This is a genomic window from Coprococcus sp. RTP31081st1_H1_RTP31081_211007, assembly GCF_040227275.1.
Lineage (GTDB): Bacteria > Bacillota > Clostridia > Lachnospirales > Lachnospiraceae > Coprococcus > Coprococcus aceti.
Genome location: NZ_JBEHVP010000003.1, coordinates 204,329 through 261,999 on the forward strand (window position 1 = coordinate 204,329; position 57,671 = coordinate 261,999).

General features: G+C 44.6%; 44 protein-coding genes and 1 pseudogene (1 of these 45 cut by a window edge). 37 read left to right on the plus strand and 8 right to left on the minus strand.

Annotated features, from left to right (window positions below):
* Nucleotides 1-103: 103 nt before the first annotated feature.
* Entirely contained in the window at nt 104-1,018 is a 915-nt protein-coding gene (locus tag ABUA31_RS07415; RefSeq protein WP_349819008.1) for a radical SAM protein, read from the minus strand.
* A 49-nt stretch (nt 1,019-1,067) separates the two neighbouring features.
* On the minus strand, nt 1,068-1,913 hold the full coding sequence (locus ABUA31_RS07420; RefSeq protein WP_349819009.1) for a P-loop NTPase: 846 nt from the start codon (nt 1,911-1,913) through the stop codon (nt 1,068-1,070).
* A gap of 271 nt (nt 1,914-2,184) precedes the next feature.
* Between ABUA31_RS07420 and ABUA31_RS07425 the strand changes: the two genes are divergently transcribed.
* The 6 genes and pseudogenes from ABUA31_RS07425 (at nt 2,185) to ABUA31_RS07450 (ending at nt 9,490) form a co-directional block, all read left to right on the plus strand.
* Nucleotides 2,185-3,699, plus strand: a complete 1,515-nt coding sequence (locus ABUA31_RS07425) for an aminoacyl-histidine dipeptidase (RefSeq protein ID WP_349819010.1) — start codon at nt 2,185-2,187, stop codon at nt 3,697-3,699.
* A gap of 35 nt (nt 3,700-3,734) precedes the next feature.
* Nucleotides 3,735-4,826, plus strand: a complete 1,092-nt coding sequence (locus ABUA31_RS07430) for a PTS sugar transporter subunit IIC (RefSeq protein ID WP_015534420.1) — start codon at nt 3,735-3,737, stop codon at nt 4,824-4,826.
* A 395-nt stretch (nt 4,827-5,221) separates the two neighbouring features.
* Nucleotides 5,222-5,950 (plus strand): flavodoxin, encoded by a 729-nt coding sequence (locus tag ABUA31_RS07435; RefSeq protein ID WP_015534419.1) that lies wholly within the window; start codon nt 5,222-5,224, stop codon nt 5,948-5,950.
* Between the two features lie 87 nt (nt 5,951-6,037).
* Nucleotides 6,038-6,901 (plus strand): annotated as a pseudogene (locus ABUA31_RS07440) (aldo/keto reductase).
* A 136-nt stretch (nt 6,902-7,037) separates the two neighbouring features.
* Complete coding sequence (locus ABUA31_RS07445) at nt 7,038-7,880, plus strand: hypothetical protein (protein ID WP_022217400.1); 843 nt, start codon at nt 7,038-7,040, stop codon at nt 7,878-7,880.
* Nucleotides 7,881-8,086: 206 nt separating this feature from the next.
* The gene (locus ABUA31_RS07450; protein WP_055222483.1) at nt 8,087-9,490 is read left to right on the plus strand and encodes an MATE family efflux transporter; all 1,404 of its coding nucleotides are present in this window, start codon (nt 8,087-8,089) and stop codon (nt 9,488-9,490) included.
* On the opposite strand, the gene ABUA31_RS07455 is transcribed toward ABUA31_RS07450, so the two are convergent.
* A complete protein-coding gene (locus ABUA31_RS07455; RefSeq protein WP_055222378.1) occupies nt 9,456-10,835 on the minus strand; it encodes an MATE family efflux transporter in 1,380 nt (459 codons plus the stop codon). The two genes, ABUA31_RS07450 and ABUA31_RS07455, sit on opposite strands and share 35 nt — an antisense overlap.
* Before the next feature lie 634 nt (nt 10,836-11,469).
* On the opposite strand from ABUA31_RS07455, the gene ABUA31_RS07460 reads away from it, so the two are divergent.
* From ABUA31_RS07460 to ABUA31_RS07505, 10 genes are all read left to right on the plus strand, one after another.
* Nucleotides 11,470-12,963, plus strand: a complete 1,494-nt coding sequence (locus ABUA31_RS07460; protein WP_349819011.1) for an anthranilate synthase component I family protein — start codon at nt 11,470-11,472, stop codon at nt 12,961-12,963.
* 14 nt (nt 12,964-12,977) lie between these two features.
* A complete protein-coding gene (locus tag ABUA31_RS07465) occupies nt 12,978-13,544 on the plus strand; it encodes an anthranilate synthase component II (protein WP_055145999.1) in 567 nt (188 codons plus the stop codon).
* A gap of 18 nt (nt 13,545-13,562) precedes the next feature.
* Entirely contained in the window at nt 13,563-14,576 is a 1,014-nt protein-coding gene (trpD, locus tag ABUA31_RS07470) for an anthranilate phosphoribosyltransferase (RefSeq protein ID WP_015534413.1), read from the plus strand.
* Nucleotides 14,577-14,625: 49 nt separating this feature from the next.
* A complete protein-coding gene (gene trpC, locus ABUA31_RS07475; RefSeq protein ID WP_082431226.1) occupies nt 14,626-15,510 on the plus strand; it encodes an indole-3-glycerol phosphate synthase TrpC in 885 nt (294 codons plus the stop codon).
* Between the two features lie 87 nt (nt 15,511-15,597).
* Complete coding sequence (gene trpB, locus ABUA31_RS07480) at nt 15,598-16,782, plus strand: tryptophan synthase subunit beta (protein WP_055222380.1); 1,185 nt, start codon at nt 15,598-15,600, stop codon at nt 16,780-16,782.
* Nucleotides 16,775-17,545 carry a tryptophan synthase subunit alpha gene (gene trpA / locus ABUA31_RS07485; RefSeq protein ID WP_055222381.1) on the plus strand — a complete coding sequence of 257 codons (771 nt, stop codon included), beginning with the start codon at nt 16,775-16,777 and terminating at the stop codon, nt 17,543-17,545. The genes trpB and trpA overlap by 8 nt, the downstream gene beginning before the upstream one ends.
* Before the next feature lie 477 nt (nt 17,546-18,022).
* A complete protein-coding gene (locus ABUA31_RS07490; protein WP_015534409.1) occupies nt 18,023-18,397 on the plus strand; it encodes a hypothetical protein in 375 nt (124 codons plus the stop codon).
* A gap of 144 nt (nt 18,398-18,541) precedes the next feature.
* The gene (gene uvrB, locus ABUA31_RS07495) at nt 18,542-20,530 is read left to right on the plus strand and encodes an excinuclease ABC subunit UvrB (RefSeq protein WP_055272008.1); all 1,989 of its coding nucleotides are present in this window, start codon (nt 18,542-18,544) and stop codon (nt 20,528-20,530) included.
* Nucleotides 20,531-20,656: 126 nt separating this feature from the next.
* On the plus strand, nt 20,657-23,551 hold the full coding sequence (gene uvrA, locus ABUA31_RS07500; RefSeq protein WP_349819014.1) for an excinuclease ABC subunit UvrA: 2,895 nt from the start codon (nt 20,657-20,659) through the stop codon (nt 23,549-23,551).
* A gap of 39 nt (nt 23,552-23,590) precedes the next feature.
* Nucleotides 23,591-24,487, plus strand: a complete 897-nt coding sequence (locus ABUA31_RS07505; RefSeq protein WP_349819012.1) for a hypothetical protein — start codon at nt 23,591-23,593, stop codon at nt 24,485-24,487.
* Nucleotides 24,488-24,643: 156 nt separating this feature from the next.
* Here ABUA31_RS07505 and fba read toward each other — a convergent pair whose 3' ends face one another.
* The gene (gene fba / locus ABUA31_RS07510; RefSeq protein ID WP_022058049.1) at nt 24,644-25,513 is read right to left on the minus strand and encodes a class II fructose-1,6-bisphosphate aldolase; all 870 of its coding nucleotides are present in this window, start codon (nt 25,511-25,513) and stop codon (nt 24,644-24,646) included.
* Between the two features lie 338 nt (nt 25,514-25,851).
* Here fba and ABUA31_RS07515 point away from each other — a divergent pair, with 338 nt between their 5' ends.
* From ABUA31_RS07515 to ABUA31_RS07605, 19 genes are all read left to right on the plus strand, one after another.
* Entirely contained in the window at nt 25,852-28,503 is a 2,652-nt protein-coding gene (locus tag ABUA31_RS07515; RefSeq protein ID WP_055280366.1) for an ABC transporter ATP-binding protein/permease, read from the plus strand.
* Between the two features lie 404 nt (nt 28,504-28,907).
* Nucleotides 28,908-29,963, plus strand: coding sequence for an iron-containing alcohol dehydrogenase family protein (locus ABUA31_RS07520; RefSeq protein ID WP_055272005.1), 1,056 nt, complete (start codon nt 28,908-28,910; stop codon nt 29,961-29,963).
* 109 nt (nt 29,964-30,072) lie between these two features.
* Nucleotides 30,073-30,912 carry a rhomboid family intramembrane serine protease gene (locus tag ABUA31_RS07525; RefSeq protein ID WP_349819060.1) on the plus strand — a complete coding sequence of 280 codons (840 nt, stop codon included), beginning with the start codon at nt 30,073-30,075 and terminating at the stop codon, nt 30,910-30,912.
* A 102-nt stretch (nt 30,913-31,014) separates the two neighbouring features.
* Nucleotides 31,015-31,212 carry a hypothetical protein gene (locus tag ABUA31_RS07530; RefSeq protein ID WP_349819061.1) on the plus strand — a complete coding sequence of 66 codons (198 nt, stop codon included), beginning with the start codon at nt 31,015-31,017 and terminating at the stop codon, nt 31,210-31,212.
* Between the two features lie 156 nt (nt 31,213-31,368).
* The gene (locus tag ABUA31_RS07535; protein ID WP_173795557.1) at nt 31,369-32,997 is read left to right on the plus strand and encodes a hypothetical protein; all 1,629 of its coding nucleotides are present in this window, start codon (nt 31,369-31,371) and stop codon (nt 32,995-32,997) included.
* Nucleotides 32,998-33,027: 30 nt separating this feature from the next.
* Nucleotides 33,028-33,747, plus strand: coding sequence for a DUF6063 family protein (locus ABUA31_RS07540; protein ID WP_117549891.1), 720 nt, complete (start codon nt 33,028-33,030; stop codon nt 33,745-33,747).
* Nucleotides 33,689-38,215 (plus strand): coiled-coil domain-containing protein, encoded by a 4,527-nt coding sequence (locus ABUA31_RS07545; protein WP_349819062.1) that lies wholly within the window; start codon nt 33,689-33,691, stop codon nt 38,213-38,215. Before ABUA31_RS07540 ends, ABUA31_RS07545 begins: the two co-directional genes overlap by 59 nt.
* A gap of 112 nt (nt 38,216-38,327) precedes the next feature.
* Entirely contained in the window at nt 38,328-39,881 is a 1,554-nt protein-coding gene (locus ABUA31_RS07550) for a DUF975 family protein (protein ID WP_015534398.1), read from the plus strand.
* Between the two features lie 40 nt (nt 39,882-39,921).
* Complete coding sequence (locus tag ABUA31_RS07555; RefSeq protein ID WP_015534397.1) at nt 39,922-40,713, plus strand: TraX family protein; 792 nt, start codon at nt 39,922-39,924, stop codon at nt 40,711-40,713.
* 59 nt (nt 40,714-40,772) lie between these two features.
* Nucleotides 40,773-41,384 carry a TFIIB-type zinc ribbon-containing protein gene (locus ABUA31_RS07560; RefSeq protein WP_022217413.1) on the plus strand — a complete coding sequence of 204 codons (612 nt, stop codon included), beginning with the start codon at nt 40,773-40,775 and terminating at the stop codon, nt 41,382-41,384.
* 469 nt (nt 41,385-41,853) lie between these two features.
* Nucleotides 41,854-43,125, plus strand: coding sequence for a substrate-binding domain-containing protein (locus ABUA31_RS07565; protein ID WP_022217414.1), 1,272 nt, complete (start codon nt 41,854-41,856; stop codon nt 43,123-43,125).
* A 187-nt stretch (nt 43,126-43,312) separates the two neighbouring features.
* On the plus strand, nt 43,313-44,821 hold the full coding sequence (locus tag ABUA31_RS07570) for a sugar ABC transporter ATP-binding protein (RefSeq protein ID WP_015534393.1): 1,509 nt from the start codon (nt 43,313-43,315) through the stop codon (nt 44,819-44,821).
* A gap of 17 nt (nt 44,822-44,838) precedes the next feature.
* A complete protein-coding gene (locus ABUA31_RS07575) occupies nt 44,839-46,491 on the plus strand; it encodes a galactose/methyl galactoside ABC transporter permease MglC (RefSeq protein ID WP_022217415.1) in 1,653 nt (550 codons plus the stop codon).
* A 505-nt stretch (nt 46,492-46,996) separates the two neighbouring features.
* Nucleotides 46,997-47,236 carry a hypothetical protein gene (locus tag ABUA31_RS07580; protein WP_349819064.1) on the plus strand — a complete coding sequence of 80 codons (240 nt, stop codon included), beginning with the start codon at nt 46,997-46,999 and terminating at the stop codon, nt 47,234-47,236.
* A 123-nt stretch (nt 47,237-47,359) separates the two neighbouring features.
* The gene (locus tag ABUA31_RS07585; protein WP_349819065.1) at nt 47,360-48,967 is read left to right on the plus strand and encodes a response regulator; all 1,608 of its coding nucleotides are present in this window, start codon (nt 47,360-47,362) and stop codon (nt 48,965-48,967) included.
* A 32-nt stretch (nt 48,968-48,999) separates the two neighbouring features.
* On the plus strand, nt 49,000-50,904 hold the full coding sequence (locus tag ABUA31_RS07590) for a cache domain-containing sensor histidine kinase (RefSeq protein ID WP_349819066.1): 1,905 nt from the start codon (nt 49,000-49,002) through the stop codon (nt 50,902-50,904).
* Nucleotides 50,891-51,853: a substrate-binding domain-containing protein gene (locus ABUA31_RS07595; protein ID WP_349819067.1), complete on the plus strand. Its 963-nt coding sequence runs from the start codon at nt 50,891-50,893 to the stop codon at nt 51,851-51,853. The genes ABUA31_RS07590 and ABUA31_RS07595 overlap by 14 nt, the downstream gene beginning before the upstream one ends.
* Complete coding sequence (locus ABUA31_RS07600; RefSeq protein ID WP_055280358.1) at nt 51,846-52,886, plus strand: galactose ABC transporter substrate-binding protein; 1,041 nt, start codon at nt 51,846-51,848, stop codon at nt 52,884-52,886. Before ABUA31_RS07595 ends, ABUA31_RS07600 begins: the two co-directional genes overlap by 8 nt.
* A 59-nt stretch (nt 52,887-52,945) precedes the next feature.
* Nucleotides 52,946-53,527 carry a DUF6553 family protein gene (locus tag ABUA31_RS07605; RefSeq protein ID WP_055222391.1) on the plus strand — a complete coding sequence of 194 codons (582 nt, stop codon included), beginning with the start codon at nt 52,946-52,948 and terminating at the stop codon, nt 53,525-53,527.
* Between the two features lie 104 nt (nt 53,528-53,631).
* Here ABUA31_RS07605 and ABUA31_RS07610 read toward each other — a convergent pair whose 3' ends face one another.
* From ABUA31_RS07610 to ABUA31_RS07625, 4 genes are all read right to left on the minus strand, one after another.
* The gene (locus ABUA31_RS07610) at nt 53,632-55,107 is read right to left on the minus strand and encodes a PH domain-containing protein (protein ID WP_349818680.1); all 1,476 of its coding nucleotides are present in this window, start codon (nt 55,105-55,107) and stop codon (nt 53,632-53,634) included.
* A 21-nt stretch (nt 55,108-55,128) separates the two neighbouring features.
* Complete coding sequence (locus ABUA31_RS07615; RefSeq protein ID WP_055222393.1) at nt 55,129-55,524, minus strand: GntR family transcriptional regulator; 396 nt, start codon at nt 55,522-55,524, stop codon at nt 55,129-55,131.
* A gap of 146 nt (nt 55,525-55,670) precedes the next feature.
* The gene (locus ABUA31_RS07620) at nt 55,671-56,573 is read right to left on the minus strand and encodes an RpnC/YadD family protein (RefSeq protein ID WP_055222394.1); all 903 of its coding nucleotides are present in this window, start codon (nt 56,571-56,573) and stop codon (nt 55,671-55,673) included.
* 254 nt (nt 56,574-56,827) lie between these two features.
* On the minus strand, nt 56,828-56,986 hold the full coding sequence (locus ABUA31_RS07625) for a CopG family antitoxin (RefSeq protein ID WP_055222395.1): 159 nt from the start codon (nt 56,984-56,986) through the stop codon (nt 56,828-56,830).
* 124 nt (nt 56,987-57,110) lie between these two features.
* Between ABUA31_RS07625 and ABUA31_RS07630 the strand changes: the two genes are divergently transcribed.
* Together ABUA31_RS07630 and ABUA31_RS07635 are read left to right on the plus strand one after the other, a co-directional pair.
* Nucleotides 57,111-57,275, plus strand: a complete 165-nt coding sequence (locus ABUA31_RS07630; protein WP_118649502.1) for a helix-turn-helix domain-containing protein — start codon at nt 57,111-57,113, stop codon at nt 57,273-57,275.
* Nucleotides 57,276-57,290: 15 nt separating this feature from the next.
* Nucleotides 57,291-57,671, plus strand: the 5' portion of a protein-coding gene (locus tag ABUA31_RS07635; RefSeq protein ID WP_118649501.1) for a hypothetical protein. The gene runs 291 nt beyond the window's last position; the window shows 381 of its 672 coding nt (coding positions 1-381); its start codon is at nt 57,291-57,293; the stop codon falls past the right edge of the window.

Below are 57,671 nucleotides of genomic sequence, written 5' to 3' on the forward strand. Positions count from 1 at the left end.
GCCCACTACAAGATGGATTGACTGCAATATGTTGTGGCTGGTCCATTTTTTTGTGCAAAAATCCATGGTCTTTTATTTATTTCCTTATTTGAAGATGTGTAGGTTACACGCCTTCGTTATCGAATGCTGGAATGAAGCTCTCTTTTGCTGTCTCACCCTCCTGTATAAATCCATTTTCAACGCCGATATCAATGGCATAATCCACAAGCTCATCGTATTCAGAAGAAGTTATAGTTCTGCCAAGCTCTGGAAATCTATTCTCAATTCCCGGCATAGGGGTGTACTGGTTCATGATGCTTATATATATTGAATCTTTGTATGTGTTATATAGATATGTGATTATTGACTTGGAATCATCCAGATGATCAGGAAGCTGCAGATGACGGACGATAACACCTCTCTGCATAATTCCGTCGTCATCAAAGCGGGTCTGGTCTCCTCCGCATTGTCTGACCATCTCAGATATGGAGGCTTTGGCATGTTCAGGATAGTCTGGAGCATTACTGTATTTTGCGGACAGATCCGGTGACATGAATTTGAAATCAGGAAGATACACGTCTATATAGCTATCAAGTAGCTGTATCATCTCGGCCGTTTCATAACCACTGCAGTTATATACAAATGGAAGCTTGAAGTTCCGTGATCTCGCCATGTCTATAGCTGATATGATCTGTGGTATATAGTGATCCGGTGTGACAAGATTGATGTTGTTGGCACCCTTATCCTGAAGCTCAAAGAAAATGTTGCACAGCCTTGATATGGATATATCCTTGCCAGCCTTGCCTCCGGATATGGCTTTATTCTGGCAGAAGCAGCATCCAAGTGCACATCCGGAGAAGAATACGGCACCTGAACCGTTCTCTCCGGATATACATGGCTCTTCCCACATGTGTAGCGCTGCACGGCTCACCCTGACTGTGTCTGTCATATGGCAGGCACCTGTGTGACCGGATGTACGGTCTACACCGCATTTTCTTGGACACAATATGCAGTTGTTCAGGATGTGCCGGATATCCATATTATTTACCTCCAAAATAGATGATAATTGTTATTAACTGATAGGTGAATTAGTATTTGTCAGGGTCAAATGTGCTTATGAGATCAGCAAATTCCTGAAGATCAGCATTTGCTTCCATGTGCTCTATCTCACCCCTATCCATAAACTCCGCAAGGGAAGGATTGATAGGCAGACGGATCGCGTGCCCTATATACAGGTCTCTTATGACCTGCTCAAGCTGGCTCTTGCCAAATATATAGTGCTTGTTATTGCAGTCAGGACAAATGAAATATGACATATTCTCTATCATACCAATGACAGGGATATTCATGCTGTCTGCCATGTGAACAGCCTTTCCAACGATGACAGATACGAGATCCTGAGGGGTGGTAACTACCACAACTCCATCTATAGGGATGGACTGGAATATGGTAAGTGGCACGTCACCGGTTCCAGGAGGACAGTCGATGAACATATAGTCTATGTCTCCCCAGATGATGTCTGAGTAGAACTGCTTGACTGTTCCCGCTATGATAGGTCCTCTCCAGAGGACAGGTGTTGTCTCGTCGTCCAGAAGAAGATTCACAGACATGATCTTGATTCCTGTTTCCGTCTCATCGGGATACAGGAAATCTCCTTCTGCCTCTGGTGTCTTATGTACGCCAAATGCCTTTGGAATAGAAGGTCCTGTGATATCTGCGTCAAGTATGGCTGTCTTGTAACCCATGCGCTGCATGAGAACGGCGAGCTGACAGGTTACTGAGGATTTGCCGACTCCTCCTTTGCCGCTGACCACGGCAATAATATGTTTTATATGTGAACCTGGATGTGGCTCTATGATAAGACTCTGTGGTTCTGTTCTGCTGGAACAGCTCTGACCACAGGTACTGCAGTTGTGTGTACAATTCTCTGACATGATACTCTCCAATCTACTGCACATGGATGTCTGTGCAATCTGTGTTGTATGCTAAGTTACGCATTTGATTAATATATATCATTAAGAGGTTACAAAGTCAACGAATGCAGGTACTATGAAATTTGAGAGGTGAGTTGAAATTGACGGGTGTCAAATATATAATCAGAGACATGATAGTATACGGATTGTAGAGTTGAAATGAAATACCTGATAGAAAGTATTCTAATAAAGTAATTCGGCATGAAAAATACTATAAAAAGGAGAATATAGCATGGGAGTTTTATCAAATATCGAGCCATATGGAGTTTTTCATTTCTTTGAGGAGATATGCGGGATTCCACACGGATCGTCGGATACAAAGAAGATAAGTGATTATCTGGTGAAGTTTGCCATAGACAAAAATCTGAGATATATACAGGATGAGAGCAACAATGTGATCATATTCAAGGACGGAACTGCCGGGTATGAGGACAGTGCCCCTGTCATGCTACAGGGACATATGGATATGGTATGTGAGAAAGATGTTGACTGTGATATTGATTTTGAGCGGGACGGACTGAGACTAGTGCTTGAGGACGGAGTGATATCCGCTGATGGAACCACCCTTGGCGGAGATGACGGGATAGCTGTGGCATTTGCACTGGCTATACTGGATGCCGATGATATACCACATCCACCGATTGAGTGTGTATTTACGGTTGATGAGGAGATAGGAATGCTGGGAGCTGCGGCGATTGACTGTAGTCCACTTAAGTCACGGATCATGCTCAATCTGGATTCTGAGGATGAGGGGTATCTGCTGGTGTCATGTGCCGGAGGTGCGTGTGCTACGTGCCATATTCCGGTTGAATATGAGAATGCAGAAGATGATCATTTAGTTGTGAAAATTATTGTAGAGGGTCTTACCGGTGGACATTCCGGCGTGGAGATCATAAAACAGAGGGCAAATGCCGACAAGCAGCTTGCAAGACTTCTATATAATATAGGAAGGGATGTTCCATACAGACTGATATCTATACAGGGCGGTCTTAAGGACAATGCAATACCTAACAAGGCGGAGGCATATGTGGGTATTGATCCGGAGGATGTGGATAACTTTGTAAAATCTGCGGAAAAGAATGAGAATATTCTGAGGCATGAATTTGGAAATACTGATCCAGAGCTTGTAGTGAAAGTAGAAACGGATCTGTCAGATGATCTGGGTTCATATAATAACGCGGATGATGTGCAGAACGATATGTATGGTAGAACCATGATCAACAGAGTTATGACAGAAAAGTCATCGGATATAGTTATCAGGAGTCTTATGATGATGCCAAATGGAATTCAGAAGATGAGCAATGATATAGAAGGGCTTGTGCAGACATCGCTGAATCTTGGAATATTGAATACAACTGAGGATGAGGTCACAGCAAGCTTTTCAGTAAGAAGCAGTGTACAGTCTGAAAAGGAAAATCTGATAGATCAGCTCCGATGTGTATCTGTCTCGGCTGGTGGAAGTCTGGAAGTGCAGGGGGATTATCCTGCATGGGAGTACAGACATGATTCTCCTCTCAGAGATATTATGGTGGATGTGTTTGAAGAGCAGTATGGAAGAAAGCCTGTTATACAGGCGATTCACGCCGGAGTGGAGTGTGGACTTTTCGCTGGCAAGATGCCGGGTCTGGACTGTGTATCATTTGGCCCGGATATGAAGAATATCCATACAAGCAGAGAGTCTATGGATGTTGCCAGTGTACAGAGAACATGGAGGTATACACTGGGTATACTTGAGAAATTGAAGTAATTGACAGCAATATAATTCCAATAAGGAGAAGAATGATGGAAAAGGTAAAAGGATTCTTGAAGAAGAAGGACATTGTGTTCAGTGTCAAGAGATACGGAATAGATGCCCTGGGTGCCATGGCACAGGGATTGTTCTGTACTCTGCTTATCGGAACTATCCTGAACACACTTGGCAATCAGTTTGGTGTGCCATTTCTTAAAGCGGTTGTTGCGACCGTGAATGGGACAGATTATACAGTTGGAGGTCTCGCATCTGCTATGGCAGGACCTGCGATGGCGGTGGCTATAGGATATGCTCTTAAGGCACCACAGCTCGTATTGTTCTCACTGATAACAGTTGGATTTGCGGCAAATGCCTTGGGCGGCGCAGGAGGCCCGCTGGCAGTTTATTTTATTGCAGTTATTGCAACTGAACTTGGAAAGGTTGTCTCAAAGGAGACAAAGATTGACATACTGGTGACACCTCTGGTTACCATCGGAAGTGGTGTGGCTGTGTCTGCACTTCTTGCACCTACACTCGGTGCCATAGCCATGAAGGTCGGAGATCTCATCATGCTGGCTACAAACCTTCAGCCGTTCTGGATGGGTATTGCGGTATCAGTTCTCGTCGGTGTGGCACTTACACTTCCGATATCATCCGCTGCGATATGTGCGGCATTCGGACTTACAGGTCTGGCCGGCGGTGCTGCTGTGGCGGGATGTTGTGCGCAGATGGTTGGATTTGCAGTTATGTCATTCAGAGAGAATAAATGGGGTGGCCTTGTTTCACAGGGAATCGGAACATCAATGCTCCAGATGGGTAACATCATCAAGAATCCGAGAATCTGGATCGCACCTATAGTTACCTCTGCGATCACAGGTCCTCTTGCAACATGTCTGTTCAAGCTTCAGATGAATGGAACTCCTGTATCATCAGGTATGGGTACATGTGGTCTGGTTGGACAGATCGGAGTATACACAGGCTGGATGAATGATATCGAGGCGGGAAGCAAGACAGCGGTCACAGCTATGGACTGGGTTGGTCTGATCCTAATCTCATTTGTACTTCCTGCAGTTCTCTGCCCGCTCATCAACATGGTGGTGAGAAAACTCGGCTGGGTTAAGGATGGAGATATGACTTTATCATAAAGATTGGCTGAAATCCGGTGGAAGAAAATTATCTCAAAATTGTTTCCATCAGGCAGATTACAACAGAAAAGATACAATATTTTCGCAAATAAGATTGAAATTGGCTCGAAAGATACAAATTTACAGATTTTGTGTCTTTCGGGCCTTTTTATATGGAAAAGGAGATAATATTTTCCTAAAATGGGTGATTCAGAAGGAAAAAGATACAAAATATATGGTGCTTGATTTGTGGAGTGAAAATACAGCAAAAATGAGCAGACGATAGAAAAATCAAGAATACAAAAAAAGTCCTTGCCTTGAAGTGAACTCCAAAGAGTATTATTAGATATGTCAGAGAAACAGTTCCTGACGTTTTTCGAAAATATGGTAGTTAAAACAGACAGGAGGACGCTTTAATGAAGAAATTAGGAGCATTTTTAGTGTGTGCTGTTATGGCTTTTGGACTTGTTGGATGCGGAAGTGGTGACAGCACAGAAAGTAAAAGTACCACACAGGCAGAAACCCAGACAGAGGTTGTTACGGATGCGGTCAATGAGGCCGATACAAGCAACGACAACGCTGACTCTACGGTATCAGAGGAACAGACCAGCGAGGAAAGCAGCGCTGATGAGACAGACAATGTTGACACAGAGACAGGTAAGACTCTGGTGATCTATTTTTCAGCAACTGGAAATACAAAAGATGCTGCAGAATATATAGCGGCAGAGACAGGAGCAGATATATTTGAGATCACCCCGGCCCAGGAGTATACATCGGATGATCTGAACTACAATGATGACAGCAGCAGGGTATCAAAGGAACACAATGACGAAAGCCTCAGGGATGTGGAGCTTACCACCACTGAAGTTCCTGGCTGGGAATCGTATGATACGGTATTTGTAGGTTATCCTATATGGTGGGGAACGTCTGCATGGCCGGTAGATTCATTTGTCAAGGCAAATGACTTCACTGGCAAGACTGTATATCCGTTCTGCACATCGGCGAGCTCAGGACTGGGAAGCAGTGCAGATGATCTGGCTTCTGAGGCAGGAAGCGGAGACTGGAAGGATGGTCAGAGATTCTCGTCGGGTGTGACACAGCAGGATGTGGCCGACTGGATAAGCGGGCTCGGCCTTGGACAGTAATGTGTCAGATAAGTAACTGAACAGATGTAATAAACATAGCTGGAAATAATTTGAAATTGAAATAAAAAGAAACAGGAGGATATAAAAATGTTAAAAGAAACTTACACACTTAACAATGGAGTAGCAATTCCAAAGCTTGGACTTGGAACATGGTTCATCGACGATGACAAGGTAGCAGATGCCGTGAGGGAGGCCATAAAGATAGGTTACAGACATATTGACACTGCACAGGCATACGGCAATGAGCGCGGAGTAGGCGAAGGAGTTAGAACCTGTGGTATTCCAAGAGAAGAACTGTTCGTAGTCTCAAAGGTTGCGGCTGAGCACAAGACATATGAGGAGGCCAAGGCGGGAATCGATGGAACGCTTGAGAAGATGGGACTTGACTATCTCGATATGATGATCATTCACAGCCCACAGCCTTGGGTAAAGGTAAATCAGAGCGATGACAGATACGTGGAGGGCAACAGAGCAGCATGGAGAGCACTTGAGTAGGCATACAAGGAAGGCAAGCTCAAGGCTATTGGTATATCCAATTTCCAGATCGGTGATATCGAGAGCCTTATGGAGACTGCTGAGATCAAGCCTATGGTCAACCAGATACTTCTTCACATCAGCAATACTCCGATAGAACTGGTGGATTACTGTCAGAAGAACGATATACTTGTTGAGGCTTATTCACCTATCGCACATGGTGAGATACTCAATCAGCCTGAGATCAAGGCTATGGCGGACAAGTATGGTGTGACTGTTCCACAGCTCTGCATCAGATATACTATCCAGCTCGGAACAATTTCACTGCCAAAGACGGCCAATCCAGAGCACATGAAGAGCAATACAGAGGTCGATTTCGAGATAAGTGCAGAGGATATGGAGGCTCTTAAGAATTTCAAGAAGATCGAGAGCTATGGAGCGAGCAGTGGTTTTCCTGTATATGGTGGACGTATATAATAAAGAAAAGTTCATAGCTATAGTGGACAGCCGTCAGGTTTGTATAGTTTGCAATCATAAATATCTTGCATAATATAATAGTTACCTTATAATAGAGATGTTGCTAATTTTATACATTTAGGAGGAAATGAACAATATGAAAAAGGGAACAAGTTATATTGTAGTGGCTGCAATGATGATGGGATTGATGCTGACAGGCTGTGGGGGCAATGACAATTCTGTAACTAAGGCTACAACTGAAGCTGAGACAGAAGCAGCAACAGAGGAGCAGGATACTGAAACACAGGACACTGCAGATGATACTGAGGACAGTTCGGTCGCCATTGATGAGGAGGACACAGAGGAAGATACAGAGGACAGTGAAGAGGCAGAAGCTGATCCTTCAATAGTAGGTGTATACACCAAGAATGGTTATGAGAATTCGTATTTTGGATTTAAGATCAACCTTGAAGGAAGCTATGGAATTCAGACAAGAGGTTCATTACTGACTGCCACCGATATCTCTGAGGTTGTGGAGGATTCCAATAGCGATGAGACTGTACAGAGGGCATTGGATAATCTGGACAATAGCTTTACGGTAGGAAACGATTATGCATTCTGTGCAAATGATGGTACACACTATATTCTGCTCAAAATAAAGTCCCCTAAGGGTGGTGGAAATTACGGTTATGATGTGTGGGCTGATGAGAATACAGTAGCAAAGGCAACTGTTGCTCAGATGGATACTGTTATTACATCTACAGCAAGTAGAATTGGCGCTGAAGCAAGCAATATTGAGACTGATTATTCCAAGTGTACAGTATTTGGCGAAGAGCACTACATATGTACAGCAACGGCTGATATGTCTGGAACTGAGTACTCTCTGACAAATGTAATAGTAAGATCAGATGACGGAAAGTATACGATGATAATAGCTATAGAGACACTTGGTGACAGAAATTATCAGGATATTCTGGATAACATGTTCAGTCCATTATAAATTTTACAACTTTACTTTTTCAAAAACAAAAAGTATAATACACATCGAAAGCGAGTGGCAAAGATTGCGTAAATCCAGTTTTGTCACTCGCTTTTTATGTGTATATATAATAATTTTCTAGTGTGTAGCTATTCAGCGTAAGTCCAACTAACTTAGGCGGTAGCTGCTTTTTTTGTTCAGGGAAAGGAGTTTGAAGAGTGGAAGAAATGGATAAGAACAAAGAGGAAAACAGAGAGAGAAATAAGATGAAAGATATGCCAGTTGGAAAGCTGATGATCCAGATGGGTATTCCTATGATTCTTTCCATGGCGCTTCAGGCGGTGTACAACATCGTAGACAGCGCATTTGTGGGAAATATGAAGGTGGGAAGTGAGGCCGCGTTAAATGCCCTCACGCTGGTATTTCCGGTGCAGATGCTCATGGTTGCTCTGGGCATAGGCACGGGAGTCGGCACAAATGCGTTTATTGCCAGAACCCTTGGTCAGGGTGATAAGGAAAGAGCTGCCAAGGTGGCTGGCAACAGTCTGTTTCTCGGTGCTGTAATATATGTGGTGTGTTTGTTATTTGGAATATTGGGAGTGAGGACTTATATAGTCTCACAGACTATGGACACGCAGGTCACAGAGATGGCTGTGGATTATCTAAGAATATGCTGTGTGTATTCATTTGGAATAATATTCTTCTCGATGTTTGAGAAGCTGCTTCAGGCAACTGGCAGATCCATGTATTCAACGATAGGTCAGGTGATGGGAGCTGTCATAAACATCATACTTGATCCGCTTCTCATATACGGAGTGGGACCATTTCCTGAGATGGGTGTCAGAGGAGCCGCCTATGCGACTATTATAGGTCAGATAGCGTCTGCGGTTCTGCTGTGCGTGTTCCATCTGAGACTTAATAAGGAATTTGAACATGGATGTGCATACATGAAGCCTGACTGGAGAATCATCCGGGGAATATATGCCATAGGACTCCCGGCCATCATAGCCCAGGCACTTATGTCCATCATGGTATACGCGCTGAATCTCATTCTCAAGTTTAACCAGTCGGCGCAGACTGCATATGGTCTGTTCTACAAGGTTCAGCAGTTTGTGCTGTTTCTCGCATTTGGACTCAGGGATGCGATCACCCCGATCACGGCATACAGCTATGGAATGGGTGACAGAAAGAGGATAAATGATGCGATTAAGTATGGAATAATCTACACAATAGTGCTGATGGTGTTTGGAATGGCTGTGACAGAGCTGTTTCCAGCTGCATTTGCCGGACTTTTTAATGCGGGACAGTCCAGAGTGTATTTTATAGACGCTATGAGGATAATCTCCCTAAGTTTCGTATTTGCCGGGGTAAATGTTGCATTTCAGGGAATATATCAGGCCCTTGAAGGCGGTGTGGAATCGCTTGTGATATCGCTGCTCAGACAGTTGATAATCATCCTGCCGCTTGCCGGAGCATTTGCGGCTCTGGTCAGAGGCGGTCAGGCGGATGTATCACTGATATGGTGGGCATTCCCGATCACGGAGATCGTGTCGTGCGTGGTGGGCATGGTGTTGCTGAGAAGGAAAATGAGGAGGGTTACTTCTTCCCTGCACCTTTCATCATTGACTTAAATGTCAGCATGAATGTTGCGCCGCATGAGAATGCGGACACTATGTCGCTGATAGGCTCGGCGTAGTAAATACTCATGACTGAGTGCGTGCAGTATGGCAGGATGATCGCGAGTGGGATTATCAGTATGACCTTTCTCAGCAGTGCAAATATAAGGGATTTGCCTGCTTGTCCCATGGATATGAAGGACTGCTGACATCCGTTCTGTATGCCAAAGAACATCATTCCGAATATGTATATCGGAAGAACTTTTGCACAGAGTGCCTTGAGTGCTTCATCTGATGTAAATATTCCGGCAGCCACGGACGGAAACAGGAATGCGGCCCCAGCCAGGACAAATGACACTATGATGGACATGGTTATCAGTATGGTACATGTCTTCTTCACTCTGTCCACGTTGCCCTTGCCGTAGTTGTAGCCGATGATGGGCTGGACTCCCTGAGAGAAACCGCTCATCGGGATAAATATAATCTGCATGATACTTTGGAGTATGGTGAATGATCCCACGTACAGGTCATCGCCGTACTTCTGGAGCCCGTGAGTGAACACGATGGTTATAAGGCTCTCCGTGACCTGCATGATAAATGGTGACACACCGAGAGCTGCAATTGACAGGATCAGCTTGCCTTGTGGACGCATCATCTGCGCTGATATGCGAAGACTAGCCTTGTCGGATGTCAGAAATCTGATAACCCATGCCGCACTTATCGCCTGGGATATGACGGTCGCTATGGCCGCACCCTTGATTCCGAGGTTCAGTGCAAATATGAATATCGGATCGAGGATGATGTTGAATATGGCTCCTATGAGCACAGAAAACATGGCGGTCTTTGACTGTCCCTGGGCTGTGATAAATGTGTTCAGTCCGGTGGTGATCATGACAAATATAGTGCCTATAAGGTAAATGCTCAGATAGTCATCGGCATGTGGATAGGTGGCATCGCTGGCACCGAAGAAATACAGAAGCGGTTTCTTCAATGTGTAGATGACAGCCATAACAATAACTGTAAATATGATGAGCAGGGTTACGCCATTTGACAGGATGCGCTGTGCCTTGTCCCTGTCGTCTTTACCGAGAGCAATGGAAGCCAGAGGTGCTCCGCCCGCGCCCACGAACACGCTGAATGCACTTACAAGGGTGATGATCGGGAGACACAGTCCGATTCCGGTGAGGGATGCTGCGCCTACCTCGGGGATATGTCCTATGTATATTCTGTCCACTATGTTGTATAAGAGATTGATGAGCTGCGCCACAAATGTTGGAATGCCCATGGAGAGCATAAGTTTAAATATCGGCGCCGTGCCCATCCTCTCTTCGGAATTTGAAGAAATTGTACTTGTGTTCATAACTACTCCTTAATGTTGATAACTTTATAAAATCCGATGAAAACTCCGTCGTTCATCGTGGGGACGGAGGTACCTGTCCCATCCGTCCCCTAGGATATTTCAGTTGGGTGAAGAAGTCAATCAGGAAATAATTAAGAAAGTATAAAATAAATGATAAGTGGAAAAAGTCCAGTAAATATGCGGTAAACAGTAAAAAACAAGTGAAAATATGACAGAAACTTGAAAAATTAATCTTGACAAATTTACTAGGAAAGCGCATTATGGTTACAAATATAAGATAAACCGTTGATCAAGAGGAGTAGCGGCATATAACATGTTCAGAGAGTTGCAGGTGGTGTGATTGCAGCGATGGGAGTGCAGGTGAATGGACTTGTGAGGGCAAACCGAAAGATTTGAGATTCAAGTAGGGGAGACGGAGACCTACCGTTATAGAAGGTACATATATGATTGTATATGGTCGAGGGCATCGATATATATAAATATATATAAATTATTTATATATATTTTTTTTTATTTATTGATGAAATTAGGTGGCACCGCAGGAGATTAGATTTCTTGTCCTAATGTTTGTAGGATAAGGAATTTTTTTTATGTCCTGTGGTTTTTTTATATTAATTGGCAAGGAGGATAAGACATGATAAGACCAGAACTTAACGAGGCAAAGAAATATGCGGCAGACGGATATAGGATGGTTCCGGTGTGCTGCGAGATGTTATCGGATGTGATCACACCTATCAACTTACTCAGAAAGCTGAAAGCGGCGAATGAGCACTGTTACATACTTGAGAGCGTGGAGAATCAGGAGGTGTGGGGACGCTACACATTTCTTGGTTATAATCCAAAGCTTGATGTCACATGCATGAATGGGCACATACAGCTCAAGGATATAGATGGAAATGTGATAAAGGAAGCGGATGACATTCATCCTGAGGTATTCATAAGAGAGATTCTCAAGGATTACAAGAGTCCGAAAATAGAAGGACTTCCAACATTTACAGGCGGGTTTGTCGGTTACTTCTCATATGATTATATAAAGTACAGCGAGAAGAAGCTTGTGATCGATGCCGATGACGATGAGGAATTTCAGGATCTGGATCTCATGCTCTTTGACAAGGTCATAGCATTTGACAATTTCAAGTCAAAGCTGATCCTCATTGCAAATGCTGACACGTCCGATATAGAAGCCGGATATGCAAAGGCACTTGCTGACATAGAAGATATGAAGAAGCTAATCCTCGACGGAGAGATGGCTGAGATAGAGCCAGTTAAGATGAAGAGTGATTTCAAGCCTCTGTTCAATAAAGAAAAATATTGCAGCATGGTCGAGAGGGCAAAGAAGTACATATTCGAGGGAGATATCTTCCAGGTGGTTCTGTCCAACAGACTTGAGGCTGAGATGGAGGGTTCACTGTTCAATACATACAGGGTTCTCAGAAGCACAAATCCTTCTCCGTATATGTTCTACTTCAGCGGCGACCAGATAGAGGTTGCGGGCGCATCGCCTGAGACACTGGTAAAGCTTGAAAATGGCATGCTTCACACATTTCCTCTTGCTGGAACGAGACCGAGGGGAAAGACAAAGGAAGAGGATATGAGACTTGAGGCCGGACTTATGGCGGATGAGAAGGAGCTGGCGGAGCACAACATGCTGGTGGATCTCGGAAGAAATGATCTTGGTAAGATAAGCAAGTTCGGAACTGTTGAGGTTGAGCAGTACATGAAGGTTCAGAGGTACTCACATGTAATGCATATAGGTTCAACAGTCAGGGGGGAGATCGACGACAGCAGATACGATGAGCTGTCAGCCGTGGATGCGGTACTTCCGGCCGGAACCCTCTCAGGAGCACCGAAGATCAGAGCGTGTCAGATCATCAATGAGCTGGAGGACAACAAGAGAGGAATATATGGCGGTGCCATAGGATACATAGATTTCACAGGAAATCTTGATACATGTATAGCCATAAGGATCGCATACAAAAAAGGCGACAAAGTATTTGTCAGATCGGGAGCGGGAATCGTCGCAGACAGTGTTCCGGAAAATGAGTTCCAGGAATGTATCAACAAGGCAAAGGCAGTTACGACAGCACTCACAATGAGCGCCTTTCATGCGCATGCACAATACATATAAGGAGGACAAAATAAATGACAATACTTATAGATAATTATGATAGCTTCTCCTACAACCTGTATCAGCTTGTGGGGGCAATAAATCCGGATATAAAGGTTATAAGAAATGATGAGTTCACCTGTGAGGAGATCGAGGCGATGAATCCGGATCACATAATCATCTCACCGGGACCCGGAAGACCTTCGGATGCGGGAATGTGTGAGGAAGCGGTGAGATATTTTGCAGGAAAAGTACCAATCCTCGGTGTGTGTCTCGGACATCAGGCGATTTGTGAGACATATGGTGCGACAGTCACATATGCAAAGAAACTTATGCATGGAAAGATGTCGCTGGTTGATGTGGATCTGAACTGCAGATTGTTCAGAGGACTTCAGAGCAAGATACAGGTTGCAAGATATCATTCACTGGCAGCAGCAGATGAGAATTTCCCTGAATGTCTGGAGGTCACAGCCAGGACGGAGGATGGAGAGATCATGGCAGTAAAACACAGGAATTATGAGGTATATGGAGTTCAGTTCCATCCGGAGTCGATATTGACACCGAAGGGCAAGATAATGCTCAGAAATTTTTTAGAGATATAAAATAAGGAGGATATGGCGATGATACAGGAAACTCTTAAGAAGGTAGCAGCAGGACAGGATCTTACATACGATGAGGCATATGCCAGCATGGATGAGATATTCAGTGGACAGGTGCCGGGAGAGACAACGGCGGGATATCTCACAGCGCTTCACATGAAGGGCGAGACGCTTGACGAGATAACAGCCAGTGCAAATGGAATGAGAGACCATGCGGAGTCTCTTCCACATGACGGAATAGATGTTCTTGAGATCGTGGGAACAGGCGGAGATTGTGCGAATTCATTTAATATATCGACAACGAGTGGTATAGTTGCAGCAGCGGCCGGAGTACCGATTGCAAAGCACGGCAACAGAAGCGTATCGAGCAAGAGTGGCGCAGCGGATGTACTTGAGGCTCTTGGTGTAAATATCTCCATATCACCTGAAAAGATGGGCAAGGTTCTCGCTGAGTGCAACATGAGCTTTATGTTTGCCCAGGTATATCATAAGGCGATGAAATATGCAGGTCCGGTCAGAAAGGCACTTGGAATACCGACAGTATTCAATATCCTTGGTCCTCTTACCAACCCGGCAAAGGCTCAGATGCAGATCATGGGAGTATACAAGGAGGAGCTTGTTGATCAGATGGCTCCTGTACTTGTTGGTCTTGGCGTAAAACGGGGACTTGTCGTATACGGACAGGATTGTCTGGATGAGATATCCATGAGCGCACCTACAACAGTTGCAGAGATCAAAGATGGCGAGATCACAAAGTACGAGATCAAGCCAGAGAATTTCGGATTTGAGAGATGCAGCAAGGAGGATCTGGTGGGCGGCGATCCTGAGGAAAACGCGCAGATTACCCGCGATATCCTGTCAGGCAAGATCAAAGGAGCCAAGAGAAATGCAGTTGTACTGAACGCAGCAGCTTGTATCTACATCGCAGGCAAGGCAGATTCCATAGCGGATGGAATCAAGGTTGCAGAGGACGTGATCGACAGTGGCAAGGCTGCTGAGACGCTTGATGCATTTGTAAGACTGACAAATGAGTAGATAAGTTTTATCGCAGACTATGATAGAAAGTTGTATAGAGAGGTAAGAGATGATATTAGATGAGATAGATGCAAAGACAAAGGAACGTGTGGCGGAGCAGAAGAAAAAAGTTCCTCTTGAGGAGATGAAGAGACAGGCACTTGATATAGTTGCCAGAGAGACGGATAACGGCAGCAGCCCATATAGTAAGTTCCCATTTAGGGATAATCTGGCAGCGGATGGAATATCGTTTATCTGTGAGGTCAAGAAGGCATCGCCTTCCAAGGGGCTTATCGCACCGGACTTTCCCTATGTTGAGATCGCAAAGGAATATGAGGCGGCTGGTGCTTCAGCCATATCGGTGCTCACTGAGCCGTTTTATTTCCAGGGAAGCAATCAGTTCCTGATGGATATAAAGAAGGAGGTAAATATACCGCTGCTGAGGAAGGATTTTACAGTTGACGAGTATATGATATATGAGGCAAAGGTCATAGGAGCCTCGGCGGTGCTTTTGATTTGCGCAATACTGGATGACGAGCAGCTTGGATTATACCTGCAGCTTGCGCATGAACTTGGGATGTCGGCTCTGGTTGAGGCTCACGATGAGGATGAGGTCAGACGGGCGATAGCCTGCGGAGCCGGCATCATCGGAGTGAACAACAGAGATCTCAGAACATTTACGGTGGACATCATGAACAGCGTTCGTCTTAGAAAGCTGATACCGGATACGGTGCCAGCCACCCATATGGGGACGGAGGTACCTGTCACTGATACAGGAGCTGCGGCTGACACTTTAGCACCCCAGAAGATGGTGTATGTGTCTGAGAGTGGAATCAAGGCAAAAGAGGACATAGACAGGCTCAAGGCAAATGGAACTGATGCGGTGCTCATAGGTGAGACATTTATGAGAAGTCCCGACAAGAAGAAGTTGTTTGCGGAACTTAGAGGCGAGTAACATATTATATAGAAGAAACACAATACAAAAGTGTAGAAATTACATTTGAAAATATATCTGAGAAGACAAAAACAGGAGGAAAAACATATGTCAAAAGGCAGATTTGGCGTTCACGGCGGCCAGTATATTCCAGAGACTCTGATGAATGCGATGCTGGAGCTGGAAGAGGCATACAAGAAATATAAGGATGATCCGGAGTTCAACAGAGAACTCACAGAGATGCTCAACGAGTATGCGGGAAGACCTAGCAGACTTTACTATGCGGAGAGAATGACAAAGGATCTGGGCGGTGCAAAGATCTACCTCAAGAGAGAGGATCTGAACCACACAGGAGCGCACAAGATCAACAACGTAATCGGACAGATGCTCCTTGCCAAGAGAATGGGCAAGACAAGAGTTATCGCGGAGACCGGTGCCGGACAGCACGGTGTTGCAACAGCTACAGTTGCAGCCATGATGGGCATGGAGTGTGAGATATACATGGGCGAGGAGGACACGATCAGACAGGCTCTCAACGTGTACAGAATGAGACTTCTGGGTGCAAAGGTTCATCCGGTAAAGACAGGAACAGCCACACTGAAGGATGCTGTATCCGAGGCATTTCGTGAGTGGACAAGCAGGATCGATGACACACACTATGTACTCGGCTCAGTCATGGGACCATATCCTTTCCCTGAGATCGTTCGTGATTTCCAGGCTGTGATCAGTAAAGAGATCAAGGCACAGCTCATGGAGAAGGAGGGAAGACTTCCTGATGTCGTCATGGCATGTGTGGGCGGCGGTTCAAATGCCATCGGAGCTTTCTATGATTTCATACCTGACGAGAGCGTCAGATTGATCGGCTGTGAGGCAGCAGGCAGAGGTGTTGATACATTTGAGACAGCGGCAACCATCGCAACCGGAAAGCTTGGTATATTCCACGGCATGAAGTCCTACTTCTGTCAGGATGAATTTGGTCAGATCGCACCTGTACATTCGATCTCAGCGGGACTTGACTACCCGGGAATCGGACCTGAGCATGCATACCTTCACGACATCGGACGTGCAGAGTATGTGGCGATCACAGATGACGAGGCTGTGGATGCATTTGAGTATCTGTCAAGGATCGAGGGAATCATCCCTGCGATAGAGAGCGCACACGCTGTGGCTTACGCCATGAAGCTGGCACCTACAATGGACAAGGATAAAATAATAGTGATCAATGTATCAGGACGTGGTGACAAGGACGTTGCAGCCATCGCAAGATACAGAGGGGAGGATCTTCATGAGTAATATATCAAAAGCATTTGAGCATGGAAAAGCATTTATACCATTTGTGACATGTGGCGATCCGTCGCTGGATGTGACAGAGGAGGTAGTATACGCAATGGTGGAGGCCGGTGCAGACCTTATAGAGCTGGGAATCCCATTCTCAGACCCGACAGCCGAGGGTCCGGTCATTCAGGGCGCAAATATAAGAGCGCTTGCAGGCGGCGTGACGACAGACAAGGTATTTGACCTTGTGAGAAAGCTACGCAAGAAAGTGACAATACCTATGGTGTTCATGACATATGCAAATGTCGTGTTCTCGTACGGTTCGGAGAGATTCATCAGCACATGCAGGGAGATTGGCATAGACGGTCTGATCCTTCCTGACATTCCTTACGAGGAGAAGGACGAGTTTGATGGAATCTGTAAGCAGTATGATGTGGATCTCATTTCACTCATCGCACCTACATCCCATGAGAGAATATCCATGATCGCAAATGATGCGAGTGGATTTGTATACTGCGTGTCATCACTCGGTGTAACCGGAACCAGAACCAAGATTACCACAGACATAGGAGCAATGGTCGATCTGGTGAAGAAGGCGAAGGACATCCCTTGCGCTGTAGGTTTCGGAATATCCACACCTGAGCAGGCAAAGCAGATGGCGGAAAAGTCAGATGGTGTCATTGTCGGTTCAGCCATCGTCAAGCTGTGTGCCCAGTACGGCAAGGACTGTGTGCCTTATGTGAGAGATTATGTGAAGAGCATGAAGGATGCGATAAGGTAGGAAATTATAGATACTAATTGGGGTATGCATTTGTGGATGCATATTTAAGAGAGTCGGAGAAATCTGGCTCTCTTGTGTTTTATAGATATATTTATAAATATGTTGACACCTCAGTTAGTTTTTGATATAACATATACATCAGCGATTGCTGATATCCATAATGAAAATTGAATAAATCATATTTTAAGTAGAAGAGTTTGAAAACATGATGAGTAGCAAGTGCTACAAGTCTGCGATCATGACTCTTTTTTTGTTGCCTTTTGGGCATGGGGCAGATTTCAAATGAAAACTGAATATGCATCTGCCCGGTATCCGGGGCAGCAAAGAATACGGACACAGCGACTGTCGTCGGCTGAAAAATGACAGACCGAGGAGCAGGCACCATGGAGGTGTGAGCTGGTGAAGCTTCAGATAACACATTGACAACATTTTGTAGATTTATTTTAGGTTTATTTTTTCATTATGGAGGTAACGATTATGAGATATTCATTTACAGAAAAGACATCACACAGACAGCAGGAGACAGCATACATGCTTTACATGATCATCGGCAGCTATTTTCACAGATGCAGCTGCAGATCAAAGGCGTTGGAGGAGAATCTCTTCCTTTATTATAAGGAGCTTCAGGAGAAGAGACAGGTGGAGAAGGAGAGACAGATCATCAGAGTCAGCGAGGGTGTGCTGAAAGACAATATGACAGATCTTGCGGAGATGAATGCTGAGGTGGTTATCTCAAGGGCAGATGATCTGTATATATTAAGATTTTACACAGGATTTGAGAGAGTCGTGGTGACTGTCGATGAGAAAGGCTGCTATGAGATAAGCCTGGGTAGGGATGAACTAGCGGTATAGAAGGTGTTGTGAGCAAACAGATGAAGTATAGTGGCAGTTGTTCAGGGCATAAATAAACTTGAGCAACTGCCGTGTTTTTACTTGATATGGGAACTAATGTTCGATATAATAGATGCAGGTTTTAGCCTAGAGTAGGAGACTTTTATGGATCATTTTGAATTGGTATCGGAATACAAGCCCACCGGAGATCAGCCGGAGGCAATAGAAAAATTGGTAAAGGGTTTTCAGGAAGGCAATCAGTTCGAGACGCTGCTCGGTGTAACCGGATCTGGTAAGACATTTACCATGGCGAATGTTATACAGCAGCTTAATAAGCCAACACTGATACTAGCACATAACAAGACTCTGGCGGCGCAGCTTTATGGGGAGATGAAAGAATTTTTCCCGAACAATGCGGTGGAGTATTTTGTATCATACTACGATTATTATCAGCCGGAAGCATATGTGGCGTCTACGGATACCTATATTGCAAAGGATTCGTCTATTAATGACGATATTGACCGGATGAGACATAGCGCCACAGCAGCACTCATAGACAGAAAAGATGTCATAGTGGTTGCATCTGTATCGTGTATATATGGCATCGGTGATCCGGACGAGTACAGGAATCAGATGTTGTCGTTCAGAGTTGGCATGATAAAGGACAGAGATCAGGTCATCGATGAACTGACAGATATACAGTATGACAGGAATGACATGGATCTGCAGAGAGGTACGTTCAGAGTGCGCGGGGATGTACTTGAGATAATTCCTGTGTCAACATTTGACGATGGAATAAGGATAGAATTCTTCGGGGATGAGATAGACAGGATCACAGAGTTTGATCCGCTCACCGGAGAGGGAAAGAGAGATCTGACATATACATGCCTGTTTCCGGCATCTCACTATGTGGTTGGACAGGAGAAGATGGAGAAGGCGCTGAAGAGGATAGAGGCGGAGCTCAAGGACAGAGTTGCTTACTTCAAGTCAAAGGATAAACTCATCGAGGCACAGCGTATCGAGGAGAGAACTAACTTTGATATGGAGATGATGAGAGAGACTGGATTTTGCTCTGGTATAGAGAACTATTCCGGTCCGCTGGCTGGAAGATCAGCCGGAGAGACGCCGAGCACACTGCTGGATTTCTTTGATGATGACTTTCTTCTTATTATAGATGAGTCACATATGACTGTGCCTCAGGTTGGCGCGATGTATTCGGGAGACCGATCCCGTAAGATGAATCTGGTTGACTATGGATTCAGGCTTCCATCTGCACTTGACAACAGGCCGCTCAACTTCTCGGAATTTGAGCAGAAGCTTGATCAGGTCATGTTTGTATCAGCCACACCGGGCAAATACGAGGAGGAGCACCAGATGCTCATGGCTGAACAGATCATCAGACCTACGGGACTTCTGGATCCGCCGGTTGAGGTCAGACCGGTTGAGGGACAGATAGATGATCTGCTGAAAGAGGTCCGCAAGGAGACTGAGCAGGGACACAAGGTGCTTGTAACAACACTTACCAAGCGTATGGCTGAAGATCTCACCAGCTATATGAGGGATAATGATATAAAGGTGAAATATCTGCATTCGGATATAGACACTATGGAGAGGGTTGAGATAGTGAGAGATCTCCGTCTTGGCGTATTTGATGTGCTTGTTGGAATCAACCTTCTGAGAGAGGGACTTGATATACCGGAGATCACTCTGGTGGCAATACTGGATGCTGATAAGGAAGGTTTCCTGAGATCGGAGACATCACTCATCCAGACCATAGGAAGAGCAGCCCGAAATGTGGATGGACATGTCATCATGTATGCGGATACTATCACGGGTTCTATGAAGTATGCCCTCGATGAGACGAGCAGACGTCGTGAGATACAGCAGAAGTATAATGAGGAACATGGAATAACCCCTAAGACTATAGAGAAGAGCATAAGGGATCTCATAACCATAGAGGTGAAGAAGGAGGAACTTCCAGAGGAGGATAAGGACGCTGAGTCCATGACGAAGAAGGAGCTTCAGAAGGTTATCGCCAAGCTGACTAAGAAGATGAATATGGCGGCAGCAGACCTCAACTTTGAGGTGGCGGCAGAGATCAGGGATCAGCTCAAGGTGTATAAGGCGGCACTGAGAGATTATGATAAAGAATAGATGGATGCAGGGTAGATAATTAAGATATAACAAATATAAATGATAAAGAGAAAAGGTTAAATCAAGATGGAAGACAATAAGAATTATGAACGAAGTGAGCATCTGGAGAATACAACGGATGCGAGCATGAAAGATGATGATTATTTCAACGCCAGCAGGAATATTGACAGGAAGTATATTACTATTGAGGGCGCACGTGAAAATAATTTGAAGAATATCAATGTCAAGATTCCAAGGGACAAATTTGTTGTCGTGACAGGACTTTCGGGATCAGGTAAGTCTTCACTGGCATTTGACACGATATATGCGGAGGGACAGAGACGATACATGGAGTCGCTGTCCTCCTATGCGAGACAGTTCCTTGGACAGGCTGAGAAGCCGGACGTGGACAAGATAGAGGGACTTTCCCCTGCAATCTCCATAGATCAGAAGTCAACAAACAGAAATCCTCGATCCACAGTTGGCACTGTCACTGAGATATACGACTATTTCAGACTTCTCTATGCCAGAGTGGGAATACCACACTGCCCGAACTGTGGTAAGGTCATAAGCAGACAGACGGTTGATCAGATGGTGGATGAGATCATGAAGCTACCTGAGAGGACAAAGTTCATGGTGCTTGCGCCTGTGGTCAGAGGCCGAAAGGGAGAGCATGTAAAGCTGCTGGAGAAGGCAAAGAAGAGCGGATTTGTCAGAGTGGTTGTCGATGGCAGCATGTATGAGCTGTCGGAGGAGATAAAGCTCGATAAGAACAAGAAGCACAGTATAGATATAGTCGTCGATCGTCTGGTTGTAAGACAGGATGTGGAGAGGCGACTCACAGATTCCATAGAGACCGCACTTCAGCTTGCAGAGGGGCTTATGAAGATTGAGGTGATTGGGGAGAGGGATGAGAATGGTGTTCAGAAGGAGAATACCATTATCAATTTCTCAGACAGCTTTTCATGCCCGGATTGCGGAATCAGCATAGATGAGATAGAGCCGAGAAGCTTTTCGTTCAACAATCCATTTGGCGCATGCCCGACATGTGCAGGTCTTGGCTTCAAGATGGAATTTGATCCGGATCTTATGATACCCGATCAGAGTTTGTCGATAAATGATGGAGCAATTGTGGTTCTGGGATGGCAGTCGTGCAATGATGGCAAGAGCTATTCCAATGCCATACTCAGGGCACTCAGTGCGGAGTATGGATTCTCTCTTGATACGCCATTTCAGGATTATCCACAGGATATAAAAGATCTCTTATTATATGGAAAGAACTCTCGCCCGGTTAAGGTGCATTATAAAGGACAGCGCGGGGAGGGAGTGTATGATATAACATTTGAGGGACTCATAAAGAGTGTTGCCAGAAGATACAGGGAGACATCTGCGGAGTCCACAAAGGCCGAGTATGAGACATTCATGACTGTAACTCCGTGTGAGGTCTGTGGTGGTAAGAGACTTAAGCCGACAGCCCTTGCTGTTACAGTTGGAGATAAGAATATTGCCGAACTTACAGAGCTTCCTATCACAGAACTTGCAAAGTTTATGAAGGATCTGGAACTCACTGACAGACAGAAGATGATAGGTGCGGCCATACTCAAGGAGATCAGGTCGAGACTGCATTTTCTTATTGATGTGGGACTTGACTATCTGTGTCTGAGTAGAGGTACAAGCACGCTCTCAGGTGGAGAGGCACAGAGAATAAGACTTGCCACGCAGATAGGTTCAGGTCTGGTCGGAGTTGCATATATTCTGGATGAGCCAAGTATCGGACTTCACCAGAGGGACAATGACAAGCTGATAGCAGCGCTCAAGAATCTGAGAGACCTTGGAAATACGCTTATCGTTGTAGAGCACGACGAGGATACCATGAGGGCGGCGGATCACATTATAGATATAGGACCGGGAGCCGGTGCAAATGGTGGATATGTGGTAGCTGAGGGTACGGCTGATGATATTATGAAATGTGAGAATTCTATCACCGGTGACTACTTAAGTGGCAGGAAGAAGATAGAGGTTCCGGATGTGAGGAGAAAGCCAACCGGATGGCTCACTGTCAAGAATGCTTATGAGAACAATCTCAAGCATATAGATGTGGACATACCACTTGGAATCATGACATGTGTGACGGGTGTGTCTGGTTCAGGAAAGAGTTCTCTGGTAAATGAGATCTTGTACAAGAAGCTGGCGAGAAGACTCAACAAGAGCAGGATTAAAGCAGGAAAGCATGACCATATCATCGGTTATGATGCTTTGGATAAGATTATCAATATAGACCAGTCACCTATAGGTAGAACGCCGAGATCCAATCCGGCTACCTACACAGGTACGTTTGACCTGATAAGGGATTTGTTTGCTGGAACCAAGGATGCCAAGGCAAGAGGTTACGGTAAGGGAAGATTCAGCTTCAATGTATCTGGTGGACGATGCGAGGCGTGTCGAGGAGATGGAATAATCAAGATAGAGATGCACTTCCTGCCAGATATATATGTGCCATGTGAAGTGTGCGGAGGAAAGAGATATAACAGGGAGACTCTGGAGGTCAAGTACAAGGGCAAGAGTATCAATGAAGTCCTTGACATGACAGTTGACGAGGCATGTGAGTTCTTTGCAAATGTGCCAAGGATACTGAGGAAGATAGAGACTCTCCGTGATGTGGGACTCGGATATATCAAGCTTGGACAGCCGTCCACCACTTTGTCAGGAGGAGAGGCACAGAGAATCAAACTTGCAACTGAGCTGTCAAGACGTGGAACGGGAAAGACTATATATGTGCTTGACGAGCCAACCACCGGACTTCATTTTGCTGATGTTCACAGGCTTGTGGATATACTCAGAAGGCTCAGTGAAGGCGGCAATACAGTGGTGGTTATCGAACATAATCTTGACGTTATCAAGACCGCAGATTATATTATTGACATGGGACCTGAAGGAGGTGCTGGCGGTGGAACAGTCATTGCCAGAGGAACTCCGGAGGAGGTAGCAAAGATACCTAAGTCGTATACAGGACAGTATCTGAAGAGGTATCTCGGCATGTAAGGGATGTGTCGAATAATTACATCGGAGGTAGATGACAACATGGATGAACAGAATAGAGTAGAAGATATTGACGGAGTTGATGGCGGGTCGACTTCTGAGCAGAATGTGGAGCAGGAAAAAGCTGTGATGGCTGAGCAAAGTCAGGCACAGAATGGTCAGGGAGCGCAGTCAGCTCAGCAGCCATATCAGCCGCGGTATGAACAGCCAGCGCAGCAGTCATATCAGCCACAGGCACAGTATAGCCAGGGTGCACAGCCAATGCAGCCACCATACCAGCAGATGCAGCAGTATGGTCAGCCGGTACAGCAGCCATATCAGCCACAGGCACAGTATAGCCAGGGCGTACAGCCAATGCAGCCACCATACCAGCAGATGCCACAGTATGGTCAGCCAACCCAGCAGCCATACCAGCCACAGTCGCAGTACGGCCAGCCGGTACAGCCAACGCCATACAACAACCCTATGGGTTATATGGGATATGAGAACAGGCAGAACATACCTGGTGATGTGAAGAAGGGCTCTACACATGTACCTAATGTGTTAAACCTGATCGGTATTATCATGGCTGTTGTATCAGTATTTATTCCTTATGCATATATGGGTACAGATGCCAGAAGCATAGTTGGAGTGTTTGGTATAAATATATTATCCATGCTTGTTGTGGCGGTAGTTATCATAGCAGACGTGATCTGTGCATTTATCAACAAGGCAGGCTGTTATATAGCAGACCTTGTTATATCTATAATTGTTGGCGGAATATTGATATTTGAATTTGTTCTGTCATTGATAGATCTTGGAAAGCTAGATGCAGCGGCAAATGCAAGACTCGGAGTCGGTGCATGGATCAGCGTGGCAGCGGCACTTTTCATGCTGATATCAGTTCCTATATGGTGGACGATCAGCAGGAAGAAGGACAAGGCAGAGAATCAGGATTAGACAATTAATATTAGTAGAATGTATGATATAAAAATAAGAACCCCATCATGGCTTATACAAGCTGTGATGGGGTTCCTTTAAGTTTACGTGAGCGATACTTGTCCGAAAGCTGTCGAACAGTTTATCGTTACATTTGTTAATTGTTCTGTTAAAGAATTAGTCGTTAGCCTTACCAACTGATCCGAAGAGTTCCATCTTCTCCTTAACAGTAGCCTTGATAGCCTCGAAACCAGGAGCGAGAAGCTTTCTAGGATCAAATCCCTTGCCCTCAAGATCCTTACCAGCCTCGATGTACTTTCTTGTAGCATCTGCGAATGATAACTGGCACTCTGTGTTAACGTTGATCTTTGAAACGCCAAGTGAAATAGCCTTCTTGATCATGTCAGCTGGGATACCTGTACCACCGTGAAGAACTAATGGCATAACGCCTGTCTTCTGCTGGATAGCATCAAGTGTCTCAAAGCTAAGTCCCTTCCAGTTAGCTGGGTACTTACCATGGATGTTACCGATACCAGCAGCAAGCATATCAACGCCGAGATCAGCGATAGTCTTGCACTCCGCTGGATCAGCGCACTCGCCCATACCAATAACTCCGTCTTCCTCACCACCGATAGAACCAACCTCACACTCGATTGAGAGGCCAAGCTGATGAGCTACGTTAACGAGCTCTGTTGACTTAGCAAGGTTCTCCTCGAATGGATAGTGTGAACCATCGAACATGATTGAAGTAAATCCAGCCTTAACACACTTGTAGCATCCTTCGTATGTTCCGTGATCAAGGTGAAGAGCTACAGGAACTGTGATTCCAAGTGACTCATCCATAGCCTTAACCATTGCTGCAACTGTCTCAAATCCTGTCATATACTTTCCAGCGCCCTCTGAAACACCAAGGATAACAGGTGACTGAAGCTCCTGAGCTGTGAGGAGAACAGCCTTTGTCCACTCAAGGTTGTTGATGTTGAACTGTCCTACTGCGTAGTGACCAGCCTTAGCTTTCTTTAACATTTCTGTTGCTGAAACTAACATTTGTAAAATCCTCCGTAAAATTATATTTGGATACAACGTACCCACTTACGCTGATTATACCCCATATAATAAGAAAATAAAAGAATTTTTAGCCAAAAGTTCAACATATAGTTAGTTTGAACTTATCGATAGAAATGAAAAAAATAAAACATTTATAAAGAATAGCCCGCCTTAATTGCATTGAAAAAAATTAAATGCTATGATTTGCCAGTAATAATGACAAAACTATCAAAGTGTAATGCATATAGAACATAATACGTTATGTGTATGCACACAGACGTGGCGCAAAGCACCTTACTATGCTTTTGCACAATATAATCTTAAAAAGGGAGGACGTAATGCTTCAGCTTAAGAACATCGTGAAGGATTACCATACTGGTGATGAAGTTGTTCAGGCGCTCAAGGGTGTATCTGTGAACTTCAGAAGAAATGAGTTCGTGTCCATACTTGGTCAGTCGGGTTGTGGAAAGACAACGCTTCTGAACATAGTGGGCGGACTGGATCAGTACACCAGTGGAGATCTGGTTATCAATGGCAAGTCGACAAAGGATTTCAAGTCAAGAGACTGGGATTCATATAGAAACAATTCAGTCGGATTCGTATTCCAGAGCTACAATCTGATACCGCACCAGTCGGTATTGTCAAATGTAGAGCTTGCGCTCACTTTGTCAGGAGTATCAAAGGCAGAGAGAAGAAAGAGAGCGAAGGAGGTTCTGGAGAAGGTCGGTCTGGAAAATCAGATTCACAAGAAACCAAACCAGATGTCCGGTGGACAGATGCAGAGAGTTGCCATCGCCAGAGCACTCATAAACGATCCGGATATTCTGTTGGCGGATGAGCCAACGGGTGCACTTGACACAGAGACAAGTGTTCAGATCATGGAACTGCTCAAGGAGATAGCCAAGGACAAGCTGGTTATTATGGTCACGCACAACCCGGAGTTGGCACAGCAGTATTCAACAAGAATCGTAAAGCTCCTCGATGGAAATATAATAGATGACTCCAATCCATTCTCAGATGAGGATGAAGCAAAGGAGGATGACGGAAGTTATGAACCTAGAAAGACATCCATGAGTATGTTCACAGCGTTCTCGCTGAGTCTGAACAACCTCATGACCAAGAAAGGAAGGACATTCTTAACAGCATTTGCCGGAAGTATAGGAATCATAGGAATAGCGCTTATCTTGTCGCTTTCATCCGGATTTCAGAAGTATATCAACGATGTGCAGGAGGAGACGCTTGCCACGTATCCGGTGCAGATAACGAAGAAAGCGATGGATTACGATGAGCTGCTCTCAAAGATGGTAGGTAACAACGAGGAGGATTCAGATCACAATCACGCTGGCGAGGACAAGGTATATTCGGGAGATATCATGGGAGACATGCTCGTGTCCATGGTGTCAGATGTGAAGGAGAACGACCTTGAGTCATTTAAGAATTATATAGAAGACGATGCAAACGGTTTCACCAAGTATACAAGTGATATAACATACACATATGATACACCATTATATGTGTTTAACGAGAACAGTGCAAATGGCGGTGTTGCCCAGGTAAATCCAAGCACCACAATGACAGATATGGGATTTGGAGGTATGGCGGAGGCACAGGAGTCAACGGCAGATTTCATGTCGGCATTCAGCTACGGTTCATCGTCAATGGACATGTGGACACAGATGCTTGACAACGACACTCTGCTCAAGCAGCAGTACGATGTGCTGGCAGGACACTGGCCTGAGAATAAGAACGAGGTTGTACTTGTCGTCGACAAGAACAATGAGATAAGTGATTTTACACTGTATACTCTTGGACTTAGGGATTCAAAGGAACTGAGCGATATGGTTTCAACCATACTTGCTGGCGGAGAGGCACCGGAGCTTGAGCAGATGGTGTTTACATACGATGACCTTCTTAATCTCAAGTTTAAGGTTGTGCTTCCGGGCGATCTGTACAAGAAGAATGATGATGGAACATACACAGATATGAGTTCTGATGCTGATTTTCTGAAGTCTGCTGTGGCCGGGGGCCTTGAAGTAAAGGTGTCGGCAGTAATCAGGGCTTCGGATAAAGCGTATGCAACTACCATGCAGCCGGGATATATAGGTTACACATCGGAGCTTGCCAATTACATAGTTTCAGAGAACGAGAAGACAGATGTGCTTAAGGCTCAGATGGATAATCCTGATACTGACATGTTCACAGGAATGCCATTTTCAGATGGCAAGGAACTGACAGCGGATGATGTGGATATGGATTCTGTTATGCAGCAGCTTATGGCTTCAGGTCAGGTTACTGAGGACATGCAGGCACAGATGGCGTCCATGACCAAGGATCAGCTCTTCGATATGCTCAAGGGTTACGGTTTCTTCCAGGAGTCAACATCTACTTATGAGGATAACATGTCAAAGCTTGGATATGCAGAGCTTGCAAAGCCGGCTTCCATCAACCTCTACTGTGCAGAATTTGCGGATAAGGACGAGATAACAAAGCTTATAGACAAGTACAACGAGGATTATCCTGACAAGGAGATCACATACACTGATTACATCGGAATCATGCTGTCATCGGTGACCAAGATCATCAACGCGATAACTTATGTACTCATTGCATTTGTGGCAATTTCATTGATAGTTTCATCCATCATGATCGGAATAATCACATATATCTCAGTTCTTGAGAGAACAAAGGAGATTGGTATTCTGCGAAGCATAGGAGCTTCAAAGAAGGATATCTCAAGAGTGTTCAATGCGGAGACATTTATCATAGGTCTCTTCTCAGGACTCATAGGAATCGGCGTGACGGTGCTGATCAATATACCGATCAGTAAGGTGATAGAGAGTTATATCAACGTTGCCGGTGTATCGGCGCTTCCTTGGAAGGGTGGAGCGATGCTGGTAATCATCAGCGTTATACTGACATTGATCGGAGGACTTATCCCATCGAGAATTGCAGCTAAGAAGGATCCTGTTATAGCGCTCAGAAGTGAGTAATTATAAATTATCTGAATACAAAAAGAAAAGGCTGCCATCTCTGGCAGCCTCTTCTTTTTGTATTAAAAGGGAGTGACTGCAACTACATTATGTGAGGGGAGGGTGTTGCAGTCGTTTATGAAAAAGGGGATGTAAACAACTCGCTTACGCTCTCGCTGTTTACATTTAATAATATACCGAGAAAATGTGTTCTAATTTTGGAGAAGTTGTGTAGAAAATGTGTTTTTCGGGTAAAAATATGAAGATGCTGTAAGAAATTTAAAGGATATGAAAACAGCATAAGGCAGACATGGCTAGAAATTAGAAAGGTAAGTAAAGGTATGAGACAAAATGTGTATTGTCCTGTTTATTTTTGCTGATCATATAATGTATAATGATAGAAATGTATTTAGGAGGATAAACAGATGGCAGGAAGTCATATAGCAATACCAACCATTCTTAAGATCGGAAAGGGAACCCTGAATGATCTGGGCAAATATATAAGTGCTTCCGGGATGAAGAATGCTGTTATTTATTTTGGGAATGGGCTCATAGACATGTTTGGACAGCAGGTCATGGATTCTCTGAAGAAGGAAAATGTGACAGTTGTGGAGTACAGAGAGCTGGATTCCACCAATATAGAGGATATAATCAAGCTGGCATTTGATATAGATGCGAAGGCCCAGGTGATCGTGGGTATCGGCGGAGGAAAGGTTATTGATGTGGCAAAGTATGCGGCATATCTCAGAAAGCTTCCTTTTATAAGTATTCCGACATCGGCGTCATCGGACGGATTCTCAAGCGCCAGCGCATCACTTATGGTAAATGGACGCCGTACCTCGGTGCCTGCAAGGATGGCATACGGAATCATAGCGGATACGGAGATAATCAAGTCTGCACCGGAGAGATTCCTTTACTCAGGAATCGGCGACATGGTATCCAAGATCACATCTCTCTACGACTGGCTTTTCGAGTCAGACCTTGGATATTCAGAGATGAATGATTTCGCGGTTATGATCGCGAAGAAGGCGGTGAACAGCTTCGTCAGAACACCATTTGAGACGATCAAGGATGACCTCTTCCTGAAGGAGCTTCTCGATTCCCTTGCCATGAGCGGTGTTGCTAATGAGATTGCAGGCGGAAGCACACCGACATCCGGAAGCGAACACCTGATCTCACATGCACTTGACAAGATGCTTGAACAGCCACAGCTTCATGGAATCCAGGTGGGAATTGCCACATATATCATGGCGGTTGTCCAGGATCACAGATATGTCAGGGTAAATGCTATATTTGAGAAGACCGGTTTCTGGGATTATGTAGCTACACTTGATCTCAAGAGAGAAGATTTCGCAAAGGCGATAGACATGGCACCACAGATAAAGCCTCACAGACACACATACCTTCATGAGGAGAAGTACAGAGAACTTGCCAAGAAGGTTCTGTATGAGGACGAGGTTCTTAAGAGAGTATTCGACTAAGAAAAAAGGTGTGAAGAATGGTACTGCAAGGTGGAAAACAGTGTATCGTGTAAAACAATGAACAGTATGTGGATGCCAGCCGTGGGGGGCATTGTCAGGAGAGTATTATATGGAAGAAAACAATTTCGGCTATGGCTTTGAACATGATGACTATGGGAGCTTTGAGCAGGATATTGACCAGGACACAGCATATGTGATCAGACCTGAGCAGATGGGCGGTGGAGCTTCCCCGCAGCCACAGATAAAGAGGACGATCCCTATAGTTACGATTGCATTGATAGTGGCAAATGTCATAGCTGGCATCATGTGCATCGGTGTGGACAATTACTCCAGAACCGGTGGACTCAACTATCAGTACGTGAAGCTGAATGGCGAGTATGGACGACTTATATCGGCGATGTTCCTGCATTCTGGCTTTGATCATCTCTTTGGCAATATGTTTGCACTATATATGTTTGGCTCCACGGTGGAGAGAAAACTTGGCTCCCTGAGGACGACTATCATATACTTTGTATCAGGAATTGTTGCCGGGATCATATCCATGAATGTGTATCATATGACTGATCCTGACAGAATGCATTTCTCTATAGGAGCATCAGGGGCGGTGTTCGGAATCATATGTGCTGCTGTGTTCCTGACATTCATGGGCAACAGGAAAGCAAGCAGAAAAGATATGATGGTATCCATAGTTGTTGTGGTCATATATGCTCTGTATACAAATGAGAAGAATATAGATATCTATGCGCATGTGGGTGGTGCGATCGTGGGAGGAATCCTTGCATTTGCACTGAATATCAAGCGGTGGGAGAAGTTTAGGGAGAACAAATTCTGCAAGCTTTTGGCAGTCATACTCACATTGTCCATGTGCGTGACAGGTATCGGTGAGGCGGGGATCGGCAAAGATGCAGCCGATCTTCCGGATAAGAGGATAGATTATATAAAGGAATAGAAGATATTCCCGGATGGAGACACAACCTATGGGGATGGTCTGGATGCCTATTGCAGCGATGAACACTGGCAGGCATTTGTCGCGACGGACGGAAGTCAGATAGTGCAGTTTGAAGGGAATGCCACATATAAGGGGCAGCAGGTGACGGTCACAGTCCAGTTTCAGATAGAGGGTGACTGCGAGGGCTATCAGCCGGGATATGTCGGGCTGAATGATGTGGGACAGAACAGTGAGAGTGCCACGGAATTCATGTTGACAGTGTGTGGAAGATCGATAAATGAGCTGAAGTACGGAAGATAAATATCGTTGTGTGAACAAATGTGTCATGGTATACTAAATCTGTATATCCATATGCGGATAGAGAAGATATGTGTCTCAGAATATGGGCAGATATATCAGGAAAAGTATATGGTATAAGATCTATTATAATCAGGAAAGTACAGAGATAGAGAAAACATGGCACTCAAATACGTGATGATAAATGACATAATTGAAGAACATAATGCAAGAATGCAGAATCTGAGGAAATATTACCCGTTTTTTGTTCTGGCTGAGACCACATTTGCGCAGTATAAGGAAGGTCGTTATGCACAGCTGGACATGGGTTATATAACCATGGCGATTCTGCGTTTTTTTATTCAGGAGAACAGCTTCAATGAGCGTGAAGTGTCATACGATGAATATGAGGAATTCATGGGGCAGCTCCTTGACCGTGATTTCGATGTGGAGATTGCGGGAGATGACAGGGCTGACCTGATAATGTATATATTTGACAAGATCAAGAACGACGGAAGAGCATTTGAATTCACGTTCTATGATCCGGGAAAGAAGCAGCGCAAGACGGGACGAGTGAAGCTGATAGACAGCCATATAGTGGATGGCAAGGTTCTGTATTTCATCACTGCGGATGGAATCGAATTCTATCTGGACACCAAGGAGATCAAGGACGAGAGCAAGATCAACGTGCAGCAGCTTCTTCTGGAAAAGATGATCGTTGGAGAGAACTTCCGTGGCGGTATCGAGGTCGTGCGCAGGATCAATAGCGAGGTGAACAGGCTGATCCGCGAGAAGGATGAGATAGTAAATCTTCTGTCCATCGACGTGTTCAAGGGCGCGGAGGAGTACGAGAATTATATGAAGACCGTCGGCAAATGGTTCGCTGACGAGCAGAAGCTCTTTGCCAAGAACAAAGCTCTGGTGGACAAAGCGATCACTAAGGCGAGCTATGATAATATGGGCAAGGGCAACCTGAAAGCTATGGAGGAGATAAGCCAGCTTGAGCTTGAACTCAAGAGGACCATCATCAAGCACGGAAGTCTGATAAGCAGCACAATGGAGCTGCAGAACATATCAGACAATATCATACACAAGGCAAAGCTGCAGAAGCTTAGACCTGCATTTGACTTTGCAGGACAGCTTCAGAGTATCATAAAAGAGGACAGACCGGATAAGATACTCACCATACTTGCGCCTCTCTTCGCTCCGAGGATCGTGAAAACGTTCAGCATGACATCCATAGATCACATGCTCACGCTGAAGTCCGAGGACAATGCGAAGACCACAAAGGTGAAGAAGGAGCAGCTTGATCCGAGCTTCCGTTACGAAGATGAACTGCTCGATGAACAGATAAGTGCCAACTTCACAAAGCTGTTCCACGAGCTTCTTGACCAGCTGAACAAATGGGGACACCTGAGTCTCAAGGAATTCAATGGAATACTTGAAGTTAAGTTTGGAAAAGAAATCTATGACAACAAAGATTACTATTCCTTCCTCACACACCTGGCTCAGAAGGACAGGTACAGCGTGGATGAGATACTGGCAAAGCCGGACACTATGCTGGAGGGAATGTTGGTAGATCACATAGAGAGAATAAAGAAAGTTGACGAAAAAACGCTGGCGGCATCTGTATCTGGAGATCAGGCTGGTGGCAGCAGATCCGGTCTCTCCCGTGAGATGTATGCACCGGAACTCACACTGGATGCGTTCAGAGGCATGACATTTACACTGGAATTCCATCCAGACGAAGAGATACAGATTGGCGAGGACATGTACGTTACGGGAATTCAGTTTAACAAAACCAGCTGAGAGTGATTGTACGGAGAATAGGAGAAAAAGATGGAAAGTAAGAATCTGGACAAGGCGATAGAGATATATTCCAAGTTAATATCAGGTGAGGAGATCTGCAAGAAGCATCCCGACAACGGCCCGCTGTACGATGAATTCTACGGCAATGCCGAGGTGTACGACATCGTCATGAATATGATGAAGAAGATGAACCTGTCACTGTACGAGTACAATGACAGCTTGTATATAACAGCCGGAGAGGGCAACAGGGTATTTGGCTATACGAATGACGACATGAAGAAGCTTCTGGGACTTCGTCTGAACAAGGAGCTCTATCTGTGTTACTTCATTATGTATATGACACTTCTCTATTTTTACAAGGATTCATCCAGCTATCAGTTCAGAGAGTATGTGAAGTCAGAGAACATTATAGATGAGACAAGCAAATATCTTGCGGACATAACGAAGAAGCTTGATGTTCTGTCAACTGATGAGGTGGAGCAGGACAGCTTCAAGGCGATAGCGCTTCTGTGGGATGAGCTCCCGGCGGTGACGGGCAATCAGGAGGGCGACAGCGCCAGGGCGTCCAAGGCATCCCGGGCGGGTTATGTGAAGCTGGTGTTCAACTTCATGTTGGCCCAGCGGTTATTTGTGGAGAATGCGGACAGGTACTATCCGACAGACAGGATGAAGGCTTTGTCGGAGAACTATTTTGAGGAATACAGAGGACGGCTGTATCAGCTGCTTGGAGGTGAAGAAGAGGATGCCTAGTATCAACAGGATAAGGGTCAACAATGTAAAATATAACTTTGGTACACAGCAGTACGATGACTTCACCATGAGAATGTATGGCAAGAACACGCTGTACGATCTGGCAAATGGAGGAGGAAAGAGTATCCTTATGCTTCTGCTCCTTCAGAACCTGATACCGAACTGTACTCTGGATGAGAAGCAGCCTGTGGAGAAGCTTTTCCGTGCGGGCGGCGGCAACACAGTCATCCATTCGCTGATCGAGTGGAAGCTTGACGAGGCGGATATAAAGGATGGCTACAGATACATGACCACCGGATTCTGTGCCAGAAAGGCAAAGGATACGGCGGATGCCGGGGAGGTACAGAAGGACACTGCATCCATAGAGTATTTTAATTACTGCATTTTCTACAGGGAATATAACAAGAATGACATAGTGAACCTTCCTTTGTCGGAGGGGAATGAGAGGATCACATTCAACGGTTTAAAGACATATCTCAAGGATCTCGGACACAGGGATATGAGCCTGGAGGTCAGGGTATTTGACAAGAAGGGTGAGTACCAGAGATTTATAAGTGGCTATGGTCTCCACGAGAGCCACTGGGAAATCATACGCGGAATCAACAAGACAGAGGGGCACGTAAGAACGTATTTTGAGACAAATTACAGGACCACAAGGAAGGTCGTGGAGGATCTGCTTATAGAGGAGATCATAGAGAAGGCATTTGCCACAAAGACAGGACGAAACGGTGAGGAAGACACCATGGCAGAGACTCTTCTCGACATCAAGGACAAGCTGAACGTTCTGGCACAGAGAAAGCGTGACATAGCCAACTATGACCACCAGATAGAATTGATAAATGTGCTCGAGGGCAAGGTGAACTCATGCATAGGTCTCTACGAGGACAACGACAGGATATGTAAGGGCCTGGCCGATGTGTATGCCACAGGAAGGGCGTGTACACAGGAGGGCGACACCCATATGGAGGAGCTGGCGAAGGCAAAGGCTGACGCCGGGGAGCAGATGGAACAGCAGAACAAGCGTCTGGCAAATCTCAGGGTCACCAGGGATTATCTGCGCCTTGAGGACATGAACCGCAAGATGGATGACACTGCCACGCAGATAGAGGACAATGAGAAGAAGCTTGCGGAGCTGAAAAACCAGATCGGCTACAAGGAGAGTGTAAATGACTACCTTGTATACAGGGAGAACAAGCGACAGTACGAAGAGAGCAGACTGATAGTCGACAATATAAGAAACAACATCGGATCATCCAGTGAGAAGATGGCGGTGTATGCGTACAACAGACGCATCCGTGATGAGAAGAAGCTTGCAGAGCTCATGGCGGCAAGGGAAGAGGCCCAGACCAGCTATGATCACGCACTTGAGGAGGCGGAGTACTGTAGAAAGGTCATGAGGGAGGGCGAGATCGCCCAGGCGGTGGCGGAGAACAATATCGCTGATGCCACAGCCAAGATTGATGAGATAAGTGCCCGAATAAGTGAGATGGCTGCATCGGTCAACCTGCTCGTAGTGGGTGATGTGAAGGATATGATGAACAAGGCTCAGGAGGAGTCTGACAGGATACTTGCTGAGATGACAGAGTTGGAGATAGCCATAGCAGATGGCAGGACAAAGCTGTACGATGACAGATACAGACTGACGACTGTGCAGGCTGAGTATGATGCGCTGGAGAGAAGCTGCGAGGATGCAAGGCTTGACGCCGAGGCGTACAGGCAGTCGGGAAGCCAGCTCGACAGCATCATGGCAGTATACTCTGTGGAGAATCCACAGGATATAACAGGTGTTATAAATGACAGGATTAGGGGCACCATAACAGAGACGATCAAGCGCCAGCAGGAGATCGACAGACTGACAAAGCTTGCGAAATGCTATGAGGATGGCAGACCATTTCCGCCGTCGGAGGGTGCTGAGACTGTGATAAATTACATCTCCACCAGACATGGGCTCATGGCCATGCATGGTGCGGATTATCTGTCGGCACTCCCGGGTGATACAAAGGAGGAGCTGCTTCAGGCAAATCCATACCTGCCGTACAGTGTTGTGACAAAGGGATTTGATAGTCTGGAGGACGATATAAATCTCGGTTCGATAGACACCGGCAGCGAATGTGTAATGGTGTACGATATGGATAAGCTTTCAGACTCAGCGATAGTTCCCGCCGAGAACATGCTTATCATAGGAAGAGACAGGAAATATTTCATGTCTAAGGACTCCATAGAGGACGCCAGAAAGGCAAATGCTGATAAGATAGCAGGTCTCACGGAGGAGATCAGTCTGATAAATGAGAAGCTTGCGACTTATCAGGAGGATCTTGCATTTGTTACAAGGCTTGTGGATGCGAGATATACAGGTGCCGAGGACAGGGAGAGAGAGCTGAACCAGGCACTGCTCGATAAGAAGGATGAGCTTGAGGAGCTTAAGACATCGATCAAGGTTACGGAGACGGAGCTTAAGAATAACACCGAGAGATATGGAGACCTGCAGCAGAGTCAGCAGAAGGAATCTGACAGAAGACAGACATTTGTCATGATAGAGCAGCTGTCGGATCTTGCAAGACCGGAGGAGCAGAGACTTGCCGAGTATAAGCAGAGGAAGTCTGACCTTGTGGCAAAGCTGTCAGGACTTCAGAGCGATGTGCTGAAGTGGTCGACGACGGTTGGAGAGACTGAGTCAAAGCTTGCGGGGCTTACAAGGAATATAGAGGATATCCAGTACAAGTGGACGGAGTATTTCGAACCGTATCTGCCGAAGTCTGAGAATGCGGGAGTTGCTGAAAATACAGATGGTGCAGGCGTGGCTGCTGCGGCATGGCAGGACGGAATACCGGAGGAATACAAGGAGACTTTGGACATTTCAGATGAACGGCTTGAACAGGAATTTATGGCTATGCTGGCGGTTTCAAAGGAGCATGCGCCGGATCTTGAGGACAAGAAGAAGCTCATGGATGCGCTGAAGAAGTCAATGGACAGAATACAGAAGACCATAGAGAAGAGAGGCTTTGACATGGCGGTATTTGCCGGGGCAGGAGAGCTCTATCCGACGTCTGAGGACAATCTCAGGGAGATGGACGATGAGATGGCAAGGCTCACGTTGATAGAGGCGTCGCTGATGCAGCAGCAGAAGGCTGACCAGAAGGCGTATAGCAAGCTTGAGGGAAGCATAGAGTATGCGATAGAGAACATCAACCGCACATACGGCGATGGCAGCTATGTACGTGAGGAGATATCTGCAGCCGATGCAGATACAGCCATAGCCAATGGAGATGCGGTGCTTGCGGATATGAACCGCATATTCAAAGAAGCTGAGAAGGCGTACAGCGATTACTATAAGCAGTATGGTTTCATGGTGGATCTGTACAAGGATGTAAAGAGAATAGTCGATACAAATGACATAGATGTGTCCGGTGGAAATGTACTGGATGAAGACATGGATACCCTCAGACAGTTATTTGAGACAAGTCTCATGAAGTACGACAGGAGCATGAAAGCCCTTGACCGCGCGAAGAATGAAATCATGAGATTCAAGGGACAGACGGCGGATACACTAGTGGAGATGGGTGTATTCGAGATGGCCAATACGATCAGACAGGATGTGCAGGTTCCGGATACCTACAGTCAGACAAAGGAACTTCTGGCAAATCTTCTTCAGATTATTGAGTTCATCAAGCTGGAGAAGGAGCGCGTTGAGAAGGGTATCGAGGATATGGTTGCCATCAAGGAGAACTTCGAGAATCAGTGTGTACAGAGATGTATGGATGTGAAGACTGAGCTTGAGAAGCTTCCAAAGCTGTCACGTATCACGGTGGGCGATGATGTTATCAAGATGGTCGATCTCACCATACCTTACGTGAAGGATGAATTTGTAAAGCAGAGGATGTCTGATTATATAGATGACATAGTGAAGGGTGCGGATGCCTACGAGGATGAACGAAAGAGGATCAAGTACATCCGTGACTGTCTGGGCCTCAAGAAGCTGTTCGGTGTCATGGTTACAGATATGAATGCCATCAGACTCAATCTCTACAAGAGGGAGAGGATAAAGGAGCAGAGCCGGTATCTCAGGTATGAGGAAGCTGTTGGAAGTACAGGACAGTCCCAGGGTATCTACATTCAGTTTCTGGTTGCTGTCATCAACTACATTGCAGGAATGTACAGCCTGGCACCGGAGGAGTCGGTACAGTCTAAAACAATATTTATTGACAACCCGTTTGGTGCGGCGAAGGATATATACATATGGGAGCCTATATTTGCCATGCTGGCAGCTAATCATGTGCAGCTCATCGTACCTGCCCGTGGCGCGACACCGGCCATCACAGGACGCTTTGATGTGAACTATATCCTGGGACAGCAGATGGTGGGCGGAAAGCAGCAGACGGTAGTGGTGGACTACACCAGTAAGACGGATCAGGAAGAACTGGAATATCAGGAACTTTCCTATGAGCAGGCAACCTTCGACTTCATCTAGGGGGATTCAGGTTATGAGTTTCACAGTTTGCCTGAGTGATGTGACATTAAAAATGCGGGATATAGACGTAAGATGATAACATTTAAAATTCTATAAGGGAGAATGTATTATAATGACTTGGAACAGGAAACAGCTTAAAAAGGGAGCGTGGAACACGGTATTTAAACGTGGACTTATGGCTTGGATGGCTATGGTCGCTGTGTGTTTTATTTTCTCTTATCTTGGGGTAGATGATTCTTCCCAGACAAAATTCGTGAAGGGAATAGATCAGGTGCTTGGACAGGAGACCGAGCATGAGGCTGACAATGTGACCATACTCAAGGAGTATGTAAAGAATATGCCGATGATTGAGCATATGTCGGAGAAAAAAGCCGAGACAGTAGCCCGTGCGATAGACTCGGTGACGGCGAAGCAGACCTGGATCATCAAGCTTTTAGGCGCCAACACGGCATATGTGGAGAGAAATCCCGGCGAGGTCATAGTGATGCTCCTGATATCTGCTCTTATCATGGCTGTTGTCCATTTCTTTATACAGAGTGCGGCGATAGTGGGCAAATGCCGTTATGCCATGGAGTGCAGATACAGTGACAAGGTGTCCGTCAACCGGATGTTTGCACCTTTCCACAGACATTATTTACTCAGACTTATGTGGGTCATGTTCTGTTACAATGTTGTTATGACACTCTGGTGGCTCACGATAATCGGTGGTGTGTACAAGTATTATCAGTATAGGATGGTTCCATATCTCCTGGCGGAGAATCCAAGACTCAAGTGGAGAGATGCGAAGAACATGTCAAGGGAGATGACGAGAGGCTATAAGTGGAAAATGTTCCTGACGGATCTGTCGTGCATCCACGTGTGGATGATCAAGGCTATACCGGTTGCAGGACTTCTGGTAGCATTACCGTTTCAGATGGAGCTTGATGTGGAGATGTACTTCTGGTTCAGACAGAATATAGGTGTGGAAAATTTTGTCGAGGAAGCATTCAATGCTGCACCATATAACAAAAAGGCTATCGAGGCTGCTTATCAGTCGGCAGGAGACGCGGGAGTTGCTGAGGTATGGACTAAACCGGCCTATATTCTCCAGGATGTCGCGGTCGAGGTGCCTGAGGGAATGAAGGTGAAGAGTGAATACAGTCTCAGGGACTTCATTTTCTTCTTCTTTGTGTTCTGTTTTATAGGATGGCTGTGGGAGGTCGTACTCTATATAGTTATGGATCATGTTCTTGTAAACCGTGGAACCATGTATGGACCGTGGCTGCCTGTGTACGGAGTCGGCGGCGTTGCTATCATATTCCTGCTTGACCGCTTCAAGGCAGATAAGGCAAAGCTGTTTGCTATGGCGATGGTGGTATGTGGAATCATAGAATTCATAGCAAGCTGGGCACTGGATTTCTTCTTTAATTCACAGTATTGGGACTACAAGAACGAGTTTCTTAATGTAAATGGAAGAATATGTCTGGTGGGACTTCTTGCATTTGGTTTGGGCAGCCTGTTTGGAGTGTATATAGCGGCACCGAAGCTCAGTGAATTTCTGAATTCCAAGAGCAAAAAAGTGCAGAACATTATATGTATCACATTGTCGGTATTGTTTATCATAGATCTGATATGCTGCGCCATATTCGGATTTAACAAGGGCGAAGGAGTTGGCGGCACATATTAGGAACCAATATGACGAAGTCATATAAAAAGGAGGAATCAATATGACGGATATACAGAATGGTAAAATGATTGATCCGGGGAAACAGTCCTGGAATATAAAGGCAGGAGTATTCAGCTCCTGTATGCTGCATATCATTGCGATGGCATGCATGCTCAGTGATCACATGTGGGCAACGTTGTTTCCGTATGTGGATATACTTACGTGCATAGGAAGAATAGCATTTCCGATATTTGCCTTCATGATAGTTGAGGGATTTTATCACACCAGTAATTTCCGCAGATATCTGTGCAGAATGCTGATATTTGCGGTGATATCTGAAGTTCCGTTTGATCTTGTGTCCGGAGACAGTGTCCTGTATCTGTTTCATCAGAATGTACTTTGGACATTTCTCATAGGATTGCTGCTGATAGCATTGATAGACAAGGTGAGGAAAACGGGCAAGGTATGGCTGTGGATCCCGGTTGCGATTGTTGTGACTCTTGTGGGATATGTGATAGGAACGATCACCATGGTTGATTTCTATGGAGCGGGAGTTGTCATGGTTATAATGTTCTATCTGTTCCGGGGCAAGGAACCATGGAAATTGATAGCACAGCTCGTGTGTATGTATTATATCAATGCACAGCTGCTTAGTGGATATTGTTATACATTTAGTATAGCGGGACATAGCTTTGAATTCCCGCAGCAGGCGTTTGCGCTAATCGCATTGCCAGTGATATGGCTATACAATGGAAAATTGGGATACCATAAGAAGTGGTTTAAATACTTCTGTTATGCATTTTATCCGGGACACTTGCTTGTATTGTACATAATCTGGCAGATGGTGATGTAGACATGGTATGAGCAGAGAATCGGTGGGTTTTGCAGATATTTGAGAAAGGAAGAAATAGTATGAATGCGGCTCATAAGATAGTGGTTTTGGTTGGCAGTATATTCCTTGCTGTCGGCGTTTTCGTGGGAATTATATTTGCAATTGTGGCGGAGCCGGGAAAATTCCCCCTGGCTATGTTGAGCCTTCCGGGAGGTTTCTTACTGATCGGTGGGGGCATGGATATAGTGGTGGCGATATTGGTCCACAACAAGAAGATGATAGTAAAAAAAGGTGTGAAGTATCCTGCAAAGATATATGGATACACAGAGAATACTTCTGTTAAGGTGAACAATACATATATGATGGACACGATCGTGCATTACTTTGACAGCTACCATGTCGAGCGGGAGGCTATAATACCAACTGGATTCACAAGGGGTGCCGGCATGTACCCGATAGGTCTGACGATAGATATATTCGAGTACAACGGCAAATACGGCTATGATCCGGATTCAGTAAGGGATGAGAGGCTTCCAGGTGAAGAAGAGCTCATGGACGACAAGCCGGTGGCGCCGGATAAGCTGAGACTTGTGGCGGTCAGATGCCCGAATTGTGGTTCGAGTTTCCGTGCAGCGACTGGATATTCCAGCAAATGTCCTTATTGTGGAAATTACTTGAATGTGAATATGTAAGCCTGAAAAAGAGCGTGGGTGAGTCGAACCCACGCTCTAGCAAAAAGGAGATAATTTTATGCACAAACCTACGAAACAACAACAAAAAGATAAAAACAAGCCGTTATAGAAGATTCCACTAAAACTAAAATGCCGAGAATGAGTCAAAACTGCCCAACTCAATATGCAATTTTACCCGTGTTAAGCAAAAAATACACCTGACATATAACTATTAACCAGTGTGAATTGGTAAAAATATCTATAAAAAAATCAATAAATCACAAAATTTTGCTAATTAATCCAAAAATATTCTATTCTTTCAAATCCCGTATCAACTTATAATGAGTACAGTCAATGAGGCAAGACGAAAAAATAAAACACACAAAGCCAAAGGATGTGTTAAGTTTCAGAAAACTTAACATGCAGCATCAGCCCTTGCCGAAGGCAATTACAAATGGGCTGATGTTCAAAGAACAGGAGGGAATGTAATATGAGAAAAAGAAGAATTTTAGCTGTAGCAGCAGCTGCAACACTTGCTTTATCAATGGTAGGATGTGGATCAGGCGGAAGCTCAAGTGGCGGAAGCTCAAGCAGTGGAGTAGCCAACAAGGACAAGCCACTTTGCTGGTTCAACCGTCAGCCATCTAACAGTTCAACAGGAGAGCTTGACAAGGACGCTCTTAGCTACAACAAGGACACATATTATGTAGGATTTGATGCTAATCAGGGTGCTGAGCTCCAGGGCCAGATGGTTCTTGATTACATCAAGGCAAATGCAGCAACGATCGATCGTAACGGTGATGGAGTCATCGGATATGTACTTGCAATCGGTGATATCGGACACAATGATTCAATCGCACGTACAAGAGGTGTTCGTTCAGCACTTGGCACAGGCGTTGATGCAAGCGGAGCAGTTGATTCAACACCAGCCGGAACAAACGTAGATGGTAAGGCAACAGTAGTACAGGATGCTAAGCTTGATGTTGATGGCAAGACATATACGATCAGAGAGCTTGCATCACAGGAGATGAAGAACTCAGCAGGAGCTACATGGGATGCAGCTACAGCTGGTAATGCAATAGGAACATGGACAGCATCATTTGGTGATCAGATCGATGTAGTTGTTTCAAATAACGATGGTATGGGAATGTCAATGTTCAATGCCTGGGCAAAGGACAACAAGGTTCCTACATTTGGATACGATGCTAACAGCGATGCAGTTGCAGCAATTGCAGAGGGCTACGGCGGAACAATTTCACAGCATGCAGATGTTCAGGCTTACCTGACACTGAGAGTTCTCCGTAACGCACTTGATGGTGTAGATGTTGATACTGGTATCGGTACAGCAGACGAGGCTGGAAACCAGCTTGAGGAAGGTGTTGACTACAGATACAGCGCAGACGAGAGATCATACTACGCACTGAATGTGGCAGTAACAGCAGACAACTATCAGGATTTCACAGATTCAACAAAGGTTTATGACAAGGTTTCAAAGCAGCTTGACTCAAGCAAGAGCCCAAGCAAGAAGGTATGGCTTGATATCTACAACGCTTCAGATAACTTCCTGAGCTCAACATACCAGCCACTTCTTCAGAACTACGATGACCTTCTTAACCTGAATGTAGATTACATCGGTGGTGATGGACAGACAGAGTCTAACATCACAAACCGTCTTGGTAACCCAGGCGAGTACGATGCATTTGCAATCAACATGGTTAAGACAGACAATGCAGCATCATACACATCAATTCTCTCTAAGTAATATAAGTTACCTGGATGATTGATCAATAGGAAATGATTTAACTCAGAGGGGTGTCAGACTAAACATTTGATACCCTTCTTTTACTAAGAGCATGTATCAAGTTTTCTATGAAAACTTGATATGTAGCATCAGCCCTCGCCGAAGGCGACTATTAATGGGCTGATGTTCAATGAAAGGAAGTAGAGATATGGCAGAAGATAAGAATAAATACATCTTATCGATTCAAGGCATGAGCAAATCATTCGGCAGAAACAAGGTTCTTAACCATATTAATTTGAATGTTAAACCTGGTTCGATCATGGGACTTATGGGTGAGAATGGTGCCGGTAAATCGACAATGATGAAGTGTCTCTTCGGAACCTATCAGAAGGACGAAGGCACAATAATATTAGATGGAAAAGAAGTAAATTTCTCTGGCCCTAAGGATGCACTCGAGAATGGAGTTGCGATGGTTCATCAGGAATTAAATCAGTGTCTTGAGAGAAGCGTTGTTGACAACCTGTTCCTTGGACGTTATCCAAAGAACTCTCTTGGAGTCATCGATGAGGGCCGTATGAAGAAGGAAGCTTCAGACTTGTTCAGAAAGCTGGGTATAACGGTCAATCTTACACAGCCGATGAAGAGAATGTCAGTTTCCCAGAGACAGATGTGTGAGATCGCAAAGGCTATCTCGTACAATTCCAAGGTAATCGTACTTGATGAGCCTACATCATCATTGACAGCACCTGAGGTTGCAAAGCTTTTCAAGATGATGAGACAGCTCAAGGAGCAGGGAATTTCCCTGATCTACATCTCACATAAGATGGATGAGATATTCGAGATCTGTGATCAGATATCAGTTCTCCGAGACGGTAGTCTGGTCATGACAAAGGATAGCAAGGACACCAACATGAATGAGCTTATATCAGCCATGGTTGGTCGTTCACTTGATAACAGATTCCCACCGGTCGACAATACGCCGGGTGAGACGATCCTCTCAGTACAGGGACTCTCCACAAAGTATGCACCGAAGCTCCAGAACATCACATTTGATGTGAAGAAGGGTGAGATATTCGGTCTCTATGGTCTGGTTGGCGCAGGTCGTACAGAGCTCCTGGAAACTATATTTGGTATTCGTACAAGAGCAGCAGGAAATGTAATGTATGGTGGCAAGATCATGAACTTCACCGGTCCAAAGGATGCTATGGATCACGGATTTGCCCTCATCACTGAGGAGAGAAAGGCAAATGGTCTCTTCCTCAAGGCAGATATCACCTTCAATACCACCATTGCAAATATGAACCACTACAAGAGCGGCGTGGCACTGTCACATGACAGCATGGTTCGTGCCACAGCTGAGGAGATCAAGGTCATGCACACCAAGTGTATGGGACCTGACGATATGATCGCCAACCTGTCCGGTGGTAATCAGCAGAAGGTTATCTTCGGAAAATGGCTTGAGCGTTCACCAAATGTATTCATGATGGATGATCCTACAAGAGGTATCGATGTAGGAGCCAAGTATGAAATATATGAACTTATAATCAACATGGCAAAGCAGGGCAAGACTATCATAGTTGTCTCCTCTGAGATGCCGGAGATCCTGGGTATCACAAACCGTATAGGTGTTATGTCAAATGGACACCTTGCCGGAATTGTAAATACCAAGGAGACTAATCAGGAAGAATTGTTAAGACTTAGTGCTAAATATTTGTAATAGAGAGGAGCATGGATATGGCAGATAAAAATATGATCCTTTCGGCTGATGCAGAGGAAAAACTCCTCAAGCCGATTGATGAATATGTTGGAAAGATACAGGCTCAGATCGATGAACTTCGAGTTGATGGATCTGACAAGGTTCGTAGTTTGAAGAACCATATAGCTATCGCAAAAGAAGATAAGAATTTATCAAAGGAAGAAAAGGATAGCATAATCGCAAAGGATAAGGCAGCCCTGGAGAAGGCAAAGGCAGTTGAGGCAGCCAATAAGGATAAGGTTGCAAAGCTTATCGCTGACGCAGAGGGATACCTTAAGGAGCATTATGACAGCGAGTACTACAGCAAAGTAGTGGCAAGCTGCGAGACTGAGAAGGCAGCAGAAAATGAGTCCTATGAGAGAGTAAAGGCAACACTTAAGACAGAGCATGAGCAGACACTTGCAAAACTCTCTGATCCGGAGGAGATCAAGGACGAGAAATATGTATACAAGAACAAGCTCTTTGATGCACAGATGACACATGAGTCAAGACTTCAGGAGATTAAGGACAGAAAGCATGATGCATTTTCACACAAGTATCATCTGATAGATCTCCTTAGAATGTCCAAGTACACATTCATGCAGAGCAGAGCACAGAAATTTGAGAATTACAAGTACACATTCAACACAACACAGTTCCTTTACAAGAACGGTCTGTATATAGTAATCGTGTTGATATTCATTGCACTTTGTATCATCACTCCAATTGTGAAGAACACACAGCTCCTCACAGTTACCAATATACTGAACATACTTCAGCAGGCATCACCTAGAATGTTCCTGGCACTCGGCGTTGCGGGACTTATCCTCCTGACCGGTACCGATCTTTCGATTGGACGTATGGTTGGTATGGGTATGGTTACAGCTACCATTATCATGCACAATGGTGCAAATACAGGTGGTGTGTTTGGACACATATTTGATTTCTCAAGTATGCCGGTTGTAGGAAAAGCACTATTTGCACTTGTTGCATGTATTATCCTCACAACAGTATTTTCAAGTATTGCAGGTTTCTTCATGGCGAAGTACAAGATGCATCCGTTCATTTCAACAATGGCGAACATGCTGATCATCTTCGGACTTGTAACATATGCGACAAAGGGTGTTTCGTTTGGTGCTATTGATTCAGCAATACCAAATATGTTCATCCCAACAATAGGAAACTTCCCAACTATTATCATTTGGGCAGTAGTTGCAATCGTAGTAGTATGGTTCATCTGGAACAAGACTACATTTGGTAAGAATCTGTACGCTGTAGGTGGAAACCCAGAGGCAGCAGCAGTTTCAGGTATATCAGTTTTCAAGGTAACACTTGGCGCATTCATCCTTGCCGGTATCCTTTACGGATTCGGATCATGGCTTGAGTGTAACAGAATGGTTGGTTCAGGTAGTGCAGCTTATGGACAGGGCTGGGATATGGACGCCATAGCAGCCTGCGTTGTTGGTGGTGTTTCATTCACAGGTGGTATCGGTAAGATCTCCGGTGTTGTAACTGGTGTTCTTATCTTCACATCACTTACCTACTCACTTACCATTCTTGGTATTGATACAAACCTTCAGTTCATATTCGAAGGTATCATCATCCTTGCCGCTGTAACTCTTGACTGTCTCAAGTATGTACAGAAGAAGTAAGGAACAACAAATTTAACTCTCACAAAACCTTTATATAAAAAGCCGCTCGGATCGTCTACAGGATGGATTGAGCGGTTTTTTCATAAGGAGGGGCCCCGCATAAGCGGGAGGATTCCTTGTGAAGTGCACGAAGTGCACGCATGACGCAAGGCATGTGATTGGCGGACGCCTTCTGTGCGGCTGTGCTAACGGAAGCTGTATCTGCCCGGCTGATGATGTCTGCATTTATATACTGTGGCATCACGTTCCCCTTCCCTCACTTCAGCTTGCTTTTATCTGCACACTGCTTTGACCGCGATAAGGGCAATGCGGTCTCCGCAGTGGCAAAAAGCGCTGAAGCTCAGTCGTGTTCACTATCGATGTCGCAGTATATAAATGCAGCCATGCATGCAGCCGGGCAGATACAGCTGTTCGTGGTGGAAGGAGAAGAAATCATCAGTCGCGTCTAGCTATCGATTAGGTGGTATGCATAAAAGTGGCAGGCGCATGCAAGGAAGGCTGGGCTGTGGAGATATTTATATATTGTAAAATCTTGGGCGAGTGTTCCGCTTCCTTCGCTCTATTTTCCTGCAAGGGTTATATGTGGGGGGGAGTTACAATTTTATCCTACAGCAGCTATTTTGTTGGAGATAGGGAAAATATTCCAGATTACGGGAGGGCAAGATGCTCAGCCGGAAACAAGCTGGATCCTCAGCTGGAAACAGGCAAGGTTTCGAGTCACGGACAGGTGAGAAAAATTTCTTGACGGTATAGATGAAGAAATAATAATAAAAGTACAGATATTCTCTGCGGTATTTGATATAATTACACTGCTGGAAAAGACCGGTGAACCGGGTGGCATTTGATATATAGAAAGGATTTCTGTTAGATGGATAAATACAAGGTTATCCTTGTCGATGACGAGGAAGAGGTTATAGATGTTATAGAGAGAAAGATCCACTGGGATATGCTTGGGTTTGATGTTGTGGGAAGTGCCAACAATGGTGTGAAGGCTCTTGAACTGGTGGAGAAGCAGCAGCCGGATGTGGTCATAACGGACATCAAGATGCCGTATATGGACGGTCTTGAGCTATCTAGACGGCTCAACAATGATTATCAGAATATACACATCATCATATTCACAGGATTTGATGAGTTTGAGTATGCCAAGGAGGCGGTGCACCTTGAGATAGAGGAGTACATGCTCAAGCCTATAAATGCCTTAGAACTCTCGGACTGTCTGAAGAGGGTCAAGAACTCTCTGGACAAGGAGAGGGAGGAAAAACTGAATGTAGAAAAGCTTGCAAATTATTTCAATGCATCTCTGCCTGTTCTTCAGACAAATCTGTTTGTATCCCTGATAGAGGGCAGAGTGAGCGAGTCGGATTATGAGAAATTTCTTGTAGCATACCAGATTGATATGAAGGGACCGCTTTATTGCTGCGCGGTTTTTCATACATCGGAGCATCACGTTCCAGATGGAATGAATCCGCTTCTGTTGTCAATGTCGGTGGAACAGCAGATCAAGGACAGAATTGCTGATACATGGAAATGCAAGGTATTTACATATCTGGGCAACTCAGTGCTCATCATCGAAATAGCCTCAGAGGATGCCATGGCAGAGCTGACGGATGCCTGCGACAGATTCTGCAGATGGGCTTACCGAGTCATGGGTGCCGTGGTGACTGCCGGTATTGGCAGAGTGTGTGACAGTCTCCTGAATATCAATAATTCATATGAGGGTGCCAGGGAAGCGGTATCATACAGGGTCTTATACGGAACCCAGAGGGCTATAAATATTGCTGAGATCGCACCGAAGGAGCAGAAGGCCGCAGTACAGTATGAAGATGCAAATATGCATGAACTTATCAAGTCAATATATCTTGGCAAAAGAGATGCCATTGAGGGAGCAGTACATGATGAGATAGAGAAGCTGCACAGATCTGCACAGACCATGAACAGGTACAAGCTGACGCTCATGGAGATGGTAGGAACGTTCTACAGATTCTGCGCAAATAATTTTATAGATTTTGATAATTTTTCAGGTGGGATCAGCAACCCATACGAGAAGGTTCCTGAGATGGATGAAGTTACCCTCACAGCATGGCTCATAGACACATCGATGGCGATCGGCGAGGAATTGAAAAATGCCAGAAATAACACGTCCAGAAGAATGGTAACGGATGCCCAGAATATGGTAGTTGACAGGTATATGGAGCCTGATCTGTCGCTGGATACGGTGTGCTCAGAGCTTGGTGTGTCCAATTCGTATTTTTCATCAGTGTTCAAGAAGGAGACAGGCAAGTCATTTATCTCGTATCTGACGGATTACAGGATGGATCACGCAGCCAATCTCATACTTGAGACAAATGAGAAGAGCTATAAGATAGCAGAGCAGGTTGGATATCAGGATGCAAATTACTTTAGCTATGTGTTCAAGAAGAGATTTGGAATGTCGCCATCAAAGTACAGAACTGAACATGTGGGGAATAAGTAGAGCAGAGAAAGTATAAGGGGAGTAGAATTGTTTTGAAGATTAGAGAGAAAAAGGATGCTCAGGGCAAAAAGCAGAAAAATAAATATTCTCTGCGCGCGAGGCTGCGAGGCTGGTTTCATCATGGCAGATTTATAGGATTTGACATACAGTCAATAATCATGGCGGTGCTCACAGGACTGACGATAACCACAACTGTTGTTATGGGGTTTCTTATTTACAATAGATTCAAGCTTGCGATAAAGCAGACTGCAGTGTCAAATGCAGAAAGTATGATAGAGAGTACTGTGGATAAAGTGGATACAGACCTGGCAGGCATTAGACAGATATCTAATGGAGTGAATTATAACATTATCCAGGAATATGACATCTCCAGTCAGGAGTTCAGCAGACAGTTCAGCCTTTTATATGAGGTGAATGTTGACAAAGTGCAGAGTATGGCGTTGTACGACAATTCCGGGAAGCTTGTTGCTGCGGAGCCGGTTGCAGTGCAGAAGGATAAGGTTAATGTCGAGGAACAGGAATGGTACAAGAATGCATCTGAAGATATAGAGAATATGCACTTTTCTACACCTCATATACAAGATCTGTTTCAAGATGGCGCCAATAGGTATTATTGGGTCATATCCCTCAGCCGTTCTGTTGATATCAATGATGGAGATAAGCCGGTAAACGGCGTGCTTCTGATAGATATGAAGTATTCCGTGATCGAGGAGGCTCTTTCAAGGATCAATGATTCTTCAAGTGAAACTTATTATTATCTGTGCAACCGTGACGGAGATATCATATACCATCCGCGAAGAGCAGAGATAGACAGAGGCTTTTTCACAGAGGAAAGTACAGAGGCAGCGGTATACGATGACGGTACATATGAGATCAAGATGACGGATGGCACAGAAAATGTTGTTGTCAGCAGTATAGCCTACACTGGATGGAAGATCATAGGAGTTGTCCCGGAAAGTGTTCAGACTGCTAGCATCAATCAGTACAGATATTACATCATAACTACGGTTGTAATATTGCTTATGATGCTCTTGTGGGTGAACAGGATCATAACAAAGAAAATCTCAAAGCCTATACTTAAGCTGAATGAATCAGTAAAGTCATATGAGACAGGTGGAACCACGGATATATATATTGGAGGATCTTCCGAGATAAGACATCTGGGATATTCGGTCAAGAAATCCTATGAGCAGATAGAGATTCTGATGCAGGAGATAATCAGACAGCAGAATGAGCGGAGAAAGAGTGAGATGGATGCGCTCCAGAGTCAGATCAATCCGCATTTCCTGTATAATACACTGGAGTCCATAACATGGATGGTGGAGGCGAACAGAAATACAGATGCAGTATTTATGATATCTGAGCTTGCAAAGCTGCTGAGGATAAGTCTGTCAAAGGGCAGAACTGTCATAAGGATAGCGGACGAGATCCAGCACAGCACGAGTTACATGAACATACAGAAGGTAAGATATAAAGAAAGATTTGCTACAGAATTTATCATAGACGAAGAGATAAATGACTATTGTACAGTTAAACTTATCGTGCAGCCGATCCTGGAAAATGCAATATACTACGGTGTGGGCAACATGGATGAGGACGATGGCGGCAAGATAACTGTCCGCGGTGAGAAGAAGGGCAATGACATCTACATTTCAGTTGAGGATAATGGCATGGGTATGTCGGAGGATGTTGTCCGGAACATCCTTGTGGACAACAATAAGGTGCCAAAGCATGGCTCCGGAGTGGGTGTTATCAATGTTCACTCCAGGATAAAGCTGATGTTTGGCAGCGAATATGGATTAAAGGTTTACAGTGAGCCGGACGAGGGAACAAAGGTTGTCATTCACATTCCAGCCATTCCTTACACGGAGGAGAACAGAGAGAGACTTGAGAGGCAGGATTTTGGAAGGGGGATGGTGACAGATGAAGAAGAGTAAGATAACCTTTCTGATCGCGGAGCTGTTTCTGGTGGTTATAGCCGGATTCTTTATACACCAGATATTCCGGGAAAATGTGCCTCAGAAAAGAGTAGCGGTCATACTTTCAAATTCCGGTGATAAGAGGTGGGATGGACTTATAAATGGACTAAAACAATCAGCAAATGTCAATGATGTCCATCTTATCATATGCAACACCGAAGATATCGAGTCAGCCCAGGATGAGAAGGAACTCATAGATGAACAGCTTGAAAATGATGTAGATGCATTCATAATTTGTCCTGCACCGGGCGAGGATACATCGGATATGCTGGGACAGCTTGGCGATGTACCATTTGTACTTATAACCCAGGATGCATACAGTGAAGATGGCGCCTCGGGATTTGTCACGATAAAACCTGATAACTACAAGATAGGATATACCCTTGGAGAACAGATCAGGGCAAATGATGCGGACGGACTCCGTGGCAAAAGCATAGGCATTATAACCGGATATTCCCAGACAGAGGGAAGTGTGAGCGGAAAAGCAGGACTTATGGATGCGATAGAAGGAACCGGATGCGAGGTGAGCTGGGTGTACAGCCGATGTGGCAATCAGAACATATGTGACATTGTGGATATTCTGGGAAAGGTGGACTACATGGTTGTGATGGACACATATGCGATCGATGAGATAGGAGAGAATGCGGATAACGGTATGTACAATGGCGCCCAGATATATGGAATGGGGACCAGCGTAAAATCTGTGGCGCTGCTTGATGCGGGCAAGATAAAGTGCCTTGTTATTCCGGATGGATACGGTGTTGGCTATGCCAGTGTGACAGAGGTAGTAAAGGGTCTGAACAGCAGATTGTATACGATGAAGAGTCGGGAGGAGGGCATAAAGATAATATACAGTGACGATTTGTTCTCCGATGATGTAGAGAGGTTTTTATATTCATATGAGTAGACAGAAACGAAGAAAAATATATGTGCTTTTGCTGGCAGCTGCGATGATAGTCTCGCTTATGGGCTGCGGCAGCAGCAATAAAAAATCAAACAAAACCATGAGAGTCGGGGTGGTCACTTATACAGCAGATGATCCATTCATAAATGCCATGATTGAAAAGGTGAAATCTCAGCTTAAGACTATGGAGACCACAAACATGAATGTGATAGTATCGGTGAGAAGTGGTGATAATGATCAGCGTGAGCAGGATGAGATAGTTGATGAGATGATAGATGCAGGCTGCGATGTGCTGTGTGTAAATCTTGTAGACAGAACCGCACCGGCAAATATTATCAAGTCAGCAAGGCAGAGTGATATACCAGTGATCTTTTTCAACAGAGAGCCGGTGCGTGATGACCTGATGCAGTGGGAAAAGCTCTACTATGTTGGCTGTGACGCAAAAGAATCCGGTGATATGCAGGGGGAGATTGCGGCAAATTATATAAAGAAGCACAGCGAAGTGGATCGCAACGGTGATGGCAAGATACAGTATGTTCTTCTGGAGGGGGAGGCCGGACATCAGGATGCCATAAGCAGAACCGACTGTTCGGTGAAGACCATCATGGATAAGGGAGTGGATCTTGAGAAGCTCAGTTATCAGTTTGCAGACTGGAACAGAGGTCAGGCGGAGAACAGAATGACTCAGCTTATAAGTCAGTATGGCAGTCAGATAGAGCTTGTCATATCCAACAATGATGAGATGGCACTGGGCGCAGTTGAGGCGTACGATAACTCAAGTATAAGCCGGGACAAATGGCCTGTGATCTTTGGAATAGACGGACTTGATGATGCTCTCCAGGCGATAAAGCAGGGAAACATGCAGGGAACAGTTTACAATGACAAGGAGGCCCAGGCGGGAGAGATAGCGCGGTTGGCAGTTGATCTCTTCAAGGGAAACAGCCTTGATGGTCATAATCTTGACGAGGGCAAATATTACGTGTCGCCTTACTGGAAGGTCGATGTTGACAGCGTGGATGATTTCCTGCACAGATAAAGGTAACTGACTGATACGTGAATAAAAAATTGTGAATTTAATATTCGGGAAGGATGCATATGGAAAATAGCTGGATAGAAGAATTTTACGGAGAGACGGATGCGGATAAGAGACTTGAACTGCTGGAAAATAACAGCACGGATATGGATGGTGACAGCGCCGGTTCGTCTACTGCCTTCCGTCAGAGATTGTGGACGGCGAGATATGGCAAGAGAAAGCCGAAGAATGATGCATTTGTGGGCTGCCTTATGGAGCTCAAATACATATCGGAGGGCGGTTCTGTTGACATCGGAGGTCAGAAAAAGAAACAGGCAGTGGAGATTATAAGCAAGCTCTGCCTGTTCGACGCAGACAGGAGAAGTGCCGAGGAACAGGAGATATTGCTATATGAACTCAAGAATGCGTTTCTCAAGTTCATCGAGGTGAGCAGAGGCGGCAGAGGTTTCACATCCATAGCATTTGGTATGGGGCAGCTCTCGGATGAGGGCGTGGCGAAGAAGATCGCAGATCAGATAAGCTCCATCGCATTTGACGCGCCGCATATGCTGCACATGGACAAGGAATTTGCCATACTTCAGAGCGCAGCACTGGCGGCATTCAGGCAGGAGTATCCGAACAGGGAGCATTTCTTAAGAAAATGATAGCATAGACGGAATGGCTATGTGTGAACAGATCAAAAGACCATCATGTATTTAGTGTTAAAATGCATGATGGTCTTATCTATTGTGCCTGTTTTGGCGTTATCTCATGAATGTATGGATTCGAAGATAGAATAAGTATCATCAGAATCCCTGGTGTTCATAAATATCACTTCATCCCTTGTCTTTATCATGATGATGGGATAACTGTCTGCGTATACATACAGCTCACATTTGCCGTAGGTGCTGCTCTTGAAATGGCCGATCAGGTATTCATCGGTGGCACCTCCGTTTGTGCGAACAAAATCATCGTCTGGCAGTTCATTCAGAAGCTGAACCTCCTCGATGTCATCATAATATATCTCCGATGAGTATATGGCAGCAGACACTGTGAGTTTGTTGGAGTCAAGATGAGTGTCAATATGCACGTTTATGAATGGCACAAGCACGCCTATCGTCCAGACAATGCAGGCGGTGATAAGGATATATGTAAGTCCTGTAAAAATCTTTGCGCTCCTGGTGGCATAGTTAAATGTATAATTTCCACTTTGCAATCTGTTCTGAACCAGCACATGCGGGTCGGAAGGATTGTAGTAATATCCGGTTTTCCAGTATTCGTCGTCATCCACGTAGAGAGGCTGGGTGTCGGCGACCAAGAGTTCACGTTTTCTGCTTTGTGCCATGAGGAGAGGTGCAAACAATCCGATGGCAGCAAGAGTCTGGACAAATATATAGACATAGAGTGTGGAGCTGCACAGCGAGACATCTACAAGCGCACCCTTGAAATTTAGGATATCAGAAAGCGAAATTTGCCGGGACTTACTGGCTGATGATATGCAATGAATCAGGGTGTCAATAGTGATATATACCCATGCGACAGCATTTGTTGCCGAAAGAATCAGCATTGCTAGTCCCTTGTATATCTTCATGGTTCTGTTGACGGTCTGGTTGAGCTGGGTATCCGAGCTGTACACAGTTCGCTCGTGCCGGTTTACATATATGTGGAATATCATGGATGTAAGTGACATCAGGACGGAGCAGAGTCCCATTATTATCATTGTGGTTGATATGACCGCACTTTTCCCTATCACAAATGGCACTAGGCAAATGAGCTCTACAAGGATTATTATTCCATGATAATTGAAACTGATCTCACTTTTGCCGATCTGGGTTGACACATTTGTATCAATGTAACGTTTTCTTCTTTGATCAGGGACCACCCAATCATTTTTCATCTTTAGGGCATACATTTTCCTGTGCGCAGAGTTGTTTGCATATGTTATCCAGAAACAGAATGCGATCATCCAGACAGTGTATGCCAGTATGAATATAATGATCTCCCAGAATACGACAAAGCACAGGGCTGTTCCAAGGATGAGATTTATCCAGATAATCCGGTTCATCTTACGTCTGGCAGCAGCAACAATATTCAGGACGGTTTCGTCTTCAATGTGTTCCTTTGGAATGTGGACACCCAGGAGCATTCCTTCGGTATACGAATAATTACTTGTATATACGAACTTCATTATGAGCAGTATGAAGAAGTTCATAAACAGGAAGATGATAAATAATGCTATGCTCATATGTTGCTCCTTTCTAGTAATTTAAGTGGATATTTGGATTGGAGAAGACTTCATTTTGGAATATACTTCATCGCATAACTTGAGAAAATCTTCCCGGTTCATCCCGGTTATGCTTGCCTCGGCGGACAGAAGTTCCAACTCTGACTCCAGCTTGTCACGGAACTCGGCGTTCATATTGATATTTTCTGATACAAATGCTCCAAGCCTTCTGTCAGTTCTGATATATCCCTCATTTTTTAGTATCTGGTATGTCTTATTCACAGTCATTGTGTTCACGCCGGCATCCGCCGCAAGCTGTCTTACAGTGGGAAGCTTTTCGCCTGGCTGTATCTCGCCTTTGCCGATTCCCTTTACTATCTGATTGCGCAGCTGTACGTATATGGGTGTGTCACTACTCATGTCAAGCTCTATGATCATGTGGTGGCCCTCCTTCTTGTATTACCTGTATTATAATATATAATACAGATTCCGCGATAAGTCAACTATGAGAAATCGCCGTATAAATAAAAATCATCCGTGAGCAAGTTGATTACCCACAGATGATCCTTATATCTTGTGAAATTTTATTTTTGTGTAGCTGATTTTTGCAGTTCCAATAATCGTTCATTTGAAATGATTTTTTCGGAAAAAGACTTTCTGATCAATTCAAAATCTGCTCCATTTGAAAAAAGACTGAGTATATTTTTCTCATCTTCCAGTCTTTTGAGTTTTTGAGATGGGGTTTCTTCCACTGTACCACCCATGATACTCACCATCCTTTCCTCATATTCATTGCCATCCGCAATATGTTTAATGATCCTGTTTATATAATTCATTATATCCAAAAGTTCTTCCGGTGACAATTCATTATTCTGGTAAAGTTTTGTAAGTTCGGTTCTAAAATATAACAGATCAGATAATGCAGAATCGATATTGCCCTTATTGCAGATTTCATTCTCATATCTCGTTATGTAAAATGGAATATAAGGAAACAGTCTATCAGAAATCATGTCTTCCTTGGAAATGTCCTTTAGCAAGATATTTTTACAATCATAATTTACGGATTCCCCATTTGGAAATTTCAATGAGATTTCTGTATATAAAGGAGTATGTTCACTGCTCTTAATATATACAACTACATATGCAGGCATATTTAGAATAACCCTTCCGTTTTCCCAAACGGCATTATTCCGAGCAGACAGAAAAGCATATTCGGCAATTCTGATCGCCATGGTGCCATCTTCATAGCTCTGGCATTCAATCAGGTAGGTATCACCACAAATACTCATCAATAGATCAGATTCACGTTCCTCGATTTTATCAGTATCTGGGTTTTCGATATAACTGTCAGTAGGTAAGATTGTTGGAACAATATTCAATGGATATGATTTGTTAAATGCTTTGTTGATCAGTGATATAAACAGACGCTTGTGATTGTATTTTAGAGTCTTGAAAATATCATCGTAGTCATTGTTATTTTTAGGCATATATTCCTCCTGTGTAAGATTGTTCCGGCCGGTAGGCACACTTTATAGCAATAAAAACAGGAAGTCAATAGATTTAGGCAAATGCGCTTATAAAGCGCAAAAATGACGCTCAGAGTGGAATTATCGAGGAAAAATGGGGGTGATTTTACATTTGGTAAAATGGTTTTTGAAAGAAATACTATTTGAGAAAAATAGAAATGCAGTTACAAAAAGGCTGATGATGTGAGTATCAGCCATTTTATAACTAAAAACATTTATTTTGGATGGGTCGCATCAACTTTGTTTACATAATCTTTTAATACCAGATTTATATATTGGCTGAAAGATCTGTCATCATTTTCGGCCAGTTGTTTTATTCTTTCTACTAGATCTTCATCGAGAGTAATACTTACTTTATTCTTTAATGGTTTCATTCAATCACCTGCCTTTTTTTGTAATATAGCATTGAGGTGTACTTTATATTGAAAAGTAGGATAAAGTATGATAAGGTAGGATAAAACGAAAGCGAAAATAATATACTTTTAAGGAGGGGAGAATATGTCTGAAATGGGAACCAAAGTTGCAGCAGAATTATGGGGAGTAACCCAAAGACGAGTTCAAGACTTTTGTAGAAATACAAATGATCCACGGATAACTCAGGACAAAAAGGGTTCACCATATCATATACCGGTTAATTACCCGAATCCATTTAAAGAAAAATAATAGGAGGAATCACAAATGAGAAGATTTATAAAAAAGCAATGTATAATTATGGCTACCTTATGTATGGCAGTGGGGGTAGTCGGATGTGGAGGTAGCAATAGTGGTAATGATGCAAAATCCGCTACTCAGGCTACAGTACAAGAAAATAAGGATGAAGCAAAAACTGTGTATAAAGAGTTGAATGATGCTGTAGAAAAGAGTACCGATGTGGCAGATGGTATTATAACTGTTTGGTATTATGGTATTTATGATGCTGATGATGGTGAGGGAAATGGGGAGGTATTCATAAATGATTTATGTGCCAAGTTAGGGGTAGATACTCAAACATTTATTGATATAAATAACAAAAATAACTTTTTTGAGGTTAGGCAAGGATTTGATGGATTATATCGTGTA

Coding starts and splice junctions, on each gene's coding strand:
- ABUA31_RS07415 (WP_349819008.1), bottom strand. CDS start 1,018: ATGGATATCCGGCACATCCTGAACAACTGCATATTGTGTCCAAGAAAA.
- ABUA31_RS07420 (WP_349819009.1), bottom strand. CDS start 1,913: ATGTCAGAGAATTGTACACACAACTGCAGTACCTGTGGTCAGAGCTGT.
- ABUA31_RS07425 (WP_349819010.1), top strand. CDS start 2,185: ATGGGAGTTTTATCAAATATCGAGCCATATGGAGTTTTTCATTTCTTT.
- ABUA31_RS07430 (WP_015534420.1), top strand. CDS start 3,735: ATGGAAAAGGTAAAAGGATTCTTGAAGAAGAAGGACATTGTGTTCAGT.
- ABUA31_RS07435 (WP_015534419.1), top strand. CDS start 5,222: ATGAAGAAATTAGGAGCATTTTTAGTGTGTGCTGTTATGGCTTTTGGA.
- ABUA31_RS07445 (WP_022217400.1), top strand. CDS start 7,038: ATGAAAAAGGGAACAAGTTATATTGTAGTGGCTGCAATGATGATGGGA.
- ABUA31_RS07450 (WP_055222483.1), top strand. CDS start 8,087: ATGGATAAGAACAAAGAGGAAAACAGAGAGAGAAATAAGATGAAAGAT.
- ABUA31_RS07455 (WP_055222378.1), bottom strand. CDS start 10,835: ATGAACACAAGTACAATTTCTTCAAATTCCGAAGAGAGGATGGGCACG.
- ABUA31_RS07460 (WP_349819011.1), top strand. CDS start 11,470: ATGATAAGACCAGAACTTAACGAGGCAAAGAAATATGCGGCAGACGGA.
- ABUA31_RS07465 (WP_055145999.1), top strand. CDS start 12,978: ATGACAATACTTATAGATAATTATGATAGCTTCTCCTACAACCTGTAT.
- trpD (WP_015534413.1), top strand. CDS start 13,563: ATGATACAGGAAACTCTTAAGAAGGTAGCAGCAGGACAGGATCTTACA.
- trpC (WP_082431226.1), top strand. CDS start 14,626: ATGATATTAGATGAGATAGATGCAAAGACAAAGGAACGTGTGGCGGAG.
- trpB (WP_055222380.1), top strand. CDS start 15,598: ATGTCAAAAGGCAGATTTGGCGTTCACGGCGGCCAGTATATTCCAGAG.
- trpA (WP_055222381.1), top strand. CDS start 16,775: ATGAGTAATATATCAAAAGCATTTGAGCATGGAAAAGCATTTATACCA.
- ABUA31_RS07490 (WP_015534409.1), top strand. CDS start 18,023: ATGAGATATTCATTTACAGAAAAGACATCACACAGACAGCAGGAGACA.
- uvrB (WP_055272008.1), top strand. CDS start 18,542: ATGGATCATTTTGAATTGGTATCGGAATACAAGCCCACCGGAGATCAG.
- uvrA (WP_349819014.1), top strand. CDS start 20,657: ATGAAAGATGATGATTATTTCAACGCCAGCAGGAATATTGACAGGAAG.
- ABUA31_RS07505 (WP_349819012.1), top strand. CDS start 23,591: ATGGATGAACAGAATAGAGTAGAAGATATTGACGGAGTTGATGGCGGG.
- fba (WP_022058049.1), bottom strand. CDS start 25,513: ATGTTAGTTTCAGCAACAGAAATGTTAAAGAAAGCTAAGGCTGGTCAC.
- ABUA31_RS07515 (WP_055280366.1), top strand. CDS start 25,852: ATGCTTCAGCTTAAGAACATCGTGAAGGATTACCATACTGGTGATGAA.
- ABUA31_RS07520 (WP_055272005.1), top strand. CDS start 28,908: ATGGCAGGAAGTCATATAGCAATACCAACCATTCTTAAGATCGGAAAG.
- ABUA31_RS07525 (WP_349819060.1), top strand. CDS start 30,073: ATGGAAGAAAACAATTTCGGCTATGGCTTTGAACATGATGACTATGGG.
- ABUA31_RS07535 (WP_173795557.1), top strand. CDS start 31,369: ATGGCACTCAAATACGTGATGATAAATGACATAATTGAAGAACATAAT.
- ABUA31_RS07540 (WP_117549891.1), top strand. CDS start 33,028: ATGGAAAGTAAGAATCTGGACAAGGCGATAGAGATATATTCCAAGTTA.
- ABUA31_RS07550 (WP_015534398.1), top strand. CDS start 38,328: ATGACTTGGAACAGGAAACAGCTTAAAAAGGGAGCGTGGAACACGGTA.
- ABUA31_RS07555 (WP_015534397.1), top strand. CDS start 39,922: ATGACGGATATACAGAATGGTAAAATGATTGATCCGGGGAAACAGTCC.
- ABUA31_RS07560 (WP_022217413.1), top strand. CDS start 40,773: ATGAATGCGGCTCATAAGATAGTGGTTTTGGTTGGCAGTATATTCCTT.
- ABUA31_RS07565 (WP_022217414.1), top strand. CDS start 41,854: ATGAGAAAAAGAAGAATTTTAGCTGTAGCAGCAGCTGCAACACTTGCT.
- ABUA31_RS07570 (WP_015534393.1), top strand. CDS start 43,313: ATGGCAGAAGATAAGAATAAATACATCTTATCGATTCAAGGCATGAGC.
- ABUA31_RS07575 (WP_022217415.1), top strand. CDS start 44,839: ATGGCAGATAAAAATATGATCCTTTCGGCTGATGCAGAGGAAAAACTC.
- ABUA31_RS07585 (WP_349819065.1), top strand. CDS start 47,360: ATGGATAAATACAAGGTTATCCTTGTCGATGACGAGGAAGAGGTTATA.
- ABUA31_RS07595 (WP_349819067.1), top strand. CDS start 50,891: ATGAAGAAGAGTAAGATAACCTTTCTGATCGCGGAGCTGTTTCTGGTG.
- ABUA31_RS07600 (WP_055280358.1), top strand. CDS start 51,846: ATGAGTAGACAGAAACGAAGAAAAATATATGTGCTTTTGCTGGCAGCT.
- ABUA31_RS07605 (WP_055222391.1), top strand. CDS start 52,946: ATGGAAAATAGCTGGATAGAAGAATTTTACGGAGAGACGGATGCGGAT.
- ABUA31_RS07610 (WP_349818680.1), bottom strand. CDS start 55,107: ATGAGCATAGCATTATTTATCATCTTCCTGTTTATGAACTTCTTCATA.
- ABUA31_RS07615 (WP_055222393.1), bottom strand. CDS start 55,524: ATGATCATAGAGCTTGACATGAGTAGTGACACACCCATATACGTACAG.
- ABUA31_RS07620 (WP_055222394.1), bottom strand. CDS start 56,573: ATGCCTAAAAATAACAATGACTACGATGATATTTTCAAGACTCTAAAA.
- ABUA31_RS07625 (WP_055222395.1), bottom strand. CDS start 56,986: ATGAAACCATTAAAGAATAAAGTAAGTATTACTCTCGATGAAGATCTA.
- ABUA31_RS07630 (WP_118649502.1), top strand. CDS start 57,111: ATGTCTGAAATGGGAACCAAAGTTGCAGCAGAATTATGGGGAGTAACC.